Origin of the sequence: Pseudomonas sp. PDM31 (assembly GCF_019218965.1) — a bacterium.
Taxonomy (GTDB): Bacteria; Pseudomonadota; Gammaproteobacteria; order Pseudomonadales; family Pseudomonadaceae; genus Aquipseudomonas.
The window spans coordinates 1-57,671 of the sequence record NZ_JAHUWS010000013.1; the positions used below are offsets into that span (position 1 = coordinate 1).

51 protein-coding genes are annotated in these 57,671 nt (G+C 60.6%); 21 read left to right on the forward strand and 30 right to left on the reverse strand.

The window, feature by feature from the left end:
* Nucleotides 1-293: 293 nt before the first annotated feature.
* Nucleotides 294-1,706: a PAAR domain-containing protein gene (locus KW839_RS22545; protein ID WP_218425560.1), complete on the reverse strand. Its 1,413-nt coding sequence runs from the start codon at nt 1,704-1,706 to the stop codon at nt 294-296.
* 661 nt (nt 1,707-2,367) lie between these two features.
* Between KW839_RS22545 and KW839_RS22550 the strand changes: the two genes are divergently transcribed.
* Nucleotides 2,368-2,679, forward strand: a complete 312-nt coding sequence (locus KW839_RS22550; RefSeq protein WP_218425561.1) for a DUF3077 domain-containing protein — start codon at nt 2,368-2,370, stop codon at nt 2,677-2,679.
* A gap of 279 nt (nt 2,680-2,958) precedes the next feature.
* Here the strand turns inward: KW839_RS22550 and KW839_RS22555 are convergent, their stop codons facing one another.
* Together KW839_RS22555 and KW839_RS22560 are read right to left on the reverse strand one after the other, a co-directional pair.
* Entirely contained in the window at nt 2,959-3,327 is a 369-nt protein-coding gene (locus KW839_RS22555; protein ID WP_218425562.1) for a PH domain-containing protein, read from the reverse strand.
* Nucleotides 3,328-3,510: 183 nt separating this feature from the next.
* A complete protein-coding gene (locus tag KW839_RS22560) occupies nt 3,511-4,323 on the reverse strand; it encodes an outer membrane protein OmpK (protein WP_218425563.1) in 813 nt (270 codons plus the stop codon).
* Between the two features lie 667 nt (nt 4,324-4,990).
* Here KW839_RS22560 and KW839_RS22565 point away from each other — a divergent pair.
* From KW839_RS22565 to KW839_RS22610, 10 genes are all read left to right on the forward strand, one after another.
* Nucleotides 4,991-6,013 (forward strand): ABC transporter substrate-binding protein, encoded by a 1,023-nt coding sequence (locus KW839_RS22565; protein WP_218425564.1) that lies wholly within the window; start codon nt 4,991-4,993, stop codon nt 6,011-6,013.
* Nucleotides 6,014-6,088: 75 nt separating this feature from the next.
* Nucleotides 6,089-7,114 (forward strand): aromatic ring-hydroxylating dioxygenase subunit alpha, encoded by a 1,026-nt coding sequence (locus KW839_RS22570; RefSeq protein WP_034150857.1) that lies wholly within the window; start codon nt 6,089-6,091, stop codon nt 7,112-7,114.
* A 60-nt stretch (nt 7,115-7,174) separates the two neighbouring features.
* Nucleotides 7,175-8,017: an ABC transporter ATP-binding protein gene (locus KW839_RS22575; protein WP_218425565.1), complete on the forward strand. Its 843-nt coding sequence runs from the start codon at nt 7,175-7,177 to the stop codon at nt 8,015-8,017.
* Between the two features lie 96 nt (nt 8,018-8,113).
* A complete protein-coding gene (locus tag KW839_RS22580) occupies nt 8,114-8,842 on the forward strand; it encodes an ABC transporter permease subunit (RefSeq protein ID WP_177336989.1) in 729 nt (242 codons plus the stop codon).
* Between the two features lie 40 nt (nt 8,843-8,882).
* The gene (locus tag KW839_RS22585; RefSeq protein ID WP_218425566.1) at nt 8,883-10,313 is read left to right on the forward strand and encodes an amidohydrolase family protein; all 1,431 of its coding nucleotides are present in this window, start codon (nt 8,883-8,885) and stop codon (nt 10,311-10,313) included.
* Entirely contained in the window at nt 10,310-11,254 is a 945-nt protein-coding gene (locus tag KW839_RS22590; RefSeq protein ID WP_218425567.1) for a PDR/VanB family oxidoreductase, read from the forward strand. The genes KW839_RS22585 and KW839_RS22590 overlap by 4 nt, the downstream gene beginning before the upstream one ends.
* A gap of 340 nt (nt 11,255-11,594) precedes the next feature.
* Nucleotides 11,595-12,071, forward strand: coding sequence for a formate dehydrogenase subunit gamma (locus KW839_RS22595; RefSeq protein WP_060543084.1), 477 nt, complete (start codon nt 11,595-11,597; stop codon nt 12,069-12,071).
* Nucleotides 12,071-13,630, forward strand: coding sequence for an NADH-quinone oxidoreductase subunit NuoF (locus KW839_RS22600; RefSeq protein ID WP_218425568.1), 1,560 nt, complete (start codon nt 12,071-12,073; stop codon nt 13,628-13,630). The genes KW839_RS22595 and KW839_RS22600 overlap by 1 nt, the downstream gene beginning before the upstream one ends.
* Nucleotides 13,627-16,509, forward strand: coding sequence for a formate dehydrogenase subunit alpha (gene fdhF / locus KW839_RS22605; protein WP_218425569.1), 2,883 nt, complete (start codon nt 13,627-13,629; stop codon nt 16,507-16,509). The genes KW839_RS22600 and fdhF overlap by 4 nt, the downstream gene beginning before the upstream one ends.
* Nucleotides 16,506-16,727, forward strand: a complete 222-nt coding sequence (locus KW839_RS22610) for a formate dehydrogenase subunit delta (RefSeq protein ID WP_218425570.1) — start codon at nt 16,506-16,508, stop codon at nt 16,725-16,727. Before fdhF ends, KW839_RS22610 begins: the two co-directional genes overlap by 4 nt.
* A gap of 1,091 nt (nt 16,728-17,818) precedes the next feature.
* Here KW839_RS22610 and KW839_RS22615 read toward each other — a convergent pair.
* From KW839_RS22615 to KW839_RS22650, 8 genes are all read right to left on the reverse strand, one after another.
* The gene (locus KW839_RS22615) at nt 17,819-18,166 is read right to left on the reverse strand and encodes a potassium channel family protein (RefSeq protein WP_218425571.1); all 348 of its coding nucleotides are present in this window, start codon (nt 18,164-18,166) and stop codon (nt 17,819-17,821) included.
* A 353-nt stretch (nt 18,167-18,519) separates the two neighbouring features.
* Nucleotides 18,520-20,163, reverse strand: a complete 1,644-nt coding sequence (locus KW839_RS22620; RefSeq protein ID WP_218425572.1) for a fatty acid--CoA ligase — start codon at nt 20,161-20,163, stop codon at nt 18,520-18,522.
* Between the two features lie 41 nt (nt 20,164-20,204).
* On the reverse strand, nt 20,205-21,983 hold the full coding sequence (locus KW839_RS22625; RefSeq protein ID WP_060543078.1) for an acyl-CoA dehydrogenase C-terminal domain-containing protein: 1,779 nt from the start codon (nt 21,981-21,983) through the stop codon (nt 20,205-20,207).
* 6 nt (nt 21,984-21,989) lie between these two features.
* Nucleotides 21,990-24,518 (reverse strand): RND family transporter, encoded by a 2,529-nt coding sequence (locus tag KW839_RS22630; protein ID WP_218425573.1) that lies wholly within the window; start codon nt 24,516-24,518, stop codon nt 21,990-21,992.
* Nucleotides 24,519-24,534: 16 nt separating this feature from the next.
* A complete protein-coding gene (locus KW839_RS22635; protein ID WP_218425574.1) occupies nt 24,535-25,626 on the reverse strand; it encodes a YCF48-related protein in 1,092 nt (363 codons plus the stop codon).
* Between the two features lie 258 nt (nt 25,627-25,884).
* On the reverse strand, nt 25,885-27,243 hold the full coding sequence (locus KW839_RS22640) for a DUF1329 domain-containing protein (protein WP_218425575.1): 1,359 nt from the start codon (nt 27,241-27,243) through the stop codon (nt 25,885-25,887).
* A 40-nt stretch (nt 27,244-27,283) separates the two neighbouring features.
* A complete protein-coding gene (locus tag KW839_RS22645; protein ID WP_060543074.1) occupies nt 27,284-29,296 on the reverse strand; it encodes a DUF1302 domain-containing protein in 2,013 nt (670 codons plus the stop codon).
* 122 nt (nt 29,297-29,418) lie between these two features.
* Nucleotides 29,419-29,985 carry an alpha/beta hydrolase gene (locus tag KW839_RS22650; protein WP_060543073.1) on the reverse strand — a complete coding sequence of 189 codons (567 nt, stop codon included), beginning with the start codon at nt 29,983-29,985 and terminating at the stop codon, nt 29,419-29,421.
* A 364-nt stretch (nt 29,986-30,349) separates the two neighbouring features.
* Between KW839_RS22650 and KW839_RS22655 the strand changes: the two genes are divergently transcribed.
* Complete coding sequence (locus KW839_RS22655; RefSeq protein WP_060543072.1) at nt 30,350-31,405, forward strand: AraC family transcriptional regulator; 1,056 nt, start codon at nt 30,350-30,352, stop codon at nt 31,403-31,405.
* A 328-nt stretch (nt 31,406-31,733) separates the two neighbouring features.
* On the opposite strand, the gene KW839_RS22660 is transcribed toward KW839_RS22655, so the two are convergent.
* From KW839_RS22660 to KW839_RS22695, 8 genes are all read right to left on the reverse strand, one after another.
* Nucleotides 31,734-32,744, reverse strand: a complete 1,011-nt coding sequence (locus tag KW839_RS22660) for a YeiH family protein (protein WP_060543071.1) — start codon at nt 32,742-32,744, stop codon at nt 31,734-31,736.
* Nucleotides 32,741-33,067, reverse strand: a complete 327-nt coding sequence (locus tag KW839_RS22665; protein WP_060543070.1) for a Rieske 2Fe-2S domain-containing protein — start codon at nt 33,065-33,067, stop codon at nt 32,741-32,743. The genes KW839_RS22660 and KW839_RS22665 overlap by 4 nt, the downstream gene beginning before the upstream one ends.
* Nucleotides 33,064-33,726 (reverse strand): DsbA family oxidoreductase, encoded by a 663-nt coding sequence (locus KW839_RS22670; protein WP_060543069.1) that lies wholly within the window; start codon nt 33,724-33,726, stop codon nt 33,064-33,066. The genes KW839_RS22665 and KW839_RS22670 overlap by 4 nt, the downstream gene beginning before the upstream one ends.
* Complete coding sequence (locus KW839_RS22675) at nt 33,723-35,051, reverse strand: MFS transporter (protein WP_060543068.1); 1,329 nt, start codon at nt 35,049-35,051, stop codon at nt 33,723-33,725. The genes KW839_RS22670 and KW839_RS22675 overlap by 4 nt, the downstream gene beginning before the upstream one ends.
* Nucleotides 35,052-35,142: 91 nt before the next feature.
* The gene (locus KW839_RS22680; RefSeq protein ID WP_060543067.1) at nt 35,143-36,195 is read right to left on the reverse strand and encodes a 3-keto-5-aminohexanoate cleavage protein; all 1,053 of its coding nucleotides are present in this window, start codon (nt 36,193-36,195) and stop codon (nt 35,143-35,145) included.
* Nucleotides 36,196-36,277: 82 nt separating this feature from the next.
* Complete coding sequence (locus tag KW839_RS22685; RefSeq protein ID WP_218425576.1) at nt 36,278-37,126, reverse strand: TauD/TfdA family dioxygenase; 849 nt, start codon at nt 37,124-37,126, stop codon at nt 36,278-36,280.
* 13 nt (nt 37,127-37,139) lie between these two features.
* Complete coding sequence (locus tag KW839_RS22690) at nt 37,140-38,120, reverse strand: quinone oxidoreductase (protein ID WP_060543065.1); 981 nt, start codon at nt 38,118-38,120, stop codon at nt 37,140-37,142.
* Between the two features lie 150 nt (nt 38,121-38,270).
* Entirely contained in the window at nt 38,271-38,732 is a 462-nt protein-coding gene (locus tag KW839_RS22695; RefSeq protein WP_218425577.1) for a hypothetical protein, read from the reverse strand.
* Between the two features lie 127 nt (nt 38,733-38,859).
* Between KW839_RS22695 and KW839_RS22700 the strand changes: the two genes are divergently transcribed.
* The 4 genes from KW839_RS22700 (at nt 38,860) to KW839_RS22715 (ending at nt 42,018) form a co-directional block, all read left to right on the forward strand.
* Nucleotides 38,860-40,779, forward strand: coding sequence for an alkaline phosphatase D family protein (locus tag KW839_RS22700; protein ID WP_218425578.1), 1,920 nt, complete (start codon nt 38,860-38,862; stop codon nt 40,777-40,779).
* Nucleotides 40,780-40,835: 56 nt separating this feature from the next.
* The gene (locus tag KW839_RS22705) at nt 40,836-41,327 is read left to right on the forward strand and encodes an adenylate kinase (protein ID WP_060543190.1); all 492 of its coding nucleotides are present in this window, start codon (nt 40,836-40,838) and stop codon (nt 41,325-41,327) included.
* A gap of 185 nt (nt 41,328-41,512) precedes the next feature.
* Entirely contained in the window at nt 41,513-41,767 is a 255-nt protein-coding gene (locus tag KW839_RS22710) for a type II toxin-antitoxin system prevent-host-death family antitoxin (protein ID WP_082457593.1), read from the forward strand.
* On the forward strand, nt 41,764-42,018 hold the full coding sequence (locus KW839_RS22715; protein WP_060543062.1) for a Txe/YoeB family addiction module toxin: 255 nt from the start codon (nt 41,764-41,766) through the stop codon (nt 42,016-42,018). The genes KW839_RS22710 and KW839_RS22715 overlap by 4 nt, the downstream gene beginning before the upstream one ends.
* On the opposite strand, the gene KW839_RS22720 is transcribed toward KW839_RS22715, so the two are convergent.
* Entirely contained in the window at nt 42,012-43,202 is a 1,191-nt protein-coding gene (locus tag KW839_RS22720; RefSeq protein ID WP_218425579.1) for an aspartate aminotransferase family protein, read from the reverse strand. The genes KW839_RS22715 and KW839_RS22720 overlap by 7 nt on opposite strands.
* Before the next feature lie 231 nt (nt 43,203-43,433).
* Between KW839_RS22720 and KW839_RS22725 the strand changes: the two genes are divergently transcribed.
* On the forward strand, nt 43,434-44,339 hold the full coding sequence (locus tag KW839_RS22725) for a LysR family transcriptional regulator (RefSeq protein ID WP_218425580.1): 906 nt from the start codon (nt 43,434-43,436) through the stop codon (nt 44,337-44,339).
* Nucleotides 44,340-44,411: 72 nt separating this feature from the next.
* Entirely contained in the window at nt 44,412-45,425 is a 1,014-nt protein-coding gene (locus tag KW839_RS22730) for a sensor domain-containing diguanylate cyclase (protein WP_218425581.1), read from the forward strand.
* Between the two features lie 10 nt (nt 45,426-45,435).
* Here the strand turns inward: KW839_RS22730 and msrA are convergent, their stop codons facing one another.
* Together msrA and msrB are read right to left on the reverse strand one after the other, a co-directional pair.
* Nucleotides 45,436-46,143: a peptide-methionine (S)-S-oxide reductase MsrA gene (msrA, locus tag KW839_RS22735; protein ID WP_218425582.1), complete on the reverse strand. Its 708-nt coding sequence runs from the start codon at nt 46,141-46,143 to the stop codon at nt 45,436-45,438.
* Between the two features lie 66 nt (nt 46,144-46,209).
* Nucleotides 46,210-46,728 carry a peptide-methionine (R)-S-oxide reductase MsrB gene (msrB, locus tag KW839_RS22740; RefSeq protein ID WP_218425583.1) on the reverse strand — a complete coding sequence of 173 codons (519 nt, stop codon included), beginning with the start codon at nt 46,726-46,728 and terminating at the stop codon, nt 46,210-46,212.
* A gap of 186 nt (nt 46,729-46,914) precedes the next feature.
* Here msrB and KW839_RS22745 point away from each other — a divergent pair, with 186 nt between their 5' ends.
* The 3 genes from KW839_RS22745 to KW839_RS22755 all read left to right on the forward strand — a co-directional run bounded on the left by KW839_RS22745 (nt 46,915) and on the right by KW839_RS22755 (nt 50,170).
* Nucleotides 46,915-47,634: a response regulator transcription factor gene (locus KW839_RS22745; RefSeq protein WP_060543055.1), complete on the forward strand. Its 720-nt coding sequence runs from the start codon at nt 46,915-46,917 to the stop codon at nt 47,632-47,634.
* Entirely contained in the window at nt 47,631-49,151 is a 1,521-nt protein-coding gene (locus tag KW839_RS22750; protein WP_218425584.1) for a HAMP domain-containing sensor histidine kinase, read from the forward strand. The genes KW839_RS22745 and KW839_RS22750 overlap by 4 nt, the downstream gene beginning before the upstream one ends.
* Before the next feature lie 314 nt (nt 49,152-49,465).
* On the forward strand, nt 49,466-50,170 hold the full coding sequence (locus KW839_RS22755; RefSeq protein ID WP_218425585.1) for a hypothetical protein: 705 nt from the start codon (nt 49,466-49,468) through the stop codon (nt 50,168-50,170).
* Between the two features lie 335 nt (nt 50,171-50,505).
* On the opposite strand, the gene KW839_RS22760 is transcribed toward KW839_RS22755, so the two are convergent.
* The 8 genes from KW839_RS22760 to cyoA form a co-directional block, all read right to left on the reverse strand.
* Complete coding sequence (locus KW839_RS22760; RefSeq protein WP_060543052.1) at nt 50,506-51,000, reverse strand: RidA family protein; 495 nt, start codon at nt 50,998-51,000, stop codon at nt 50,506-50,508.
* Between the two features lie 308 nt (nt 51,001-51,308).
* Nucleotides 51,309-51,623 (reverse strand): DNA-binding transcriptional regulator, encoded by a 315-nt coding sequence (locus tag KW839_RS22765; protein WP_060543051.1) that lies wholly within the window; start codon nt 51,621-51,623, stop codon nt 51,309-51,311.
* Nucleotides 51,620-51,964: a toxin gene (locus KW839_RS22770; protein WP_218425586.1), complete on the reverse strand. Its 345-nt coding sequence runs from the start codon at nt 51,962-51,964 to the stop codon at nt 51,620-51,622. Before KW839_RS22770 ends, KW839_RS22765 begins: the two co-directional genes overlap by 4 nt.
* 200 nt (nt 51,965-52,164) lie before the next feature.
* Nucleotides 52,165-53,052 (reverse strand): heme o synthase, encoded by an 888-nt coding sequence (gene cyoE, locus KW839_RS22775; RefSeq protein WP_060543049.1) that lies wholly within the window; start codon nt 53,050-53,052, stop codon nt 52,165-52,167.
* A gap of 11 nt (nt 53,053-53,063) precedes the next feature.
* Complete coding sequence (gene cyoD / locus KW839_RS22780) at nt 53,064-53,399, reverse strand: cytochrome o ubiquinol oxidase subunit IV (RefSeq protein WP_060543048.1); 336 nt, start codon at nt 53,397-53,399, stop codon at nt 53,064-53,066.
* Nucleotides 53,399-54,025 carry a cytochrome o ubiquinol oxidase subunit III gene (locus KW839_RS22785; RefSeq protein WP_060543047.1) on the reverse strand — a complete coding sequence of 209 codons (627 nt, stop codon included), beginning with the start codon at nt 54,023-54,025 and terminating at the stop codon, nt 53,399-53,401. Before KW839_RS22785 ends, cyoD begins: the two co-directional genes overlap by 1 nt.
* A 3-nt stretch (nt 54,026-54,028) precedes the next feature.
* On the reverse strand, nt 54,029-56,059 hold the full coding sequence (cyoB, locus tag KW839_RS22790; RefSeq protein ID WP_060543046.1) for a cytochrome o ubiquinol oxidase subunit I: 2,031 nt from the start codon (nt 56,057-56,059) through the stop codon (nt 54,029-54,031).
* 3 nt (nt 56,060-56,062) lie between these two features.
* The gene (gene cyoA / locus KW839_RS22795; protein ID WP_060543045.1) at nt 56,063-56,998 is read right to left on the reverse strand and encodes a ubiquinol oxidase subunit II; all 936 of its coding nucleotides are present in this window, start codon (nt 56,996-56,998) and stop codon (nt 56,063-56,065) included.
* Nucleotides 56,999-57,671: the final 673 nt, after the last annotated feature.

Below are 57,671 nucleotides of genomic sequence, written 5' to 3' on the forward strand. Positions count from 1 at the left end.
CATCATTTCCATGCTGATCACCCTGTGTTCTCCTGCTCAAAAATTGAGCAGAAGCAGTTGAACACCTGGGTCAGTTTTCAGTCGGCAGAACAGCCTTTACTGGGTCAGTTTTCGGTCAGCGGCAACACCCTTGTATTTGCGTGTGGAAATGGTAATGGCTGAAGAACTGTTTTTGAAAGAATTCAGCAACACGTCAGTTTTTGTGTAGCCAAGATATAGCGCAACCGCGAGCCAGACAAACATGCTGATGAGCACAACTCCACACGAACTGCCGACAACCAATTCCGCAGTAGTCATTTCAAATTCTCATAAACAAGTTCGCCAATTATTTCGCCACCCATCTCACCAAGCGTGCTGCCCGCAAAAGAACCAATGCCAACCGCGATGACACTGCACGCCAGCAGACCAACACCTGCTGTCGCTACACCCAGCCCAATGCAAAGTCCGCCAACTGCAGAAGTTGTTAGTAATGCACCTGCCATGGCACCACCAGCGATCCCCCCAGCAAAACTGCTCGTTTCCGTGAACCTGATTCGTTCGCATGCTTCGGTGTTTCCCGCCGAACACACATCTTGCACCTTCATGGCCGACGCCCCTCCACCGACCGCAGTGCCAACCCAGCCTCCGTATTTGAGGTATTTGGAAGCCTTGGCCACCCCCTCTAGATGAGTGGCGTATCCCGGCATCTGCCCTACGCCGCCGGCTTCAGTCCAGCGATGTAGCAGGCTGGGAGGCGAGAGAAACATTGCACGATTCAAATTGGGATGATCGGGGAAACCGATGCCTTTGCGCGTGAGGCTTGTCATATGGATATCGAGTTGAGCGAGCAGCTTTTGGCGTTCTGCCAGAAACGTCGGTGAACTCAGGTGGCCATCGCGCAGAAATGAATACTGATGCAACGCTTCGATTTTTTTCAGGGTGTCGCTGACGCTATCCAGATTGTTTTTGAGAACACTCGCACCAACGCCGATTGCGGTCGAGCCATGTCCCAGGAAGGTCTGAATGGCATCACGGTGCTGCACCATGAAATCCGCCTCTTCTGGGCTAAGCGTTTCAATGATCTGATTGGTCTTGGCTGCCACGTCCATGAGCAGGGCTTCTTCACGGGTGCATTGGTAATTTTTGGGGTCGCTCAGCACGATCATCGAACCGGCTTTGACGTCGCGCAGGTTCGGATTGAGCAGCTTGAATTTGCCCATCACCGCCGGGTCACGCAGGGTGAACAGGGAGGCTTCCAGCTGTTCACGGGTGGTGCTCTTTGGCACGATGTAAAAGCCCGGTTCCTGGGCCGCTGCACTGCCGACGGGCACTGGCTTGGGAGTGTTCGACGCGGACGCGAAACCGGCTGATCGTGGCGCTACCGGATTGCCGGCGAGAGGCGTGGTCGGTTGGGACGCGGCCCTTGTGGATTGGGGCGCAGCACTGTGGCTCGACTCATAACTGGCGGTGAAAACCGACGGGATCAACCTGGCTCTGCACGGGCAGGTGCTGTAGCTGTCCAGCGAGCCCGCCACGATCCTGCCATGACTGTTGATGTAGGAGGCGCCTCCCGCGATCTTGTAGGTTTCGTCGTTTTTCCCGCAGGAAACGCGGTCGCCTTCACGAGCATGGGCGATACCAAACATCATGACGCGTGTGTCGGCTTCCAACACCTTGCCGCCGCAAGTGGTCTCGTCACCCAGGCGAATGAAATGCCCTTTGGCCATTGCTGAACTCCCTCTCTAAGGGCTCCCCAGTGATGGAAAGCGCGCCACTGTTAACGATCGATAAGCCGGCTCGGGATGAGCGGCTTAACGCAAAATACGCGGACAGAGAGGAAACTCAAGATGGCCTAAAAAATCAGGAAAAATCCCACAAAGTAGGCGGAAAAAGGCGACAACAATGGAGATAAGGCAAATACCCGTTCGTGCTTGGTTCCTACAAAAGGGATACTCAAAACGAAACGTCCTTCGCCCCACCATCTTCTCGGCGGCAAGTCATGTACTGCTCGATTGGTGGTTGCACCAGTGGTGACTGCACGATACCCTTCCGCCGTCGCTGCCAATTCAGCGACCGGGTGTGAGAGCCCGAAACAATCAAGGCGCAAAGCGCCCCAAAACCTGTCGTGGCGTTTTTTTTCGTCTGCGATATGGCTTTATGGCGGCTGTGCGTGGGAGACCTTCGGGTCTACCGGTTGCCTTGATTGCCGGTTTCTCACCCCGCGCACGGCTGTCACCCAAGCCTGTGAGAAGGCTCGTGGCAGCTCCTCAAATCAAGGATGTTGACCATGACCAAGACAAATCCGTTTGAAATTTGGCTTTCCCCTCAACGCAATTCCCAATCGCGTAACCCCCTCCCCCATTGCCTCTCCATCCTCGGAGGTGGCCAATGACCGAACAACCTGAACTCAAGACCATCGGCCTGACACCCGCGATCTACTGCGCGGATCAACCACTATTTCATGTCACTCGCGGCGTTCCTCTCGGCGATGCGTTGTCCATGGCCTCCGATTTTCTGTTCCTGGCTAAAACGCTCACTGAGGATGCTGCTTATGCCAGAGACACCGACCGACACGCTTGGGCTGCGCATTATCTGACTTCGATGAGTAAGGCGTTGGTGGATGATGCGGTGAAGGTGCTGACTCGGGATCGGGTTTGTATGCCGGTATCCAAGAAGGCGGGAGAAAAAGCTGGGGCTTAGTGTTTGGGCCTGTGGGGTGTGGGTTGTTTGCGAGGGTGGTCGCTGATTCAGCATTTGTGTTGGCTGGGCTGGCGCTATCGCGGGCAAGCCCGCTCCCACAGGGTTGTGGTGAGTGGCCGGCATCGGTTGACCCTGGTGTGTGATCGGGTTTGCGGTGCATCTCAGCATTGAGGCCGGTTGGGCTGGCGCTATCGCCAGCAGGGCTGGCTCCCACAGGGGGATGCGCATCAGCAGGGAGTGCGCGTCAGCCCTGGGTTTCGGGGTTTCGATTAGAGCGGGTCAGAGCAGGTGTTGGGAGATCAGTTTTGAGATTTCTACCATGGACGTCTTGCCGGTGAATTCGAATTTCACTTTGCCCAGGGACGAGAAGTAGATCTCCAGTTCCGAATCCAGGTCGAAGGTGCCGGAGGTTTCTACGGAGTAGGCGACGATGTTTTTGTAGGGCAGCGAGGTGAAGTCTTTTTTGCTGCCGGTGATGCCCTGGACGTTGACGGCGATGATGCGTTTGTTGGTGAACACTACGCCATCGCGAATGGATTTGTAGGCGTCGATCACTTGCTCGCCGTCCAGCAGCAGGGCACTGACGCGTTCTGCGTATTCTTCGTTTTGCTTGAGTTTGAAGAAGCCTTTGTTGTTGAAATCAATCATCTGCTTTTCCCTGTTTTCTGGCGGTGAGTTCCAGGCTGATCGTGACGTACCTGGGCATCGGGGGCGAATCAAGACAGGGAAATCTCCCACAAGCCCTACAGAAAACGGCGTCGAAAATTGTGACAGGGTGAAACCGGGGCACCACGCACCCCGGTCAAACGTCCTACCCGTCACGCTTTCCCGTCAAAAATGTACCTTCAGCAAGAGACTCAGCGCGTTCTGGTCTGTTTCAAATCCTGAAGTGTCTTCAATCCCGTATTTATTCGACCAGTAATCCCACTCGATCCCCGCATAAAACTGCTTCTGCCGTTGCCCCAGCGCCTTGCCCACGTCGTATTTGATCTGCGGGTTGAAGTGCAAACTCTTGGCTACGTAGTCGGAGGTGCCTTTGGTGCCGACGTCGTTGACGTACCACTCCAGGTAGCCGTCGAAGAGGATGTCGGAGCGGCCCAGCGGGAGGGTCATGGACCAGGTGGGGTTGATTTGCCATTGGCCGGAGGCCTTGCCGGTGATGCCGTCGGGTTTGCGGTAGTAGGTGTTCAGGGAGAAGCGATCGAAGCCTGGCAGGGCGAGGTCGACGGCGGGGCCGAGCAGGTATTTGCGGTTGCGGTCTTTGCCGCGTTCGTAGGTGGCGCCGATGAGCACGTCCTTGATGATGCCGTAGCTCAGATCGCGGTCGCTGATTTTACCCAGGGACAGGCGCGGGGAGAATTCGCCGTAGTAGGAATGGCCGTCGTCACCCGAGAGGCCGTTGGACCATTTGTTGTCGACGAACATGAAGACGTCGCCCCAGGTCCAGCCGCTGGCGTGTTCGAAGGTGATTGTTTGCTGGGTGTCGTCGCCGGTGCCGTCGACTTTGAAGTGCTGGCCGTAGAGGTAGCTCAGGCTGTTGTCGTTCCACAACAACGGGCCGGCTTCGACGCCGGCGCTGGCCAGGGCGAACAGCGGCAGCAGGCTGCGGCGCAAAAGAGGTGCAAGTAATGTAGATGTTTTCATGGGCTGCCCTTGTCAGGTGATTGGCGGATATCACCGGCAAGGCATGCCCGAGCTGCGGGTTAGCCACTGTTCTGGCCCTCAACGTAATGAGGGGCGCCCCTTGCCGGGTACGCGGCGTAATGCCGCCAGAGCAATGCCCTGCACCTTGGGTCCTGTTGGAGCCGCTCAGTGCTGACCGCTTCTACTCGATACGGGACTTAGCACGGGTTGTGCCAACTGATCGAATACAATCAGCAAGCCCCATTCAGCACAATCCACGCCTAAAACTGCACACTCAATCGGCGAATTCGCTGCGCACCAACTTGAGGCCCGCCCAGAAAAATTCGCACCATCGCGATTCATCTCCCCACTGCTCCCCGAGCGCCTGAAACGCCGAATCCCCTGACTGCGGGGCAGCAACAACTTGGCACACTTCTGGCTTTAGCTCCCCTCGAGTAGAAGCGGTCAGTGCCAGCCATGGCACCGGGCATTGCTCTTGCGCCCTTCCCTGTGGGCGTACGTCCGATTGGATGCTTGAACGCGGCGCCAACGCCCCGGGCAAGAGAGAAGTGTTAGCCGCGTGACTACGCCTTGGCGCCCTCTCTCTTCCCACGTTCTCTCCAGTCGGTCCCTCGCTGGCGTGCCGATTGGCGCGCGGCGGTTTTCGAATCGTTGTGGAGAACACATCATGAAAATTCGCTTTGCCTTGGGTCAACCGCTTCGCTCGCTACTGGCCATGGCCCTCGTGCCCGCTGCCCTGGTTGCGTCTCCGCTGGCCCTGGCCAATGAAAAGGTAGTGCTGCTGACCTCCTGGTATGCCCAGGCCGAACAGGGTGGTTTCTATCAGGCCCTGGCCGATGGTTTGTACGAGAAAGAAGGCCTGGACGTGACCATTCGCATGGGTGGGCCGCAGGTCAATGGCATGCAGTTGCTGGTCAACAAGCAGGCCGACTTCATCGTCAACTACGACTTGCAGATCCTCAAGAGCGTGGAGCAAGGCCTGCCCGTGGTAGCCGTGGCCGCGCCGTTTCAGGGCGACCCCCAGGGCTTGTTGACCCATGCCGATGTCAGTGGCCTGGACGCCCTGCAGAACAAGCAGGTTCTGGTGTCCACCTCAGGCCAGCAAACCTGGTGGCCGTGGCTCAAGGGCAAGTACCAACTCAAGGACAGCCAGGCCCGGCCTTACACCTTCAACCTGCAACCCTTCCTCGCCGACGCCAACACCACGCAGCAGGCCTATGCCAGTTCCGAGTTGTTCCAGGCGATGAAGACCGGGGAGAAAGCCAACTTTTTCCTGTTCGCCGACGCCGGCTACCCGCCCTACGGCTCGACCCTGGCCACCCGTCAGGACGTGATCGATCAGCACCCTGACCGGGTCCAGCGTTTTGTCCGCGCCTCGATGGAGGGCTGGAAGCGTTACCTGGACAACCCGAGCGCCAACCACCTGATCAAGGCCGACAACCCGAACATGAGCGATGAGCTGCTCGCCTGGGGCTTGTCGACCCTCAAGCAATACCGCCTGGTCACCGGCGGCGATGCCGCCACCCAGGGCATCGGCGTGATGAGCGATGCGCGCTGGCAGGCCACCCGCAATTTCATGGTCGAAGCCGGCCTGCTCGGTGCCGATGCGCCTTGGCAGAAGGCCTATACCACGCGCTTCGTCCAGGACCTGAAGGTGCTGCCGACTGCCGAGCAGGCCGCCAGCCGCTAAGCCCGATTGCACCAACTTTGCACCCAAAGCCCGGGCCCAAGAGCCGGCTGAACGAACACCGTGAGGACACTTGTTATGTTGGTTACCAAACAACCTGTATTGCGCCGCTTCTGGTACGCCCTGCTGCCCATGACCGCACTGGATGCCGGCCCGCAACCCTTCACGCTGCTGGGTGAAGCCCTGGTGCTGTGGAAGCGCCCCGACGGCACCCCGGTGGCCATGCGCGACCGTTGCTGCCACCGCACCGCCAAGCTTTCGAAGGGCTTCGTCAGCGAGGACGGCAACATCGCCTGCGGCTATCACGGCTGGGAATACGACTGCACCGGCACCTGCGTGAAGATCCCGCAAAACCCCGCGGGCATGATCCCGCCGGGCGCCTCGGTCCAGGCCTTTCACTGCCAGGAAAAATACGGCTACGCCTGGGTCGCCCTCGACGATCCGCTGCAGCCTATCCCTGAGTTTCCCGAAGACGGCGCACCGGGCTACCGGCGCATCTTCCAGTTTTATGAAGAGTGGAAAACCAGCCCGCTGCGGGTCATGGAAAACTCCTTCGACAACTCGCACTTTTCCTTCGTCCATAAGGCCAACTTCGGCCTGTTCGACCAGCCGGCGCCGGCCGGCTACGAGTTCCGCGAAACCGACTACGGCTTCGAGGCCGAAACCCGGGTGCCGATTCGCAACCCCGAGGAAAGCTTTCGCATCACCGGCACCCGCGAGCCGATCACCCAGCGCCACCTGATCAACCGTTATTACCTGCCTTTCTCCCGGCGCTTTGGCTGTATGTACCCGGACAGCGGCATCCACCACATCATCTACAACTGCGCGACACCCATGGAAGACGGGCGCCTGATGCTGGTCCAGTGGCTGTACCGCAACGACAGCGAGGAACAATGCTCGACCCAGGAGCTGATCGACTGGGACGCGGCGATCACCGCCGAAGACCGCGACATCCTCGAAGCTACCGATTACGACGCCTGTGTCGACACCCGGCGCAGGGTGGAACTGCACATGCCGTCGGACAAGCCCGGCCTGGTGATTCGTCGGCAACTGCTGGGCCTGCTCGAAGCCCACGGCGAAAGCGAAGTGTTCCTCAGCCACTGAGTTCAGCGCCCCGGTGCGCCGGGGCTTATCCGGTCGCTCATGACCCCAGGGGAGAGCGCTATGTTGATGCAAACCATAACTCCAGCCGACGCCCGGCCACAGGCGTTGCCCGGCACCGACAGCGTCGGTGTGCAAACGCCGCTGTTCGCCAACCAGGTGGAAAAAACCTACAGCAATGGCACCCAGGCCTTGAGCCGGGTGAAGCTGGCGATTCAGCGCGGCGAGTTCGTGTCGTTGCTCGGCCCTTCGGGCTGCGGCAAGAGCACCTTGCTGAAGATGTTCGCCGGCCTCGAACAGCCCTCCGCCGGCCATGTGCGCTGGTGGGGCAAGGACAGCCCGGCCAGCCCGACGCAAGGGCAAAGCCTGGCCATGGTGTTCCAGGAGGCGACCCTGATGCCCTGGGCACGGGTCAGCGATAACGTGCGCCTGCCCCTGGACCTGGCCGGTGTACCCAAAACCCAGAGCCAGCCCAAGGTCGATGCGGCGCTGGCCCTTGTCGGCCTGGACCGCTTCAGTCAGGTGTACCCGCGGGAGCTGTCCGGCGGCATGCAAATGCGCGCATCCATCGCCCGGGCCCTGGCCACCGAGCCCAATCTGCTGCTGATGGATGAGCCGTTCGGCGCCCTGGACGAGTTCACTCGCAACAAGCTCGACAGCGACCTGCGCCAGCTGTGGGCCAGCCGCGACCTGACCGTGGTGTTCGTCACCCACAGCATTTTCGAGGCGGTGTACCTGTCGTCGCGGGTGGTGGTGATGGGCGCGCGCCCCGGCCGGGTAATCGCCGACATCGAGATCGACGGCCCCCTGGAGCGGGACGAGGCCTACCGCACTTCCCCGGCCTTTATCGAGCAGTGCGCACGCCTGTCCCGGCTGCTGGCCGAGGCCAATGGCGACCTTTGCTGATTTCACTATGAGAGCCCGATCATGAGCCCATCCTTTACTCCCTGGTTGCGTCACCCCACAGTGTTGCGCATCGTCTCGCCGCTGCTGCTCGGCGCCGTGTTGCTCGGTCTGTGGCAACTGGCCTGCGTGGCCTGGCAGGTGCCGGTGTACTTGGTGCCCTCCCCGGCCGATATCGGCCGCACCTTGATCAGCGATGGCCCGATGCTGCTGGGTGCGTTGTGGATGACCTTGAAGATCACCTTCTTCTCGTTCGCCCTGGCGGTGCTGATCGGCACGTTGGCGGCCTTTGTCTTCGTGCAGAGCCGGGTGCTGGAAGCCAGCCTGTTCCCCTACGCCATCCTGTTGCAGGTCACGCCGGTAGTGGCGGTGGCGCCGCTGATCATCATCTGGTGCAGCAACACCACGCTGGCGTTGGTGATTTGCGCGACCCTGGTGGCGATCTTCCCGATCATCGCCAACACCGTACTGGGCCTGCGCAGCGTCAACCCCGGCCTGCTTAATCTGTTCCGCCTGAACCGCGCCAGCCGTTGGCAGGTGTTGCTGCGCCTGCGCATTCCCAGCGCCCTGCCGTGCTTTTTTGCCGGGTTGCGCATTGCCAGCGGGCTGGCCTTGATCGGCGCGGTGGTGGCGGAGTTCGTCGCCGGCACCGGGGGCACTGGCGCCGGGCTGGCGTACCAGATTCTCCAGGCCGGCTTTCAACTGAATATTCCAAGGCTTTTCGCCGCCCTGCTGCTGATCGCCCTGACCGGTGTCGCGCTGTTCAGCCTGATGGCCCTGCTGGCCCGGTTGAGCCTGCGCAACTGGCACGAAAGCGAACTCGGCTAACCCTTTGAGTCCGCCGCAGGTGCGGCGTATGGAGCCTCACATGACGTTTCAAAACAGCTGGCTGGTGCGCAATGCCAGCGCCATTCTCACCGGTTTGTCCGGCGCGGCGGCACGCCATGCCGGGCCCGATATTCGCATCGTCGACGGGCGCATCGCTGCCATCGGCGCCCTGCAAGCCCTGCCCGGGGAGCGCGTGCTGGATGCCACCGATTGCGTGGTCTACCCGGCCTGGGTCAATACCCACCATCACCTGTTCCAGTCGCTGCTCAAGGGCATTCCCGCAGGCATCGACCAGAGCCTGGGGGCCTGGCTTGGGGCCGTGCCCTATCGCTATCGCGGCCTGTTTGACGAGCAGAGCTTTCGCCTGGCCGCACGCATTGGTCTGGTCGAGTTGGCGCGCTCCGGCTGCGCCACCGTCGCCGACCACCATTACCTGTATTTGCCGGGCATGGCCTTCGACAGCGCCGAGGTGCTGTTCGAGGAAGCCGAACGGCTGGGGCTGCGTTTTGTCCTGTGCCGTGGCGGCGCCACGCAGGCGCGGCAAGCCGAAGGCAACGCGGTGGCCGGGCCGGAGACTCTGGAGCAGTACCTGGGCGACGTTGAACGCCTGGTGCGCCGTTACCACGACCCGGCCGCCGACGCCTGGCGCCGGGTGGTGATGGCGCCCACCAGCCCGCCCTACTCCATGCCGGCGGAGCACCTGCGCGAAACTGCCCGGGTCGCCCGGCGGCTGGGCATTCGCCTGCACAGCCACCTGAGCGAAACCGTCGAATACCAGAATGAGGTGCAACAACGCCATGGCATGTCGCCGGTGGTGTTCTGTGCCGAGCAGGAGTGGCTGGGGCCGGACGTGTGGTTCGCCCATCTGGTGAAACTCGACGCCGAAGAAATCCGGATGCTCGGGGCCAGCGGCACGGGCATCGCCCATTGCCCGCAAAGCAATGGCCGCCTGGGCAGCGGCATCGCCGATGTGGTGGCCATGGAAGCCGCCGGGATGCAGGTGTCGATCGGCGTGGACGGCGCCGCCTCCAACGAGGCCTGCGACATGATCAGCGAAACCCATGCCGCCTGGCTGATGCAGCGGGCCAAGGCCGGCGAACGCACCCGGCCGCGTCATGCCGGCGGCGACGAGGAAGGCGGTGCCCACGCGGCAACGGTGGAAGACGTGGTGCGCTGGGGTACCGCCGGCGGGGCCAAGGTGTTGGGCCTGGACGCCGTCGGCAGCCTGCAGGTGGGCATGGCGGCCGACGTGGCGATCTACCGCCTCGACCAGCCGCGCTACTTCGGCCTGCACGACCCGGCGATCGGCCCGGTGGTGGGAGGCGGACGCCCGACCTTGCGCGCCTTGCTGGTGGGCGGGCGGTTGACCGTCGACAACGACCAACTGCCCGACCTCGACCTGGCCGAACTCGGCGCCCAGGCCCGGGACGCGGTGCGCCGCTTGCAGCAGGCCGCAGGAGTACGCGCATGAGCTGGTCTGCCCTGCACGTGCGCAGCCTGCGCCTGGAAGCCGACGATGTTCTGGGTATCGAACTGGCCCCCGTCGACGCCGCGCCCCTGCCCTTCACCTGGACGCCAGGCGCCCATGTCGACCTGCGCCTGGGCAACGGCGCGGTGCGCCAGTACTCGGTGCTGAGCCTGCCGGAAGATGGCCACCTGTACCTGGGGATCAAGCGCGAGCCCACCTCCCGGGGTGGCTCGCGCTGGCTGCACGAGCAACTGCGCCTGGGTGCGCAGATCGAAGTCAGCGCGCCACGCAATCTGTTTGCCCTGCAACCGGGCAACGGGCCGGTGACGCTGGTGGCAGCGGGCATCGGCATTACGCCGTTGCTGCCAATGTATCGCCAATGCCTGGCCGAAGGTCGACCCGTGCGCTTGCTGTACTTCACCCGGGAGACGCGCCAGGCGCCTTTCATCCAACGCCTGGGCGCCGACGTCCAGTGGTACGGCGGGTTGCGCGCCGGGCAGATCGCCGAGCTGCTGACCAGTCAATTTCCCGCCTGGCAAAGCACCGCCGGCTTGTACTGCTGCGGCCCGACCGGCTTCATGGACACCGTCGAACAGGCGGCGCTAAAGGCGAACTGGCCGGCCTCAGCCCTGTATCGCGAGCACTTCCAGGCCCGGCAGCCCGCGAACCATGAGGCGCAGAGCTTTTCGCTGGAGCTGCGACGCAGTGGTTGTGAGGTACAGGTGCAAGCCGGGGAAAGCCTGATCGAGGCGGCGGCGCGGGTTGGGGTCAGTCTGGAGTTTTCCTGTGGCATGGGCATGTGCGGCGCTTGCGTGTGCCGGGTGCTTGAAGGCGAACCGGAACACCGCGACGACTGCCTGAATGACGCCCAGCGCCAAAGTGGTGAATGGATCGCGCCCTGCGTTTCCGGTAGTCGCGGCACACGCCTGGTGCTGGATGCCTGAGCGGTGAGGAATGAGGCCCGTCAAATCGGGCCTGGTTGGGCCGTCCGTAGATGCCCAACCCAACATTTGCGCCGCACTCTTCTAGACTTAATAGGTGGTCGCAGACAGAACCAAGCACGTCGCTTTGGTACAGCTGAATCAACGCCCCCGTGGCAATCTGGGTTTTATGCCCTTTCAGAGGCGCGGCGAAGACCGCACCGGGCACAACAAGATGCCCGCTCAGGGTGCCCTGGCCAACGGCCAAATTGCCACGATGCCGTGACGTGGTGTGAGTGCCGCAGCCAACACTTCCGGACAACCGACTACCCTCTTGTGTGTCCGTGACCGTGAGGATTGCTGAATGCCTGATGTTGAGTTGCACCTGCCTTTGGTCAACAGCCTGCTGGAGCGCCACAAGGGCTCTGCGGGTGCGCTGTTGCCCATTCTTCATGATATTCAGGAGCGCATTGGGTACATCCCCGATGCCGCCGTCCCCGAGATTGCTCATGCGCTGAACCAGAGTCAGGCCGAGGTTCGTGGGGTGATCAGTTTTTACCATGATTTCCGTACCGCGCCGCCCGCGCGGCATATCCTGCGGCTGTGCCGGGCCGAGTCGTGCAAGAGTCGTGGTGCCGAGCAGTTGGCGGCGCAGTTGCGCGAACGTCTGCAACTGGACGATCACGGCAGCAGCGCCGATGGCAGCATCAGTTTGCGGCCGGTGTATTGCCTGGGGGCATGCGCCTGTTCGCCGGCGCTGGAGCTGGATGGCCGGGTGCATGCGCGGCTGACTGCTGAACGGCTGGATGCTCTGCTCGACGCTTGCCGGGAGGACGCATAATGCCCGCTTTCTATGTGTCTCGTGATTCGGTAGCCCGTGCCGTGGGTGCCGAAGAGGTCGTGGAGGCCCTTGTCATCCATGGCCGGGGTCGCGTTGTACCGCTGGTGATAAACCGCACCAGCTCGCGTGGCCTGTACTGGCTGGAACCATTGCTGGAAGTGGATACGCCGCAAGGTCGTTTCGGCTTCGGCCCACTGACTGCTGACGATGTACCGTCAGTGCTCGAAGCCCTGAAAGGCGAGCCGTCTGCTCATCCATTGGCCCTGGGTCTGGTGGAAGAGTTGCCCTATCTGAAGACTCAACAACGCCTGCTGTTTGCCCGCGCTGGCATCACCCGGCCGCTGTACATCGACGATTACCTGGATCATGGCGGTTTCGAGGGTTTGAAAAGAGCCGTCACCCTCGGTGGCGAACGGACTGCGACTGAAGTGTTCGACTCCGGCCTGCGTGGCCGTGGCGGCGCGGCCTTCCCCGCCGGGATCAAATGGCGCACGGTGCGCGCGACTGAAGCGGCGCAAAAGTACATCGTGTGCAACGCCGACGAAGGCGACTCCGGCACCTTTGCCGATCGCATGTTGATGGAAGGCGACCCCTTCCTGCTCATCGAAGGGATGGCCATTGCCGGCCTGTGCGTCGGCGCCACTTATGGCTACATCTATGTGCGCTCGGAATATCCGGATGCCGTGGCCATCCTGCGCAACGCGCTGGAGATTGCCCGGAAGAATGGTTACCTAGGCGCCAATGTCGGCGGCAGCGGTCAGGCTTTCGATATGGAAGTGCGGGTCGGTGCCGGCGCCTACATCTGCGGTGAAGAAACCGCGCTGCTGGACTCCCTCGAAGGCAAGCGCGGCATCGTCCGTGCCAAGCCGCCGATCCCCGCCTTGAAGGGATTGTTCGGCCAGCCGACGCTTGTGCATAACGTGCTGACTTTGGCCTCGGTGCCGCTGATTCTGGCCAAGGGCGCGCAGTTCTATCGCGATTACGGCATGGGCCGTTCCCTGGGCACCATGCCCTTCCAGTTGGCGGGCAATGTGCGTCGCAGCGGGCTGGTGGAACGAGCCTTTGGCCTGACCCTGCGCGAGCTGGTGGATGACTACGGCGGCGGGACTGCCAGTGGTCGACCGCTGAAGGCTGCGCAGGTGGGTGGCCCGCTCGGCGCCTGGGTGCCACCTTCTCAGTTCGATACGCCGCTGGATTACGAAGCCTTTGCCGCCATAGGCGCGATGCTCGGTCACGGTGGTGTGGTGGTGGCGGACGACACCTTGGACATGGCTCACATGGCGCGCTTCGCCATGGAGTTCTGCGCCGAGGAATCCTGTGGCAAATGCACGCCGTGCCGCATCGGCTCGACCCGGGGCGTGGAGGTAATCGACCGGTTGCTGGCCGCGCAAGACCCGAACGGGCGCGATGAGCAGGTGATCATCCTCAAGGACCTGTGCGACACCCTGCAATACGGTTCGCTGTGCGCGTTGGGCGGCATGGTGTCCTTTCCGGTCGCCAGCGCCCTCAAGCACTTCCCCGCCGACTTCGGCTTGTTGCCCCCGGAGGCCGAGCAATGATCACTCTCTTCGACCCGAAAACAGACATTGACCTTGGTACTCCCGCCCGCGACAGCCAGGTGCAGGTCACCCTGAACATCGACGGCCGCAGCATCAGCGTGCCCGAAGGCACTTCGGTGATGCGCGCCGCTGCGTTGCTGGGCACCACCATTCCCAAACTCTGCGCCACCGACAGCCTGGAAGCCTTCGGCTCCTGCCGCATGTGCCTGGTGGAGATCGACGGCATGCGCGGCTACCCCGCGTCCTGCACCACGCCAGTGACTGAAGGCATGAGCGTGCACACCCAGACGCCGAAGCTCGCGACCCTGCGCCGCAACGTGATGGAGTTGTACATCTCCGATCACCCGCTGGACTGCCTGACCTGCTCGGCCAACGGCAACTGCGAGCTGCAAACCGTGGCCGGTCAGGTCGGTCTGCGGGAGGTGCGTTACGGCTACGAAGGCGACAACCATCTGGCCGATGTGAAGGACAAATCCAACCCCTACTTCGACTACGATCCGAGCAAGTGCATCGTCTGCAACCGCTGCGTGCGCGCCTGTGAAGAAACCCAGGGCACCTTTGCCCTGACCATTACCGGGCGCGGTTTTGAATCCCGGGTGGCCGCTGCCGGTGGGGATAACTTCCTCGATTCGGAATGCGTGTCCTGCGGCGCCTGTGTGCAAGCCTGCCCGACTGCGACCCTGATGGAAAAAAGCGTGGTCGAACTGGGTCAGCCCGAGCGCAGCGTGATCACCACCTGTGCCTATTGCGGCGTGGGCTGTTCGTTCCGCGCCGAGATGAAAGGCGACCAGTTGGTGCGCATGGTTCCGGACAAGAACGGCCAGGCCAACCACGGCCACTCCTGCGTCAAGGGGCGCTTTGCCTGGGGCTACGCCACCCACCCGGATCGCATTACCAAGCCGATGATCCGCCAGCACATCAACGACCCTTGGCAGGAAGTCAGCTGGGATGAGGCGGTGACCTATGCCGCCAGCGAATTCCGTCGGTTGCAGCAAAAATATGGCCGCGACTCCATTGGTGGGATTACCTCCAGCCGCTGCACCAACGAAGAAACCTATCTGGTGCAAAAGCTGGTGCGCGCGGCGTTCGGCAATAACAACGTCGACACCTGTGCGCGGGTTTGCCATTCGCCGACTGGTTATGGCCTGAAGCAAACGTTGGGCGAGTCCGCCGGCACCCAGAGTTTCGACTCGGTGATGCAGGCTGACGTGATTCTGGTGATGGGCGCGAACCCGAGCGATGCGCACCCGGTATTCGCTTCCCAGCTCAAGCGCCGTCTGCGTGAAGGCGCTCGGCTGATCGTCATCGATCCACGCCGCATTGATCTGGTGGATTCGGTGCATGCCCGTGCTGAACTGCACCTGGCTCTGCGCCCCGGCACCAACGTCGCCATGCTCAACGCACTGGCCCATGTGATCGTCACCGAAGGCTTGCTCAATCAGGCCTTTATCGACGCCCGTTGCGAGGGCAGTGATTTCGCCAACTGGCGCGAGTTCGTCAGCCGACAGGAAAATTCGCCGGAAATGCTGGGCGCGATCTGCGGTGTGCCTGCTGCCGACATTCGTGCCGCTGCGCGCCTGTATGCCACCGGCGGCAACGCGGCGATCTACTACGGCCTCGGCGTCACCGAGCACAGCCAGGGCAGCACCGCCGTCATGGGCATTGCCAACCTGGCCATGGCCACCGGCAACATCGGCCGCGAAGGCGTGGGCGTGAACCCGCTGCGGGGGCAGAACAACGTTCAGGGCTCCTGTGACATGGGCTCGTTCCCCCACGAGTTGCCCGGCTACCGGCACATATCCAACGAGGTGGTGCGCACGCAGTTCGAGCAGGCGTGGAACGTTACTCTGCAGTCCGAGCCGGGCCTGCGTATCCCCAACATGTTCGAGTCGGCCCTGGCCGGCAGTTTCAAGGGCCTGTATTGCCAGGGTGAGGACATTGCCCAGAGCGATCCGAATACTCAGCACGTCACTGCGGCGCTGTCGGCCATGGAGTGCGTGGTGGTGCAGGATATTTTCCTCAACGAAACCGCGAAGTTCGCCCATGTGTTTTTGCCGGGCGCTTCGTTCCTGGAAAAAGACGGCACCTTTACCAACGCCGAACGACGTATCTCGCGGGTGCGCAAGGTCATGGACCCGCTGGGCGGCAAGGCCGACTGGGAAGGTACGGTGGCGCTGGCCAACGCTTTGGGCTACCCGATGCACTACCAGCATCCATCGCAAATCATGGATGAAATCGCCCGCCTGACGCCGACCTTCACCAACGTCAACTACGCCGAACTGGATCGCCACGGCAGCCTGCAATGGCCGTGCAACGCGGCGGCACCGGACGGTACGCCGACCATGCACATCGAGGAGTTCGTGCGTGGCAAGGGGCGTTTCATGCTGACCGGGTACGTGCCGACCGAGGAGAAGGTCAACAGTCGTTATCCGCTGCTGCTGACCACCGGGCGCATCCTCAGCCAGTACAACGTTGGCGCTCAAACCCGGCGTACAGAGAACGTGGCCTGGCATGACGAAGACCGGCTGGAAATCCATCCGACCGACGCTGAAAGCCGTGGTATCAACGAAGGGGACTGGGTTGGTATTGGCAGCCGTGCCGGGCAGACGGTATTGCGGGCGCGGATCACCGAACGGGTTGCGCCGGGCGTGGTGTACACCACGTTCCACTTCCCGGAATCGGGGGCCAACGTGATTACCACCGACAACTCCGACTGGGCCACCAACTGTCCGGAGTACAAGGTGACGGCGGTGGAAGTCAGCCGCGTGTATCACCCGTCGGAGTGGCAGAAGCGCTTCCAGGCATTCAGTGACGAACAGGACCGATTGCTCAAGGATCGTCGACACGCCCGTGGTGATAAAGCGGAGGTACGCCGATGAGTACGGACAACCTGATCAAGATGGCCAACCAGATCGCCCAGTACTTTGCCAGCCAGCCGGACCAGGAGCAGGCGGTGCTGGGCGTGCGTAATCATTTGCAGATGTATTGGGCGCCGAGCATGCGCAAGGAGTTGTTGGCCTGGCAGATGGAGCATCAGGGGGCGCAATTGCATCCGCTGGTGCAGGCGGCGGTGAGTGGGGCGGGTTGGGGGGCTTAGGTTTGCACGATCCTGGGCGATACCCCTGACCTGCAGGCTGAAAAACTGCAGGAGCGAGCATGCTCGCGATGGACTAAAGAGCGCCGCGTTTAGCCAGGAAGCCCGCGTTATCGTTAGCGTCCATCGCGAGCGTGCTCGCTCCTACAGGTGCTGCGGTTAGCCAGGGAGCCCGCGTTATCGTTAACGACCATCGCGAGCATGCTCGCTCTTACAGGGTAATACTGTTCACTTAAGCGGGGGGCACACCTTGTGGCGAGGGGGTTTACCCCCGTTCGGCTGCGGAGCAGTCGTAAAACCATAACACGCGACGTACCTGATACACCTCGGTGGCAGGTTTTGGGGCCGCTCCGCGACCCACGGGGGCAAGCCCCCTCGCCACAAGTGTGTGACCCTGCTTAAGTGAACAGCATTACGCTCCTACAGGGGGTTGTGTGTGATGACAAGCGCCTGGCAGACGGAACATCAGGGCGTGAACTTGTACTCGGTGGAGCAGGCTGAAAAAACTGTAGGAGCGAGCCTGCTCGCGATGGATTAAAGAGCGCTGCGGTTAGCCAGGGAGCCCGCGTTATCGTTAGCGTCCATCGCGAGCGTGCTCGCTCCTACAGGTGCTGCGGTTAGCCAAGGAGCCTGCGTTATCGTTAACGACCATCGCGAGCATGCTCGCTCTTACAGGGTAATACTGTTCACTTAAGCGGGGGGCACACCTTGTGGCGAGGGGGTTTACCCCCGTTCGGCTGCGGAGCAGTCGTAAAACCATAACACGCGACGTACCTGATACACCTCGGTGGCAGGTATTGGGGCCGCTCCGCGACCCACGGGGGCAAGCCCCCTCGCCACAAGTGTGTGACCCTGCTTAAGTGAACAGCATTACGCTCCTACAGGGGGTTGTGTGTGATGACAAGCGCCTGGCAGACGGAACATCAGGGCGTGGACTTGTACTCGGTGGAGCAGGCTGAAAAAACTGCAGGAGCGAGCCTGCTCGCGATGGATTAAAGAGCGCTGCGGTTAGCCAGGGAGCCTGCGTTATCGTTAGCGTCCATCGCGAGCGTGCTCGCTCCTACAGTGGGACGGTGTCGCTGAGATAGACAGGGTTACTCCGGCTCCTGGTCTTTCTCGGCACCGATCGTAGCTTCAATCGCCCGCACGCTGATCGCCGCAAAGATCGCGGTCATCAGTACGCCGTTGAAACCGAGGATAATTGCCAATACCCGAGAGATCGGCAGCTTGGGCACAAGCTCGCCGTAGCCGATGGTCAAACCGGTCACGAAGCCAAAGTAGATACCGTCATAGGGCGCCCAGCCTTCCAGGTGACCGATGATCAGCCCGAGCGCGACGATCAGGGCAATCAATATGGAAAAGATCGGCCAGACCACGCGAAAGTAGAACCATACGGCTTTGTAGAATTCACGGCGGACGTTTTTTGAGCGGATGAGGTTCATGTCATGGGTTTCCTCTGGATTGCCTGGGCGACAGGCGATTGGGCACCAATGAGCTTGGCACAAGTGCCAGAATTTGCCGCTCGACTTTCACTTGCGAGCAACCGAGCGCTGCCCGTCAATGAACGCAAACCTGGCTGGATGCGCACGACAGTGAGAAATCCGCTGATCCATCAGCGGATTTCCCCTGCCCTGCTCGCCGTCGGCATGGCGCTCAGCGGTTTGTCTTGCCATGACTATGGCAAAGATAAGCCCGCCGATGCTATCCAGAATCCGCCTGCCACCGAGGTAATGACAGGCTTATCCCTCCCCGGCAGCGCATGCACTCAAAGAGGCAGCGCCCGAGGATGTGAGGCTCAGTTGGTTTCGCTTTCGCGGATCAGCTTTTTGTTGATCTTGCCAACGCTGGTCTTGGGGATTTCGGTGACGAACTTGAACTGCTTGGGAATCGCCCACTTGTTGATGCGACCGCATTCAACGAAGGTCTGCAGATGGGCTTCGAGGATCTTGCGGTCCAGGTACTGGCCAGGCTCGCACACCACCAGCGCCATCGGGCGTTCGCCCCATTGCTCGTCGGCAATACCCACCACCGCGACGGACATGACAGCCTCGTGCTCGCTGATCAGGTTCTCAAGGTCCAGGGAGCTGATCCACTCGCCGCCAGTCTTGATCACGTCCTTGATGCGGTCCTTGATTTCCACGCCACCCATGGCGTCGATGGAAGCCAGGTCGCCGGTGTGCAGCCAGCCGTTTTCCCAGAGCTCGGCGCCTTTTTCCGGCTCCTTCAGATAGCCTTGGGTCAGCCATGGCGCACGCACAACGATCTCGCCCAGAGACTCACCATCGTGGGCGACGTCTTTGCCATTGCCGTCGACGATTCTCAGGTCGACCATCGGCACCGGCGTGCCAGTCTTGATGCGGATCGGCAGCTGACCTTGCATCGGCAGCTTGAGGTCTTCATCACGCAGGTAGGTCAGGCACAGCAACGGGCAGGTTTCCGACATGCCGTAGCCGGCGTGTACCACCATGCCTTTGGCGCTGGCGTCGCTGGCGATGCCGAGGGTCAGCGCGCTGCCGCCCAGGAGCATTTTCCAGCCGTCGAAACGGGCGGCCTTGCCTTCCTCACAGTTGAGGATCATTTGCAAAATGGTCGGCACGCAGTGGGAGAAGGTCACCTTCTCTTCGCGGTGCAGCCGGACCAGGCTGTTGGGTTCATAGCGGCCAGGGTAGACCTGCTTGATGCCCATCAGGGTCGCGACATAAGGCACGCCCCAGGCATGCACGTGGAACATCGGCGTGATCGGCATGTACACGTCATCGGAGCGCAGCAGTGGCTGGCCTTGATAACCACCCAGGGTACCGGCGGCATTGAGGGTGTGCAGAACCAGTTGGCGATGGGTGAAGTACACCCCTTTTGGCGCGCCGGTGGTGCCGGTGGTGTAGAACAGGGTCGCCACCGAGTTCTCGTCGAAGTCCGGGAACTCGTACTGGTCCGACGCCGCGCACAGCAACTGCTCGTATTCGCCCAGTACCGGCAGCGAAGTCTCGGCGGCGCTGTCATCGGTGAGCTGGATGAAGCCTTTGACGGTGGTCAGGCGATCCTGAACCTGCTCGACCAGCGGCAGGAAGTCATCATGCACCAGCACCAGGTCGTCCTCGGCGTGGTTCATGGTGTAGAGCACCTGATCCGGGGACAGGCGAATGTTTACGGTGTGCAGCACCGCGCCGATCATCGGTACGGCGAAGAAGCATTCCAGGTAGCGGTGGCTGTCCCAGTCCAGCAGGCCCACGGTGTCGCCGGCTTTAACGCCGGCTGCCGTCAGCGCATTGGCCAGGCGGCGGATGCGCTGGTTGAGCGTCTTGTAGCTGTAGCGCAGTTTGTCGGCGTAGACGATTTCCCGGCCCGGCTCGTAGCGCTCACCGGACAGCAGCAGTTGCTTGATCAGCAAGGGATAGGTGTAGGCACCGTCGGCCGGCGGGATTATTTTTGTCGCCATCATGGGTATTTGTTCCTGATCCTTTCTATGCGTAGGCGCAGTTCTTAGAACTGCGCTGCATCCAGTTGATAGAGGCAGTCGCTGCCGGCCTTGGCCGATGCGCTCAACGAGTGAATGCGCGGCAGCAGGCGGGCGAAGTAGAAGCGCGCAGTGGCCAGCTTGCTGGTGTAGAAGTCGTCTTCGCCTTGCTTGTCCTTGGCCGCCTTGGCCATCAGTGCCCACATGTAGGCATAGGCGGTGTAGCCGAACACTTGCAGGTACTCGACCGAGGCCGCACCGATTTCATTCGGGTTCTGTTGAGCGCGGTCCAGCAGCCATGCGGTCAGGTCGTCGAGGGTGTCGACGGCGGCATTCAACGGCTGGATGAACTCAGCGAGGTCGGCGCTGGCGCCGGCGGTGAAATCGCGAATCTCGGTGGCGAACAGTCGATACAGTGCGCCGCCGCTGCCGACGATCTTGCGCCCGGCCAGGTCCAGGGACTGGATGCCGTTGGTGCCTTCGTAGATCTGGGTGATGCGCACATCACGCACCAGTTGCTCCTGGCCCCACTCGCGGATAAAGCCGTGGCCACCAAACACCTGCTGGCCGTGGATGGTGGTTTCCAGACCCATGTCGGTGAGGAACGCCTTGGCCACCGGGGTCAGCAGCGCTACCAGTTCTTGCGCGCGGGTACGGGCTGCGGCGTCTTCGCTGTACTTGGCGATGTCCAGTTGCAGGGCCACGTAGCTGGAGAATGCACGACCGCCTTCGTTCAAGGCTTTCATGGTCAACAGCATGCGACGTACGTCCGGGTGGACGATGATCGGGTCGGCGGACTTGTCCTTGTTCTGCGCACCGGTCGGCGCACGGCTTTGCAGGCGGTCACGGGCGTAGGCCACGGCGTTCTGGTAGGAACGCTCGCCTTGCGCCAGACCCTGGATGCCAACACCCAGACGCTCGTAGTTCATCATGGTGAACATCGCCGCCAGGCCCTTGTTCGGCGCATCGACGATCCAGCCGGTGGCGCCGTCGAAGTTCATCACGCAGGTAGCGGAGGCCTTGATGCCCATCTTGTGTTCGATCGAACCGCAGGACAGCGCGTTGCGCTCGCCCAGGGAACCGTCGGCATTGACCAGCACCTTGGGCACCAGGAACAGCGAGATACCTTTAGGCCCGGCCGGTGCGTCCGGCAGGCGTGCCAGGACCAGGTGGATGATGTTCTCGGTCAGGTCGTGCTCGCCACCGGTGATGAAGATCTTGCTGCCGCTGATCGCGTAGCTACCGTCGGCCTGGGGTTCGGCCTTGGTGCGGATCAGCCCCAGGTCGGTACCGGCGTGGGCTTCGGTCAGGCACATCGAACCGGTCCAGGTGCCGGCGTACATGTTCGGCAGGTAGGCGGCCTTGAGCTCTTCGCTGGCGTGCGCCTTGATCGACAGGCAGGCGCCCGCCGTCAGCATCGGGTACAGACCGAAGGACAGGCTGGCCGAGTTGACCATTTCCTCGACCTGCGCCGAAATGGCCTTGGGCATGCCCATGCCACCAAACTCCGGATCACCACCCACACCCACCCAGCCGCCTTCGGCGAAGGCCTGGTAGGCCGCGGCAAAACCGTCCGGCGCAGACACAGCGCCATTGCTCCAGGTGCAGCCTTGCTCATCGCTGCTGCGGTTCAGCGGGGCAATCACTTCACCAGTGATTTTCCCTGCTTCTTCAAGGATAGCGGCAGCCGTTTCTTCGTCGATCACATCGGCCAGGCCAGGCAACTCGGCCCACAGACGGGATACGTCAAAAACCTCGTTGAGGACGAAGCGCATGTCGCGCAATGGAGCTTTGTATTCAGACATCGTTACTTACTCGGAAATTGTCATGGCATTGGTAACGCCGGGACGTTGAGACATTTCGGTGTTATCGGCTGGTTCGTCTGCGTCATCTACATCAGGCATCGGCACACGTTCGCGCAGCAGGAAGTACGACAGCGCCGGAATCAGGATCAGCGCACCGAGCATGTTCCACAGGAACATGAAGGTCAGCAGGATGCCCATGTCGGCCTGGAACTTGATCGGCGACCAGACCCAGCACACCACACCGGCAGCCAGGGTGATGCCGACCAGACCAACCACGCGGCCGGTGAACGACACCGCATTGCGGTAGGCCTGGGACAGCGGCATGCCCTGGCGCTGGAAGTGCAATTGCACGCTGAGCAGGTACAAGGCGTAGTCCACCCCGATACCCACCCCCAGGGCGATTACCGGCAACGTTGCCACTTTCACGCCGATGCCCATGGCCACCATCAAGGCTTCGCAGAGGATCGAGGTCAGCACCAGCGGCAGCAATGCCACCAGGGTCGCCCGCCAGCTGCGGAAGGTGATCAGGCAGAACAGCGTCACCGCCGCATACACGTAAAGCAGCATGGTGTGGTTGGCTTCGCGCACCACGATGTTGGTCGCGGCCTCGATGCCGGCGCTGCCGGCGGCGAGCAGGAACTGGCGATCCTCGGTGCTGTTTTCCTTGGCGAACTTGTCGGCAATCGCCACCACGGCATCCAGGGTTTCAGCCTTGTGATCCTTGAGGAAGGCGATTACCGGCATCAGCGAGCAGTTGTTGTTGAACAGCTCCGGCGAGTTGACCGAGGCTTGCTGGGCGGCGTAGTTCAACACGTCCTGGTTGCGCTGGATGCTGTTGAGCTTGGGGTTGCCTTCGTAGGTACCGGCAGTGATCTGGCGCACAGCGTTGACCAGCGAGGAGGTCGCCTGCACGCCCGGGTACTGCTGCAGCTCCCAGGCCAGGCGGTCGGCCAGGACCAGGGTCTTGTAGTTCAGGCAGCCTTCCGGGGCGGTCTTGATCATCACCGCGAACAGGTCGCTGGACAGTGCGTAGTGGCTGGTAATGTAGGCGTTATCGATGTTGTAACGCGAGTCGGCGCGCAACTCCGGCGCACCGCTTTCCAGGTCGCCGATTTTCAACTGCAGGCTGACCATGAAGCCGCCGATGCCCATCAGCAACGCGACCAGTACCGCACCGGTGGCCCACTTGCGCGTGGTGAAGCGATCGAGCATCTCCCACAGTTTGCCAAAGCCTTTGTTGCGTTCGGCACGGTTGTCGATTTTCAGCGCGCGCTCGGCCGCCTTGGCGCCAACGCCGACGTAGGACAGCGCCACTGGCATCAGCAGCAGCGAGGTGAAGATCAATACCGCGACACCGATACTGGCGGTGATGGCCAGGTCCTGGATCACCGGGATGTCGATCAGCATCAGCACGGCAAAACCCACCGCATCGGCGAGCAAGGCGGTCACACCGGCAATGAACAGACGGCGGAAGGTGTAGCGCGCAGCGATCAGCTTGTGGGTGCCACGGGCGATGTCCTGCATGATGCCGTTCATCTTCTGCGCGGCGTGGGACACGCCGATGGCGAAGATCAGGAACGGCACCAGTACCGAGTACGGGTCGATGGCGTAGCCCAGCCAGGCGACGATGCCCAGTTGCCAGACCACCGCGATCAGCGAGCAGCCGACCACCAGCATCGTGCTGCGCACGCAACGGGTGTAGGCGTAGATGATGACCAGCGAGGTGATCACGGCCAGGCCGAAGAACATCATCACCTGGATCAGGCCGTCGATCAGGTCGCCCATCAGCTTGGCGAAACCGATCACCCGCACCTTGTACTTGCCCTTGCCCTCTTCCCCGGATTTACGCGCGGCGCTGTCGCCGGCATATTCGATCTTGTCGCGCAATTGCTCTTCGAGCATCTGCGAAAAGGCGTGGTAGTCGATGCGCTGGCCGCCCGCAGCAGCTTTATCGAGCAGCGGCACGATGAGCATGCTCGACTTGAAGTCGCTGGCCACCAGGCTGCCGACGATGCCGGCGCGGGAGATGTTCTGGCGCAGTTGTTCGATCTGTTCCGGCTGCCCCGAGTAGGTGTCGGGCATTACCGGGCCACCCTGGAAGCCTTGCTCGGTGACTTCGGTCCAGCGTACTGCCGGGCTCCACAGCGACTTCATCCAGGCGCGGTCGACACCTTCGGTGAGGAACAACTGGTCGTTGACCTGCTTGAGCACGTCCAGGTACTCGGGGTCGAAGATATCGCCCTGGGTGTTTTCCACCACCACCCGCACCGAGTTGCCCAGGCCGCGCAAGGACGCGCGGTTCTCGAGGAAATTCTGGATGTACGGCTGGCTCTGCGGAATCATTTTTTCGAAGCTGGGACGCAGCTCCAGGCGGGTCACCGCCATGAAGCCCAGCACCACGGTGGCCAGCGCCATCAGCAGCATGAACAGCGGGCGGAAGTTGAACACCAGGCGTTCCAGGCGATTGCCGGAGTTCTGGTCGAAATCGCGCAGGTCGCGGATCACCGGCATGGCTTCTTGTTTTATGTTGCCCATGACTGGGTTCTCGCTCTTAGGGTTCGAGGTCTGGATCGACGGACAGCGCCTGGACGCCACGGCTGCCTGCCACCACCAGTGCGCCAGCAGCGGACTGCGTTGCGCCGGCTATGGGGGTCGGTGCCGGTTTGCGCACCAGGTGCAACTGCTCGCCGCTGCCTTGGCTGACCAGCATCTGCCCACCCTGGGTGAACAAGCGGTACTTGCCGCTGGCATCGACCAGGCCGGAGGTAATGCTGACGTGCAGGCCGGTATCCAGTGCGGTCCAGCTTTGGCCGCCATCGGTGCTGCGCAGCACGTTGCCGCGCAAGCCGTACACCAGCACTTCGCCCGGCTTGCCGAGCACGCCGAAGAAGCTGCCTTGATACGGTGTTTCCAGGACGGTGAAGCGCTGCGCGCTTTCGTCCCATTTGAGTAGCAGGCCCTGCTCGCCGGCGATGTACAAAGCGTCGCCGGTGGAGGCAATGGCGTTGAGATGGAAACCCTGTGGGTTGTCGGTGCGGTCCTGGAACGGGGTCCAGGTCTGGCCGCCATCCTCGGTGCGCAGGATCAGGTTGAACACGCCCACCACATAGCCGAGCTTGTCGTTGGCGAACCACACGTCGAGCAGCGGTTTGTCGGCGCCCTGTTCAACCAGGCGCTGGCCTTCGGCGACCAGGTTGAGCCACGTTTCGTTGTCCGGTTCGGCAGTGGCCAAAGCGGAATAATGTTTGATCAGCAAATCGCCGATCTGACGGCCATCGAGCTGCTTGGCCCAGGTCGCGCCGGCATCGCTGCTGTGCAGCACCACGCCGTCGTTGCCCACTGCCCAGCCTTGGGTAGCCGTTGGAAAACTCACCGCCGTAAGGTCGGCGCTGACTGGCACAACGGCCTGTTGCCATTGCTTGCCGGAATCGTCGGAAAACAGGATGTGACCGCGCTGGCCAACCACCACCACGCGTTCGCCCGCACGGGCTACGCCGGACAGCGGGCTTTTACCCGCCAGGGCGCTGACCTTGGCTGGCAGATCCAGGACGTCGACATAATCGGCGGCCTGGGCGGCACCCTGCAGCAGGCAGAGCACAACACCGAGGGTCAGTTGCACAATATTATTTTTATACGAACACATACTGCGTCCTCTTCAAAACTGCTTCGCCTTTCTGTAGGAGCGAGCATGCTCGCGATGGTCGTTAACGATGACGCGGGATGTCTGGCTCCCCGCGGGGATCTTGCGTGCATCGCGAGCATGCTCGCCCCTACAGGTCCGTCGCCTTTCTGTAGGAGCGAGCATGCTCGCGATAGACGTTAACGATGACGCGGGATATCTGGCTCCCCGCGGTGATCTTGCGTTCATCGCGAGGAGACTTGTTCCTACAATTGAGCTTGCTTAGCGAATGCCGGCGCCCGCCAGGGATTCCGACGACCACTGAGCCTTGGAGAGCGGATCGATGTACTGGATGCCGCCGTACGGGCCGACTACACCGTTGATGTTGTAGGAACCGCCCACCAGGTCATAGATCATGAACGGCGTGGCGTCCGGTACCTGCTTGTCATAGCTCTGGCTGAGGAAGGCGAACGAACCACGGTACAGCTGACCACGGGCGTCATACTGATCCGAGGCCAAAGCGCTCCAGCTGTCTTCGTCGAGGTAGAAGCGACGCTTCTGGTAGATGTGACGAGCGCCAGCCTTCAGATTGCCCTCGACCACCCATACGCGGTGTTTCTCCCAGCGCACGAACTCTGGAGCCAGGTGGTTCGGCGTCGTGATCGACTTCGGGTCCTGGACGTAGGTCAGCTTGTAGGTGTTGTAAGGCACGTACATTTCCTGCTTGCCGACCACCTTCCAGTCGTAGCGATCCAGCGCACCGTTGAACACGAAAGCGTCGTCATAGGTGCCCGCGCCGGCGGTGCCTGGGTTAGGCGTGTCGTAGGCCAGGTTCGGTGCCAGCTTGACGCGGCGCTGGCCCGGCAGGTACTGCCAGGCGCGACGTGGCTGTTGCAGCGGGTTGGCGGCGTCCTTGAGCATCATCGCTTCGCCGGCCCGGCGTGCAGGACCGGTGTAAGCCAGCTTCATCTGGTAGTACACATCGGAGCCGCTGATCGGCTGCGACAGGTTCTCGTAGATCGGATAGGAGATGAACGCCTGCCCGGTAGTGGCCAGGCTCGCAACGCCGGCGGAGTCAACGTTCCAGGAGTCGTACTTGGAGCTCATGCTCACACCCTGGTAACGCAACAGGAAGTTCCACATGGCTTCGTTACCCGACTGAGGAATCGGGAACGGCACACCAGGCAACACGTTGTCGATGGCCAGGCCACCTTCCAGTGCCTTGGCACCGGTGGCGTTTTTCACGCCATTGTCCAGCACCGCCTTAGGCAGCGAGACGGTACGGTGAGTAGGGTATACGTTGACGTGGAAGCTGGGGAAACGCTTGGCCAGCTCCACGGTGGTGGCGGTGAGCATGCCCTTGTACTGATCGACGTTCTTGCCGTCGATCACCAGCACTGGCTTCTCGTTCACAAAAGGATCCGGACGCATGCTGTCACCGGCCTTGAAACTGGCAGGCGGGGTGGTCAGGCCACCGTCGTAGGCAGGGATGGAGCCATCGGCATTGCCGGCTTTTTCAGCGCCGACCAGGGTCAGGCTGGTGCCCAGCTTGGCGGCTTCCTGAGCCGATACAGAGGCCTGTGCCTGGCCGGCGAGGATCATCGCCAGCGAAGCGGCCAACACGGTTTGTGCAAATTTCATCTTGTTATTCTCCTGCTTACATTAAGTAAGAAGTGGTGCATCAAAAGGTGGTTTTCATCGTCAGGTAAACAGCGCCACGGTCTTCAGTCGTAGCACCACCACCGGAGAAGGCTGAGTAGCCACCGGCGTAGCAGGCGTAGTTTTCGTTGCCGCTGAAGGCGTTGGGTGTCGAGCCGTCACCACCAGTTGGTCCGGTGCTCACACCACTGTTGTTGCACTTGTCGGCCTTGCCGAAGGCGTCCACGTACTTCAGGTCGACAAAGTATTTGTTGTACACAACGGCACCCATGCCGACTGCGTAGTTACCGGTGTCCTTGGCACCGCCACCGGAGACCGGCGACACACCATCAAGACCGATGTTGATCGACATCGGGGCGTTGAGGTCGACACCCGGGAATACCTGGTACCAGGTCGGTGTGAAGTTAAGTGCCAGGCCCCAGTTGTCGCGGGTCGCCTTGTCGATGCCGCGATAGGTATCCTTGCCTTTGTAGAGCGCCTCGTTTTTGCTATCGAGCTTGAGCAGGTTGCTGTAGTACAGCTCTGCGAGCACAGTCGCCGAGTCAAACACAGGCGTTTTCGGCAGGGTCATCAGACCGTTGAGCGTCCAGTGCAAGGTGTCGCCGGTGGCGGCCATGCTGTCGCCATCTTTGGGCGTGTCGTAAATCACACCGGTGGCGGCGGTACGTGCCGGCAACAAGCCAAGCCCTCTGCCCAGACCCAACGGACTGGTGCTGCTGACAATCGCCGGAATACTGGCCAGCGGCATGTTGTGACGAACGTTCAGGTCCGAACCCACGCTCACCCCGCCCACATCCTTGGACAGGCTCAGGCCGACGATCTTGATGTCGTCAGCATAGGCCATCTGGTAGGTGGCGGTGTTCAGCGAGTTGAGGATGTTGACCACGCCTGGCACTGCGCCTGCCGGCGGGGTGCCGTTGGCGCTGGCCGACGTGACGCCGCGGGCATCCAGCCAGGCTTGCGGCAGGATTTCCGATGTTTCGCGGTAGTAGACGCCGAGGGTGCCGTCCAGCCAGGCTGGCGACCACTTGGCCATGACGCCCCAGTCGCCGCGCTTGTCCGGCGTCAGGTCATTGCCGCGACGGACGTTGGTCAGCGCGTTGCACGGGGCCACGCCACAACCCAGCGGGCTGCCCGGAACGATGCCGTTGGTGTTGCCCAGCAGGAACGACTGCGCGCCGGTGCCCACCAGGTCGGAACCGCCGTAATAGGTGCCAGCTTCCGGCAGGCGCGCGGCATCCCAGTCGAGGAAGTACTGGGCGCCAATGGTCAGCTCTGGATTGACGGTGAAGGTCGTCGACAGCTGGTTGCGCGGTACGAACAGTTCCTTGGCTTCAGTACCCGGTGACGCGGCCAGCTTGGCCAGGTCGAGGCCGGACTGGCCGTAGCTGATCGAGTGCACCGGGTTGAGAATGGTCTCGCCCCAGAACACGTTGTGCTGGCCGGCCTTGAAGCTCAGCAGCGACTCTTCGCCCACTTCCGTGCTGTAGAACACGAAGGCGTCGAGGATTTCGCCGGACGGGCCGGTGTAATAACGCTGGGCATAGTTGCTCAGGTGCGAGCTGCCGTTACCGACGTTGTCATTGACGACCCCGGCCAGACGTGGATCGTTGGCGACCAGGCCCGAGCGTGCATCGTTGCCGTTGACGAACGGGTTGGAGTTGGAGCCGGTGTTCTCGTAGGCCTTGTCGTACCAGGTGGCAGCACTGACGCGAAAGCCCATGCTGTTCTTGTAGACCACATCCATCTCGGTCAACAGGTCGATACGGTTGGTGATGTTGGTGCCGGCCTTGCGGAAGTTGTAGTCGCCGTCGTTGTTGTTCGGCGATGCCAACATGCGTTTGTCGGCACTTTCGGTGCGCACGCCGTAGTTGTACTTGACGGTGTTGTCCAGACGCGCAGTCCAGTCCGGGTTGCCGGTGTCGATTTCTACCCCATGAGCGAGCGGCATGTACGCCGCCATAATGGCCGAAGCCAGCACGGTGTAACGGGCCGCAGTGAAGCCATGACTCTTATTGTTGTGCGTGTTGTGCATTGCGTTGTCTCCGCCATTTTTTTTGTTTTAAGCGCAGCTGCCCTCCCGCAATCCCATCGGGACTGCGCTTTCAGGAGCGAGGGCAAAACGCCGGCTGGCAAGGGGCCAGACCGGCTCCTGTACTAGCGGTCCAGCTCCAGAATGAGCTCTTCAGCCTGGGGCCAGGGGCCAAATCCTGCAGCCGGATTGAGATGGCCGACGTCACCCAGATTGAGCAACTCGGCGCCCCAGCATTTAGCCAGGTCAGTGGCAGCATCCAGGCTGGCCAGGTAATCGTTGGTACTTGCGGCCACGATGCTGCGAAACGGCAGCGGGGCTTTAGGAAGAGGGTCCCAACCGCTGCTGCGCAGGGTTTCAGGGGAAGGGTAGTTTGCCGGCCAACTGGCATCCAGATCCGGTGGTGCGGCCAGCAGGGCGCCCTTGATCGGGCGGCTGAAGTGCGCAGCCCAGTGGGCGACCATCAATACGCCGGCACTGTGGGCGACCAGAATCACCGGACCGTCGATTTGTTCGAGTTCGTGCTGGATCGCCCGCACACGCGCCATGCAATCGAGCTTGTCGGTTTCCAGTGGCGGAACACTGCGTACCTTGCTCAGCCTGGCTTCAAGCAACGTCTGCCAATGTTCGGCAACGTGCTCGCGCAGACCGGGTACGATCAGAACGGTGGCAGCGGTTTGCAGTTTGTCCACGTCAATACCTTTCGCTTTCTCGATAACTCGACTGGCTCTTTTGCCAGGGGCTTTTTGTAGTGTCGACATTAAAGAGCGGCCACCCCTGGCGCTTTACATTGGACGTCAGGCACTTTTCTTTTGATGACAAATTGTCGGACACTTGTCGCCCGCGACCACCGGTCAAAAAAACCGCTGGTGCGTGACAAGCCGCTGTAATCAATGGATCAAGCACCCTTGAAGCAGCAGCGTAGACGATTCGGAGCACTCAGGCGTGCGCGCGTTGGACCATTTCACAACTGTTCAATCGCCAAAGCGCTGGATATAGTCGCCACACTTATAACTACAATTACGCCAACCATATTGGCCAAGGAAAGACCTTCGCATGACCAAGCTTGTTCGCGCCGCCGTCTTGACCAACTACCTGGAGGTTACCCAGTACCTGGGGTTCAACCCCCGTGAGGTATTGGCCGGCGTTGGCCTGAGCAGGGCCCAGTTGATGGCACCTGAAACGCGCATCCCCATCGATACCGCGGTGCGCCTGCTGGAAGACTCGGCTGTCGCCAGCGGCTGCCAGAGCTTTGGCCTGAACATGGCCGAATCGCGTCAACTGTCGGACTTCGGGGTGGTCAGCCTGCTGCTGAGCCATCAGCGAAGCCTGCGCGACGCCTTGCAGGTGGTGCTGCATTATCGGCACCTGATGAACAATTCTTTAGCCATTTTCGTTGAAGAAGCCGGCAAGATGGTGATCATTCGCGAAGAAGTGGTCACCGACTCTTCAATGCCCAGCCGCCAGGCTACGGAGCTGGCCATCGGCGTGATGTTCCGCCTCTGTGCCGCGCTGCTGGGCAGCCACTGGCACCCCTACAGCGTCAACTTCATGCATCAGGCTCCCGACAACCTTCAGCTACATCGCCGCCTGTTTCACTGCAACCTGGAGTTCGGCAGCGAGTTCAATGGCATTGTCTGCCCCAATACCAGTCTCGACATGGCCAACCCCCATGCCGACCCGGCCATGGCGCGCTACGCCCAGAGCTACCTCGACTCGCTGCAGGGCGAGGAAAACACCTCAATGCTGTTTGAGGTGCGCAAGGCCATCTACCTGCTGCTGCCCATGGGGCGTGCGACCATCGAACAGATTGCCCAGAGCCAGGGCATGAACGTGCGCACCCTGCAACGCAGGCTCAAGGACGACGGCTGCGCCTTCAACGACGTGATCAACGACGTGCGCCGCGACCTGGTGCTGCGCTATCTGGAAAACCCGAGCTACCCGCTCAGTCGCATCGCCGACATGCTCGGCTACTCCATGGCCAGCTCCTTCACCCGCTGGTTCATCAACCAGTTCGGCATGCCGCCGGCGGTTTGGCGCAGTACGCACAAACCGGGCGTTGTGAGGTTTCAGGCAGACGCGGCAGATCCCGACCCGGAACAACCCCTGTAGGAGCGAGCACGCTCGCGATGGTCGTCAACGATAACGCAGGCTTTCTGGATGCCCGCGACGCGCTCGGTTTTTTTCGCGAGCGTGCTCGCGCCTATAGGTTTTGCGCTTTTCCCGCTTGCGCCATCCGGCGTCATATTTGCAGCAACCGCTAATTCACCCTTCTTGTCCCTGTGTTTCCCGGGGCTGCGTAACGAACTCGCAAAAAAAAACGGCGACTGCTGGTACAGTCGCCGCAAAGGCCGGTGTTTGTGACACCGGCCAAGAGCTTCACTGCGACGAGGAGTCAGTCAAGTGAAGCCCTGCCATCAGGTGTATTACCGTCGAGCTCTCAAGCACCCCAGTGCAGCAACAGCAGCACCAGCAGTACCAGGAACACCGTCTCCCCTACCATCAACAGGATCGGCTTGATTCCGACCGCCGCCAGTTCCTTGAGGCGGGTCTTCATGCCCAGGGCACTGATGGAAATCACCAGGCACCAGCGCGACAACTCATTGACCCCGCCCTGCACTGCCGGAGCTATCCAGCCCGTGCTGTTGATGCACGCCAGGATCAGGAATCCAACGGCGAACCACGGCAGCAGCGGCGGACGCTTGCCAGTCGGGTCGGCGCCTTGCATCCGGGTAATCATGGCCGCGGTGACGATCACCGGCAGCAGCATGGCGACACGCATCAGCTTGACCACGGTGGCCGTGTCACCGGTCTCGGTCGACATGCTGTAACCGGCGCCGACTACCTGGGCGACGTCGTGGATGGTGGCCCCGAGGAACACCCCGGCCAGCTGCGGCGACAGCGAAAAATAGTTGGCGATCATCGGGTACACGATCATCGCCAGGGTCGACAGTGCCGACACCCCGATCACCGTGAACAAGGTCGCGCGCTCTTTCTGCGGATGGTTAGGCAAAGCCGCTGCCAGCGCCAACGCCGCCGAAGCGCCACAGATCGCAGTCGCACCGCCGGTGAGCATGCCGAACAGACGCGAGAAGCCCAGGAACTTGGCCGCGATCACCGAGACACTGATAGTTACCACCACCAGAATCACCACCAGCGCTACCGGCTTCCAGCCCAGTGCCGCCATCTGCTCAAGGGTGATGCGCATGCCCAGCAGGGCTACGCCAATGCGCAGTACCGTACGGGCAGTGAATTCGATGCCGGCCTTGCAAGGGCCTTCAGACGCCAGGAAGTTCAGCGCCATGCCCAGCAGCAAGGCAAACAGCATGACCGGCGCACCGTAGTGCTCGGACAAAAACGAAGCGGCAGCCGCAACGATCAGGCTGACGATAAAACCCGGCGCCAATTCGCGCGTGCGGGCATGGAGACGGGTGAGAGCGATGGCGCTCATGGCGCGGACTCCTCGGTAACGATGACGATAAACGCCTGGCCGTCGATGATCTCGACCGGGTAGTTAGCGACTTTCAGCTGGGTGGAATTGAGCAGATAGCCGCTCTGCAGATTGAAACGCAGGCCGTGGGCACAACATTGAATCACCCGGCCTTCAAGGCGACCGCCACACAGCGAGGCACCTTGATGGGGACAGCTGTCATCGATGGCGAACAGCTCGCCATCGACATTGAACAGTGCGAGGCTTTTGTCCTCGAACTCGAATAACGCACGGCCACCGACCTGCGGATGCTTGCTGGCAGGAACGGGAATACGTCTGCTCATGCCGGATTCCGCTTGCGTTCACTGTCGCGCAAGGCTTCGCCCATAGCCGCGAGCAATGCCTCGGCAGGCTGTGCGCCGACGACTTGCAGGCGGCCGTCGAACTGAAAACTCGGCACGCCACTGGCAGCAGCCGGATGACTGTCATAAGGGCTGGCATCGCCCAGCAGGCAGTCAGCCACGGTGTCTGCGTCAACACCGCACGAGCGGGCAATGGCGATCAGGGTTTCACGGCAACCCAGATCCTCGCCGTTGTGGAAATACGCTTCAAACAGTCGCTCGATCAATGCGTCACACTGGGCGGCAGTGCCCTGCGCGTTGACCCGCTCCAGCAGACGATGAGCGTCTGCTGTGTTGGGCATCGTCTTGATACGACTGAAGTCGATGGACACCCCGACAGCACTTGCGGCCATTTTCACCTGAGCCTGGCGCATACTGACAGCATCGGCACTGCCCAGGCGCTTGAGGTAAAAGTCGGCAAAGGGTTCGCCTTGTGCCGGCATGTGCGGCAGCAATTGCACCCCGTGCCACACGGTGGTGATCTGCACGTCCGGCTGGCTGCTGCGCAACATTTCTTGCGCACGCTCCAGCTGGCGCTTGCCGATCAGGCACCAGGGGCAAATGAAATCGATAAACACATCTATACGTAAACTACCGCTCACAACTTCACCTCTAACGCGGCGCCACTGACGGAGTCAGTGACGCTCTCACCCTTTAATCGGGCGATATCTTTTTGGTAATGACACTTGGCATAAAAGAACACGGCCGCTGCCGCAATGCTGATCAGGGGCACCACTTGAAACGCCGCGTGCAGGCCGATCAGGTCGGACAAGCGACCAGTGATGAACGGACCAGGCGCCAGGCCCAGCAAGTTGTTGGCCAGAGTCAGGGTAGCGAACGCCGTACCATGCACCGAGTAATGGGTCAGGTTGGCGACCATCGCCCCGCAAGGACCAGTGGTACCCGCGGCAATCAGCATGCCCAGACAGATCAAGCCCAGTTGCGCAGGCCCCGCCGGCAAGGCGAATGCCGCCGACAGCAGCAGGCAACTGCCCAGACAGAAAGCAATGGCCAGGCTGACCTTGCGCTCCGGCGAGTGACGGCACAGGCGGTCGCTGAGCATGCCGCACAGGATCATCCCGGCGCCGCTGCACAACACGATGATTGCGGCGATACCGCCCGCCTTGCCCGTAGGCATGTCGTAATAACGGTTGAGATAGCTCGGAATCCACACGATCACCGTGCCACCCACAAACAGCTGCAAACCGCTGCCGACGTAAGTCGCAATCACTGAACGGCTGGACCACAGCGTGCTCAGCGGACGCTTGACCGCTGCCACCTTGTCCATCGCCCGGGCAGCACGCTGCGGAGCAATGCGCGCTTCCTTGACGATGATCGGGTAAAGCACCGCCAGGCACAGGCCAAACAGCGCCATGCCGGCAAACGACCAGCGCCAGCCCAGCTTGGCAGCAATAGCGCCGCCCAGGGCCATGCCCAGTACCGAGCCGAACATGCCACCGGCCATGAACGCACTGGCGAGGGTGGCGCGCATGTGCTTCGGAAACACCGAAATCACTACCGCGATACCCACGCTGCCGTAGGCAGCTTCGCCCACGCCGACCATGAAGCGGGCGATGAACATTTGCTGGTAGTCCTGCGCCAGGGCGCAGCCCAGGGTGGCCACACTCCACAGCATCGCCATCAGCGCCAGGCTCTTGACCCGACCGAAACGGTCGGCCATCAGCGACAGCGGGAAGGTCAGCAGGCCGACCATCAGGGCGACGATGCCACTGAGCAGACCAAGCTGACTGTCACTCAGTGCCCACTCGCTCTTGAGCAGCGGGAACACCGCGTTCAGCACCTGGCGTGACATGTAATCGGAAATCAACAGACCGAACGTCAGTGCAAAGACGATCCAGGCATACTTACGCGCTACGGTGACACAACCGGAGTCGTCATCGTCTGCGGCGATCGGTGTAAAGGCCATGGGGCCTCCTCAAGCTTTATTTATTGTTGTTATCCAGCGTATTACTTTTGCAGCGAACGGGAGGTCGTCGACCTCCCGTCCTCGCTACCGGTCAGCCGCGTTGCGGCACACCTTTCTGCCCAGCCTTGCGGTTGGGGGCCATGCCGTTGGCCAACAGGGTTTCTTCGATGGAGTTGTACTTCTCGCCGATGCGATAGATAGCACGGGCTTCTTTACCATTGGCGATTTCGCGACCCAGCTCGTGAGCGATGCGCACGGTCTGCTTGATCTGCGCCACCGAGCCGAAACGAGCGCCCTTATGGTCAATGATAGTGTCTTCATTGCCTACGCGCGGGTGCAGACCCATGGACATCGCCATGGTGTTGAACGGCAGCACGTTCTTGAGCAGCGACTCGGAGGTCAAGGTGCAACCGTTCGGAACGCGGTGGATGAAGTTGAAGAAGTTGAACGGGTTCGGACCGTCGAAACCGCCGCCGATGCCGATCCAGGTCAGGTTCATCGGACCCTTGTAGAGGCCTTTGCGTACCAGGCGCTCAAGGGTTTCCAGGGCATGGATGCCGGTCAGCTGGAAGTGCGGCTGGATGTCGTTGTCCATCAGGCGCTTGAGGTGCTCGATCACCCAGGCCGGGCCGGCTGGCACGGTCATTTCGCTGTAGGCCGCCTGGAAGGCAGGGTTGGCCAGGGAAGTACCTTCCAGGTATTCCGGATACAGCAGTTCCATGATGTTCATCTGGGTGGTGTTGATCGCCACCGTGACCTGATCCGGTTTCGGGGTCAGCTCGGCCAGCATGTGGCGGGTGTCATCGGACAGCCACTTGGCGGCTTCGCCATCGCTTTCTGGAGCGAAGGAAATCGAACCACCGACCTGAATGATCATGTCCGGCACTGCTGCACGCACACCGGCGATCAGCTCGTTGAACTTGGACAGACGTTTGGAACCCTTGCCGTCCAGTTCACGCACGTGCAAGTGCAGAACGGTGGCGCCGGCGTCATAGCACTCGACCGCTTTCTGGATTTGTTCATCCATGGTCAGCGGGATGTCTTCAGGGAAGTCTTCTGGCATCCACTCAGGGCCGTACGGGGCCACGGTGATAACCACTTTCTCCATGTTTTCGGGGTGCAGGGAATCGTCGAAAAATTGCATGGATTACTCCTATTTTTATGATTGTCCGCCCGCCCGGGGATACCAGGCAGACTGTAGTCGAATGCTATTGCTGAAGGGTCGATCAGAATGTCTTGTCGCCGATGATCCCGGCGCGTTCCATCTTGCGATGGCATGGCGGGTAATCCATGACGGCGTAGTGCTGGGTACTGCGGTTGTCCCAGATAGCGATGGAGTTAGGCTTCCAGCGCCAGCGCACTTGATATTCCGGGATGTAAGCCTGGCTGACCAGGTAACGCAGCAGCTCACCCGCACCCGGATTGGCATCCTGGCCGAACCGCACCCGATCAGGGGTGTGGTAGTTGCTGAAGTGAGTGGTGAAGGCGTTGACGAACAGCACCTTCTCCCCGGTTTCCGGATGGGTACGTACTACCGGGTGCTCGGCATCCGGGTACATCGCCTTGAGCGCCAGACGCTTTTCGATCGGCATGGCCGCACCAAAGCTCGCTTCGATGCTGTGGCGGGCGCGCAGGTCGGCAATCTTCAGCTTCACGTCTTCCGGAAGGCGGGCATAAGCCTCGACCATGTTGGTCCACATGGTGTCGCCACCAACCGGTGGGCATTCGACGCAACGCAGCACACAACCCATTGGCGGCGCTTCGCGCCAGGTCGCATCGGTGTGCCAGGCGTTTTCGTAACGATCCATCGGCTGATCAGGGTTTTTGTAGATACGCACCAGACCCGGATGATCCGGATCGCTGCCAGCTACCGGGTGATCTTCCAGCTCGCCGAAACGACGGGCGAAGGCCACGTGATCGGCGCGGGAGATGTCCTGGTCGCGCAGGAATACCACGCGATGCTTGAGCAACTGGTCACGGATCTCGGCAAACAGACCATCGTCATGTACCGCATCGGCCAGGTTGACGCCGATCAGTTCGGCGCCAATGCTGCAGGTCAATTGTTCGACTTTCATGGCTGGCAGCTCCTTAAACGACGAAAATCGACGAGCCGGTGGTCTTGCGAGACTCGAGATCGCGATGGGCTTGCACCGCGTCCTGCAACGCGTAGTGCTGGTTGATCTCGATCTTGATGCGGCCGCTGCCGACGTGGTCGAACAACTCGCCAGCCAGTTCGGCTTTTTCGGCCGGGTCGCTGATGTAGTTGGCCAGGGCCGGACGGGTCAGGAACAGCGAGCCTTTCATCGCCAGCATCACTGGGTCGAAGGCCGGGATCGGTCCGGACGCGGTACCCACGCAAACCATCAGGCCACGGGGTTTCAACGAATCCAGCGAACCCATGAAGGTGTTCTTGCCAACGCTGTCGAACACGACGTTGACGCCCACGCCATCGGTCATCTCGCGAACGCGAGCGGCGACGTCTTCATGGCTGTAATTGATCGTATGGTCGCAACCGTGAGCGCGGGCAATTTCAGCCTTCTGCTCGGTCGACACGGTGCCAATCACGTTCAGGCCGAGCAGCTTGGCCCACTGCGAAACGATCAGGCCAACACCGCCGGCGGCAGCGTGCAGCAAGATGGTGTCGCCAGCCTTGAAGTCGTAGATGCGACGCATCAGGTACGAAGACGTCAGGCCGCGCATGGTCATGGCAGCGGCGGTCTCGAAGCTGATGGTTTCAGGCAGCTTGATCAGCGGTGCGGCCGCGATCAGGCGCTCGGTGCTGTAGGCGCCGAGGGTATTGAGGAAACCGGTGTAGGTAACGCGGTCGCCGACCTCGACATTGGTAACACCTTCGCCGACGGCCTGGACTACGCCAGAAGCCTCGACGCCCATGCCGTTAGGCATCGGGATCGGATAGGTACCATTGCGGAAGTAGGTGTCGGCATAGTTCAGGCCCACAGCTACATGACGCAGACGGACCTGGCCAGGACCAGGATCGCCGACCTCGACGTCTTCATAACGTAGAACCTCGGGACCACCAGTTTCGTAAAAGCGTACGGCTTTGGCCATTTTTCTTGTTCTCCAATCTGCAATGTAGGCGTGCGGCATCGAATTGCGCTGATTGGACTGTAAGTTGACGCCTGCTGCGATGCTTCTCATCAGACGACAATGGCTTTTCATTTCGTGACAGGCGTGGCGGCACCCTCCGGCGCCGCGAAGCTACTCGACCTGAATCGGCCCGCGGGTCCCGGCATCGCTGTCAATCCAGTAGTCTTCGTTGATTAACCGTCGGTCGCCCTGAATCGTGAAAGTGAGCTTGCCCTGATGGAATTGCAGCGTGCCATCGGTGCGTTTGGCCTTGACCCGTTCACCATTGACCCAGACGCTTTCCCTGGAGTCGATGCGAATGGTGGCGACGGTCGCGCCAGCGTCACTTTTGGCGACCCACTGCCCGGCATAGGGGGTCGGCGCGGTTGTGGTGTCGGTGGTGACCGGCGCCTGGTTGCTGAACCCGGCCTCGGCATTTTGCGCCTTGGTCTTGTGGATATCACAGCCCTCGAGCTCGCTCACCTGGGTGCAACCGGATGCCTCCAGTTGTTTGCGATACTTGTCGTTGATGGCGTAGGCCGGGGACTGGGCGAATAGCAAAATAGCCAGTGCCGGCAGGATGACTTTGTTCATGAATCCCCCTCTTGCGATCGACATATTACCGAACCCTCACACAGGGCGTGGCAGCTTCACGTTAGCCTGTCCCGCCACCACCTGCGTTATCATCGCCCGCCTCTACCCTCTCGAGTCTTGAACCCGGATGCCCGCACCGCTGCCACAAACTGAAGATCATGCCCTGCCACCCGTCCTCGTCGGCCCGCTGTTGCGGCGCCTGGAGCCCCGGCGCCTGGTATTGTGGCTGGTCGGGTCGAGGACACTGGCGCTGACCTTGCGGATACAAGGTAGCGCCGATATCCGCCTCGATGCCAGTCAGTGTACGGTCATTGCGGTCGGCGCCCATGCCTTTGTGCATCTGATCGATGTGCATCTCGATACCGCCCTGCCCTGTGACGAACTGATCGAGTATGACCTGCTGATAGACGACGAGCAGGCGGGTATCGCCGAGTGGGCGCCTCATCTGCTGTACGGCGATGCCCGATGCCCGACCTTGGTTTTGCGCTCGCGGGTCGATCAGTTGCTGCATGGCTCCTGCCGCAAGCCTCATCACCCGGCTGCCGACGGCTTGCTGTGCGTCGATCGGTTGCTGGCAGAACAACCTGCAGCCCACGACCGCCCGGCGCTGCTGATGATGACCGGCGACCAGGTGTATGCCGACGACGTAGCCGGGCCGATGTTGCGGGCGATTCATGCCTTGATCAAACGCCTGGGCCTGTTTGAGGAGCACCTCGAAGGTGCGGTGGTCAGCGACAGCGCCAAACTCTACGAGCACCCTGCCAGTTACTATCACCGCGCGGATCTGTTGCCGGCGCTGCAGAGCAACGAAACCCTGCGCGAGCGTTTTTTCGGCGGTGCACGCAAGCCGATTTTCACCAGCAGCAGTGCCGACAATCACCTGGTGACGTTCGCCGAAGTCATGGCCATGTACCTGTTGGTCTGGTCGCCGACTCCCTGGACCTTGATCACGCCACAGCCCCCTGCCCTGACGCCGCAACGACGCGAGCGTTATGCCGCTGAGCAGATTTGCATCGATTCTTTCACCCGCGGCCTGGGCAACGTCGCCCGGGCACTGGCGCATCTGCCGACGCTGATGATTTTCGATGACCACGATATTACCGATGACTGGAACCTTTCCGCGCAATGGGAGGAAACGGCCTACGGCCATCCATTCTCCCGGCGCATTATCGGCAACGCGCTGATCGCTTACATGCTGTGCCAGGGCTGGGGCAACCATCCCGATGCATTCACTACCGTGCTGGAGAAGGCCGCCGCACTGAGCGCCAGTGGCGATGACCGCTACCTCGACAGCCCGGTTCAGGACGACTTGATCAATGACCTGCTGAAGTTTCAGAACTGGCATTACCTGTTGCCGACCACCCCGGCCGTGCTGGTGGTCGACACCCGTACCCGGCGCTGGCGCAGCGAGATGAACCTCAAGCAACCGTCGGGATTGCTGGACTGGGAAGCCCTGAGCGAACTGCAGCAGGAACTGCTCGACCACCCGAGCGCGATCATCGTTTCACCCGCGCCGATTTTCGGCGTCAAACTGATTGAGACCGTGCAGCGAGTGTTCAGCTGGTGCGGTTATCCGCTGCTGGTGGACGCAGAAAACTGGATGGCCCATCGCGGTGCGGCGCAGGTAATCCTGAATATTTTCCGACACTCGCGTACGCCGGGTAACTATGTGGTGCTGTCAGGCGATGTGCATTATTCCTTCGTCTACGAAGTATTCATACGACACCGCAAGGGCGGGCCAAAAATCTGGCAAATCACCAGCAGCGGCATCAAGAATGAATTCCCGCGCAACCTGCTCGAATGGTTCGACCGTCTCAACCGCTGGTTGTATTCCCCACGCTCACCACTGAACTGGCTGACCAAACGCCGGCGCATGCGCATCGTGCCGCACATCCCGGAACATGCCGAAGCGGGCGAACGGCTATGGAATTCGGCAGGGATCGGCCAGGTGTTCTTCAATGATCAAGGCCAGCCCGAAGCGATCTATCAGCACAACTCGAACGGCTCGCCGAAGACCCGGATGGTTGCACCGCAACAGCACGACTGACGAATCTGTCGCAGGTACTCCCGCGCATGAAGACGAATCTGCCACCCCCGAACAGCCTGGACCTGCGCCGAACCCTGATCATCGGCAACTCCGGCTCCGGCAAGAGCTGGCTGGCCAGCCGAATGGCCCGGTCATTGAAGGTGCCGTGGATTGATCTGGACCGGATTCACTGGCTGTCCGACAAACACAGCATCCCCCGCCCCGGCTCGCACGTGCTGGCCCTGGCGCGGGTAGCGGCCGATGAAGAGCGCTGGGTGATCGAAGGGGTGTATGGCTGGATCATCAGCGAAATCATCCACCGCGCCACGACGCTGATCTGGCTGTGCGTCGAGGATCAAGAGTGCGTGGCCAACATTCGCCAGCGGGAAACAAAGGACGATGATCGATTGCTCGCCATGCTGGAGTGGGCCGCAAGCTATCGAAGCCGTGAGGGGGACAGCGGCTATGCAGGTCATCGGCGGTTGTTCAATGGTTTTGGTGGCTCAAAGATACAACTGGCAGGACGGGATGAGATGGCAGGTTTGATCTGCTCACTGCGGCAGACCTAGTGATCCATGCCCCGGAAGTTCAAATCGGAATGGGACTACAACGGTCACGGAAACGTCCCGAAGTGATTTCGACGATACTCAGTGCAGGCATTGGTGCACCCATTTCCTGACGACCACTGAGAGGTATCGCCTTGTCATCCTGTACTCATTTCTGTACGTTCTTAGCATCAAGCGAGGACTACAACATGCAAACCATCAACTACACCACCGCACGCGCGCATTTGGCAGAGACCATGGATAGGGTCAACGAGGACCGCGCCCCTTTACTGGTGACTCGCCAGAAAGGCGAACCGGTAGTGATGATGTCACTGGCGGAATACAACTCACTGGAAGAGACCGCCTACCTGCTGCGTTCGCCAGCCAATGCTGCACGGTTAATCAAATCGATCGGCAACCTGCGGGCAGGGAAAACCAAAGCCAGGCAACTTATTGAAACATGAATATCGAGTTCACTTCCGAAGGCTGGGAGGACTACCTCTGGTTCCAGCAAAACGATAAGGCCGGCCTCAAACGAATCAATTTACTGATCAAAGCCATTCAGCGCGAACCGTTCGGCGGCCTTGGAAAACCTGAACCGCTCAAACATAACCTGAGCGGTTTCTGGTCTCGACGGATTACGGCTGAACACCGGCTGGTCTATACCATCGAAGAGGGTGAAATGCGCATCGTCATGTGCAGATATCACTACTGATCCGCTGCAGGAGCCGCTTTCACAACCTGGCTCACCCCTCTGACAATCATCTCCACCTCCCGCTCATCAATCGTCAGCGGCGGCAGCAGGCGAATGATCTGCCCGCGCGTCACGTTGATCAGCAAGGCATGATCCCTGGCGGCGATCAGGCTCAGGTCGCGGATCGATTGCTTGAGTTCGATACCGATCATCAGGCCCTGCCCGCGGATCGCTGATACGTTGGGTTCATCCGCCAGTTCCATGCGCAATCTGTCGAGCAGTCGTTCGCCCTGCAGCCGCGCATTATCCAGCAGCCCTTGTTCTTCGATAATCTCCAGCACGGTGCAGGCCACCCGGCAGGCCAGCGGATTGCCGCCGAAGGTGCTGCCATGGCTGCCAGGGGTGAACAGTTCAGCGGCTTTGCCCCGAGCCAGGCAGGCACCGATGGGGATGCCGTTACCCAGGCCTTTGGCCAGCGTCATGACGTCCGGGACGATGCCTTCATGCTGGCAGGCAAACCACTGGCCGGTGCGGCCGATGCCGGTCTGGATTTCGTCGAGCATCAACAACCAGGAGCGCCGGTTGCACAATTCGCGCAGGGCCTTGAGATAACCGGGCGGCGCCAGCTGCACACCGCTTTCACCCTGTATCGGTTCCATCAGGATCGCCACGATCCGCGAGCCATGTGTCTGTTGCACCCGTTCCAGGGCTTCGAGGTCGCCGAACGGCACCTTGACGAAATCCCCCGGTAATTTGTTGAAGCCCAGCCTCACCGCCGGGCCGTCGCTGGCCGACAGGGTGCCGAGGGTCCGGCCATGGAACGCGTTCTCCATGACCACCACCAGCGGTTGCTCGATGCCTTTGTGCCAGCCATGCAGCCGGGCGATTTTCAGCGCGGTTTCGTTGGCCTCGGCACCGGAGTTGTTGAAAAACGCCCCGTCCATGCCCGCCAGCCGAGTCAGCTTCTGCGCCAGCCGCTGCTGCCAGTCGATGCTGTAGAGATTGGACGTGTGCAGGAGGAGCCCGGCCTGCTCGCTGATGGCCGCGACGACTTTCGGGTGGCAATGCCCGACATTGGTCACCGCCACGCCGGCGACCGCGTCCAGGTACTCACGACCGGCCTGGTCCCACAGGCGTGTGCCCAGGCCTTTGGTGAAGCTCAAGGCCAGGGGTTGGTACGTACTCATCAGGCAGGCGGCGGTCATGACATCAAGCTCCAGCAAGGGTCGTGGGATCCTTGTAGGAGCGAGCATGCTCGCGATGGTCGTTAACGATAACGCGGGTTTACTGGCTAAACGCGGCGCTCTTGAGTCCATCGCGAGCATGCTCGCTCCTACAAGACTTTACGGCAAGGGTCGGTGTTTTTGCAGTATGGTTAGCCACCTGAGCTGGATAAACCCGGTAAAACTTCAATCATTTTTAAGCTGGGCTTGATAATGGATCTGTTCCAGGCAATGACCGTTTACGTCAAAGTCGTGGAGGCCGGTAGCATGACGGCCGCCGCCCTGCAGTGCGAAATGTCCACGACCATGGTCGGCAATCACCTCAAGGCCCTGGAGCAGCGCCTGGGTGTGCGCCTGCTCAACCGCACCACCCGGCGCCAGCGCCTGACAGAATTCGGTACCGCGTATTATCAGCGTTGCCTTGAAGTGTTGGGCCTGGTGGCGGATTCCGAACGCTTGGCGGAACAGGCCCTCGACGAACCCAGTGGCACCCTGCGCATCACCGCGCCGCTGACGTTCGGCACCGAACGCCTGGCACCGGCCTTGAGCGAGTTCAGCCTGCACAACCCGCGGGTGAAACTCGATGTCGTGCTCACCAACCGGCGCCCGGACCTGCTGGATAACGGCTTCGACGTGGCGTTCCGCCTTGGTGCGCTTGAGCCTTCCAGCCTGATCGCCCGGCCACTGGTCGACTACACCCTGACCATGTGCGCAGCCCCGCAATACCTGGCACGCCGCGGGGTACCGGAGCACCCTGCCGACCTGCAACACCACGATTGCCTGTCCTTCGCGTATCCGGCCGGAGACGACTGGCAATCGGTGGAAAAGCAATGGCGTCTGAGCGGACCTGAAGGCGACGTCGCCGTTGCGGTCAGTGGCCCGATGCTGATCAATAGTTCGGCAGCCATGCATCAGGCGGCGCGCACCGGCATGGGCATCGTGATGATGCCCGATGCCCTGGTCGAGCAAGACCTCAAGGACGGAAACCTGCAGGCTTTGATGCCGGATTACCAGCCGCTCAGCCGGCCGATGCACCTGGTATACGCTCAGGATCGCTACCGTTTGCCGAAATTGCGTCGTTTCGTCGACTTCGCCATGCAGTTGTGGGGCAGACACTAGCGGGCCGAATGCGCCTTGCACTAATCTGCCAGCCGATAGGTCAGCAATATCCACAAAGCAAGGAGCGCAGAGATGGGTGAGACATCAAATAACGAGCCGCTGAAGTTCGACATGGCAGATCTGAACGACGGCATGCTGCATACCATCATGGAGCTGATCAGCGACGGTATCTGGGACTGGAACGCCAACACCGGTTTGGTGTATCGCACCGCCCGCTGGTACGAGATGCTTGGCTACACACCGCATTCGCTGGACAACAATGTATTGACCTGGGAAAACGTCATCCATCCCGATGACTACCCTCGGGTCATGGCTGTGTTTGATGATTACCTGAACCGGCGCACCAGTGAGTACCAGGCCGAGTATCGCTGCCGTATGCAGGACGGCAGTTACCTGTGGATCGAAGACCGTGGCCACATTCTGGCGCGCAACCCCGACGGTTCAGTGGCGCGGATGATCGGCGCACACCGCAGCATCGAGGACAAACGACGCCTGTTCAAAGCACTCGAGCAGCGCAATCACTCCCTCGAAACAATTATCGAAGAGCGCACCAGCGAGTTGTCCCGGGTCAACCTGCAGCTACAGTTGCAGCTCGAAGAGAATCGCAGGCTGGCGCAAACCGACACCTTGACCTCCATTGCCAATCGCTATCGCCTGGACCAAGTGCTGCCCCAGGCCTGCGAGCGCGCCGAGCGGTTCCGCGAGCCGTTGTCGCTGATCGCCATGGACATCGACGACTTCAAGACCATCAACGATCACTATGGCCACGCCCTGGGTGACGCCGCCTTGACCCATGTGGTCGAAAACGTGAAACGCTTCGTCCGCGACGGCGACTTGCTGGCGCGCTGGGGCGGCGACGAATTCATCCTGGTCTTGCCCGACACCGCACTGGCTGACGCCAAGTCTCTCGCCGGCAAGATCCGTGACGGCCTGGCGGAGCTGTTGCCCGTTGGCGACTTCAAGGTGACCATGAGTTTCGGGGTGGTCCAGCGCTTTGACGAGGAACAGCAGACCGGCCTGATGGCGCGGGCCGATCAGGCGCTGTATCGCTCGAAGATCTCGGGCAGGAATCTGATTTGCGAATGAGGGCCGCCCCTCACCTGTCCGCCTTCACCAGCACCGGCTGATCCTGATAGCGATCCGGGTACAGTTGCTTGAGCTGTGCGACCTTCGGCAGATCGTTGATCACGATGTACGGGTAGGTCGGGTGTTCGGTGAGAAAGTCCTGATGCTCTTCTTCGGCCGGGTAGAAACCGTTGAAGGTTTCCAGTTGGGTCGCAATCGGTTTGTCGAACGAACGGGCCGCATCGAGCTGGGTGATGTAGGCCTGCGCGACTCGCTGTTGCTCAGCGCTTTTGGTGAAAATGGCTGAGCGATACTGGGTGCCGCTGTCCGGGCCCTGACGGTTGAGTTCGGTCGGGTTGTGCGCCACCGAGAAGTAGATTTGCAGCAGGCTGCCGTAGCTGACCTGGTTGGGGTCGAAGGTCACTTCGACCGACTCCGCATGGCCGGTGTCACCGCCGCTGACGCGCTCGTACTGCGCGGTATCGGCCGCACCGCCGGCATAGCCGGAGACCGCGCTCTTCACCCCTTTGACATGCTGGAACACCCCTTGCACACCCCAGAAGCATCCACCGGCGAAAATCGCGGTTTCGCTGCGGGCCTGGGTGATTTCGTCGAGAGTCGGCGGTGGAATGATGACGGCCTCTTCAGCCCCACCCAGAGAGAACGCCCAGCACTGACTGATAATGCCGGCAGCCGCCAGCCCCAGCAATGTGCGACGCCATGTGAGCAAGATTTTCATGGGGCATGACTCCTGAAGAGTTGAATGGCCAGAGGGTGGCTACCGACAAAAAACCGGATGAAAAAATCAGATGGTCGAGGGTTCGAACTTCATCGCCAGGCCGTTCATGCAATAGCGCAAGCCGGTGGGTTTGGGACCGTCATCGAAGACATGGCCCAGGTGCCCGCCACAGCGCCGGCAGTGCACTTCTTCACGCACCATCCCAAAGGCGCGGTCCTGGCGGGTTGCCACGGCCCTTTCCAGCGGCGCCCAGAAACTCGGCCAACCGGTACGGCTGTCGAATTTTGTCGCCGAGGAAAACAGCGGGAGATCGCAACCGGCACAAGCGAACGTCCCGTCACGGTGTTCATTGTTCAGCGGGCTGCTGTAGGCGCGTTCGGTGCCTTCTTCACGGAGGATTTCGTATTGCTCGTCGCTCAGGATGCTGCGCCATTCGCTGTCGCTGTGGCTCACTTCGAACACCTCTTGCGCGCCGGCCTCGCTGATCAGCGCCGAGCTTTTGGCAAATTGGGGCAATACACCGATCGCCAGGGCTGCAACCCCCATCCCGCCGCTCGCCACTAGAAATTGCCGTCGTGAAAACATGTTTGCCTCCAAGAATCCCACGGGGTGTTTCATGGAGCCAAGACTAGCCTTGGGGTGATCGCCAAATCCTCACGGGAAGTTAAACAATTCGTGATAACTCGGGACCGGAAAAACCCGCACAATGCATCTGCCCCACTGTGGGTAGTATTTCGCACAATGGTGCATCGCGCCGAAGGATTGAGCTGGATGGAACAGACCAAACGAGTCCTCGTGGTCGAGGACGACCTGCACATCGCCGACCTGATCTGCCTGCACCTGCGTGACGAACAGTTCGAAGTGATACACAGCGCCGATGGCAACGAAGGTATGCGCCTGCTGCAGCAAGGTAACTGGGATGCATTGATCCTCGACCTGATGCTGCCAGGTGTCGATGGCCTGGAAATCTGCCGGCGTGCCCGGGCCATGGCGCGCTACACGCCGATCATCATCACCAGTGCGCGCTCCAGCGAGGTGCACCGTATTCTCGGCCTCGAACTGGGTGCCGACGATTACCTGGCCAAGCCGTTCTCCATGCTCGAACTGGTGGCACGGGTCAAAGCCCTGTTGCGCCGGGTCGACGCCATGGCGCGCAACCTTAAGATGGACGCCGGCGGCCTGATCATCGACGGCCTGGCCATTGACCCGATCACCCGCGAAGTGTCCCTCGCCGGTCGTCGTCTCGACCTGACGCCACGGGAGTTCGACCTGCTGTACTTTTTCGCCCGCCAGCCCGGCAAGGTGTTTTCGCGCATGGACCTGCTCAATGCCGTCTGGGGCTACAGCCACGAAGGCTACGAGCACACGGTCAACACCCACATCAACCGCCTGCGCGCCAAGATCGAGACCGACCCGGCACAACCGGTGCGCATTCTCACGGTCTGGGGCCGCGGCTACAAATTCGCCACCGGTGAGGAGCCACGACCATGAGGCTGACCCTGACGCAACGCCTGTCCCTGGTGTTCGCCGCGCTGCTGCTGGTGTGTTGCGGTACCTCGGCGTGGATGCAGGTGCGCTCCAACCAGATGCATGAACAGGAAGTGGTGCAAGGGTTGTCCCGGGACCTGGCGCAACACATCGCCAACGACACCGTTCTGATGAACACCCAGGGCCTGATGCCCGATGCTGTGCGCGATCTGTTCAGTCAACTGATGCTGGTCAACCCGAGTGTCGAGGTGTACCTGCTCGACAACCAGGGCAAGATTGTCGGCAGCGCCGCGCCTGAAGGCCGGATACAGCGCGAGCAGGTCGACCTGGCACCGATCCAGCGCCTGCTCAGGGGCGAAGCCCTGCCGATTCCCGGCGACGATCCGCGCAGCGTCGATGCGCACAAGGTGTTCAGCGCCGCGCCGTTGAAGGTCGATGGCAAGCAGGTCGGTTATCTGTATGTGGTGTTGCTCGGCGAAGATCACGATCGCCTGGCCGCGCGTGGTGCGACCAGCGCGGCACTCAATACCGCATTGCTGTCCATCGCACTGGTCGCGCTGCTGTGCCTGATTGCCGGTCTTGCCGCGTTTGCCCTGATCACCCGGCCATTGCGCCGCCTGACCGAAACCGTCAGCCGGTTCGACATCGATGGCGTCCCGGCCTCTGCGACCCTGCCCATCCCTGCGGAAATAACTGCCGGGCACGATGAGATTTCCATACTCGATGCCACTTTCCGGCAGATGCAGGCACGCCTCGGCGAGCAATGGCGCACCCTGACCCGCCAGGACCAGGAGCGTCGCGAACTGGTGGCAAACATCTCCCACGACCTGCGCACACCGCTGGCCTCCCTGCACGGTTATCTGGAAACCCTTTCGCTCAAGGACGCCACACTGTCCCCTGCCGACCGCCGTCGCTATCTGGGCATTGCCCTGGATCAAAGCCGCAAGGTCGGGGGGCTGGCGCAGTCGCTGCTGGAGCTGGTGCGCCTGGAGCACGGTTTCGTGCAACCGGTGCTGGAACGCTTTTCCCTGACGGATCTGACGCAGGATATTTTTCAGAAATTCGAGCTCACCGCCGAAGCCCGCCAGGTGGAACTCAAAGCCAGCTTCGCAGCCAATGTGTCGGTGGCCTGTGCCGACCTGGGGCTGATCGAACGAGTGCTGACCAACCTGTTCGACAACGCCCTGCGCCATACCCCTACGGGCGGAGAAGTTGAACTGAGCTTGCGTGCGCAGGGATCTTTTGTCGAAGTGACCGTCAGCGACACCGGCCCCGGCATCGCCCCCGAACTGCGCGAAGGTCTGTTCCTGCGGCCATTCAACATTGGTGGTGCGCGGCGCGATGGCGGGCTGGGGCTGCGGATCGTGCACCGAATCCTGCAACTGCACGGGCGCGAGATTCAGTTGATCGATGTGCCGGGACGGGGGGCGACGTTGCGGTTTTCGTTACCGATCGATGAGCAAACGGCCACTTCATTGGCGCAGCGGTCGATGAACCTCAATGTACCGAATCAGGTGTGAGGACCGCGCTACCTGCATCGCGAGCAGGCTCGCTCCCACAAGGTTCATGTGTCGCTCACAACATCCGTGGCAAATCAGATCAACTGTAGGAGCGAGCAGGCTCGCGATGGACTCAGGGGCACCGCGCTCATCCAGAATGAACGCATTATCGTTAACCTCCATCGCGAGCAGGGTCACCCCCACAGAAAGGCAAAAATATGACCAGCCACCTGTTGATCCGTGACAACGCCGCCCCGGTCCAATAGATTAGGCGACCTGAAAAGGCCCCCGTGCTTTCTCGCCTCAATTCAAGTTACAGAAGTAGTGAAATTTCAATGTCCGATTCCAACACCGCTGAATCCGTAGTCACCTTGTCGTCCAAAGCGGAATACGAAAACTCCATCAATCTTTCACAGCACGTGCCCCAGGCCAAGACCATCAGCGAGATGGTGCTGGACGCTTTCCAGTCCACTCGCGAAAGCGACCAGATTCGCGAGCTGCGCGCCGCCATTCGCCAGGCTCATGACAGCTTCGACGACGATAAGGCCTACGAACTGATGGGCCAGCTCAAGCAACTCAAAGACGCCGAAGCCGCCGACATCGCAGCTCTGGAAGACCTGAGCAGCAAGTTCCCGATCAGCCGCATCCTTTCCAGTTTCAAGGACGACCCGGCGTTTCAGGAGATCGTCTACGGCCTGGCCCTGAAGGTGCTCAACCAGACACACCAGGCCATCAGCAACCCTGGCAGCAGCAAAAGCAAAGCCGCACGGGCCAAGAAAGAAGTCGAAGTGTTCACCATCAGCAAGGACGGCGTGAGCGTCACCTTGCCGTTGCGCACCCCGCGCTCGCGCTTGAACGTCGACCGTGAAGCCCTGGAGTTCCTCGGCTTTACCTTCGTTGGCGAAGGCGAAGAAGCGGAACTGGACGGCGAGACGTTCCTGGACAACTCCGGAGCTGAACTGGCGGTCAACCGCAAGAACATCATCACCGCCCTGCAACAGCAGACCGCGTTTGCTGGCTACGCCATCGCCGCGCAATAGTCCAAAGCGCGATAAATTCTGGTGAAGCTCATCTGTGACAAGGGGGCTCATCTGTGGCAGAGGGCTTGCCTGTGGCGAGGGGGATGGCCTGTGGCGACGGGGCTTGTCGGACCGCCGCACCGCCCCGTTGGGCCGCGAAGCGGCCCCCCAAAACCTGCCACCGAGGCGTATCAGATACACCGCGTGTAATGGTCTTGCGGCTGCTCCGCAGCCGAACGGGGCGGTGCGGCGGTCCGACAAGCCCCCTCACCACAAGGTGTGTGCCCCGCTTGAGTGAACAGCATGACGCCCCAGTGCGGGGCGTTTTATTGCCCGCAAATTCAGGCCGTCCTTGTTCAGGAGACCGATGGACGCAATGCCGCGATCATGTCCACCTCAATCGCGGCGTTCTTCGGTAACTGATAAACACCAACCGTCGTTCGCGTGTGTTTGCCCGCCTCACCCAGAACATGGCTGAATACATCCGACGCACCATTGGCCACTTCGCTCAGGTCGACAAAATCCGCTGTCGACTTCACATACACCGTCACCCGAATCAGCGATTTGATTTTGTCCAGTGAACCGATCGCATCGACGATCAGCGCCAGCCCACGCAGCGCACTGATGCCGGCTGCCGCTTGCGCATCGGTCAGGGTCAGATCCAGCCCGACCCGGCCAGGGTAGTGAATTTTGCCGTTCATGCGCGGCACCAGACCACTGATATAGAGTTCGTCGTGGTGACGGATCAGCGGTGCGTAATGCCCGCCGACGGTGTTTTCGCCGTAGATGTCGTAACCGAATTCCTTGGCCAGGGCGATGAAGCGTTCATCGCAGGTCATGTTCCCAATCATTTAGCCAGTCCTCTTGATCAGTACTGCAAAAAATTCTCGCCCTTGCCCGTTCAACACACAGCTGCGCCAATACACAGCAGCGTGAAGCTCAGGGAGCGGCGGCCAAGCACCCATAAAGCTGATGGCAACAAGAATAACAAGGGCTGATAGCCCTGGGCCAGAACGCTGTTGGTGGCCGCGTCGAGCCAGACATTGGCCTTGTCAAACTCCGCAAACGGCGACACCGCCTTGCCATCCCAAACACTGCACCAACAAAAAGCCCCGCGCTTCTCTCGAAGGCGGGGCTTTTCAATTGTTCGATGGTTTGATCAAACGACTGCCAGTCGATCAACCATATCCGGAAATTTCTCCACCAACCTGATCAACAAGGCGGCCTGAGCATTTGGCTTCGACTTTTGCTGTTCCCAGTTTCTCAGGGTGCTGGGGCTGGTGCGAATTCGCTTGGCGAAAACGGCTTGGGACATGTGCAACTTTTCCCGTAGTGCAACGATTTCCTGCGCCCCCACCTCAGGAGCCGGAATGTCCTCCACGGTCGTGTTGCGCAACGTAATCTTGCCTTCGCGTTGAGCCGCCATCTCATCAACGCCCTGCATCAACTCTGCAAACAGGTCGCGTTTTTTCATGGGGTACCTCGTTTTTTCAACTCTGTTTCTATGGCTTTCTTGAGCACCTTCTCTTGGTCGGCGGTCAAATTCTCAAGCTCATCTTTGTCATAAATTGCAAACATCCAGAACTGGCCATCATTCATAAGCCAATAATAGATAACCCGCAAGCCACCTCGCCTGCCTTTTCCTCGACGCTCATCGGCCCAGCGGAGTTTTCGAAAGCCTCCCGTGCGAGGCATCACAGCGCCCGCCAGGGGATTGAGCTGCATGCGGGTTTGCAGCGCACGATACTCATCGTCCGTCAGATAATTGCCAACGGTGGCAGTAAAGGATGTGGTTTCGAAGAATACGGTTCGCATCGCCTAACTATACGCAATATGCTTATAGTCAGGCAACCGACGAGTCATCTTCCTGACAAACCCTGCTAACGACCTCGACCTGCTAAAAAGCATTGTCTCGTCCTGAAACAGGTGTAAACCTTATTCAGGACGAGACACATCCAAACAAAAAGCCCCGCGCTTCTCTCGAAGGCGGGGCTTTTCGGTGCAGCATCTGAATCTTAAGGCGCGTACGTCAGCAACAGCTCTGCCGGCACCTTGAAGTCCAGGGACATCATCACGCTCAACGCGGTAATGGTGAAGATCGAGAACACGAACAGCTTGCGTGCCCAGACCGTGTCATCCACTGCCTTGTAGCCGGTCCAGGCCATGTACAGCCAGTACATGCCCATGGCGGCGGCGACGGCGAGGTAGCTCATGCCGGCGTAGCCGCTGAAGGTCAGCATCAAGGTCGCCACGAGGAACGCCAGGATGTAGAGCAGGATGTGCTTCTTGGCCACCTTGATTCCGCGCTTGACTGGCAGCACCGGAATCGATGCGGCCAGGTAATCGTTGAAGCGGAAGATCGCGATGGCGTAGGAGTGCGGCATCTGCCACAGGCTGAACATCACCAGCAGGGTCAGCGCGGCCATGTCGAAGGTATTGCTTACCGCGACGTAGCCGATCACCGGCGGCATGGCGCCCGACAGACTGCCCACCAGCGTGCCGTGAACCGACTTGCGCTTGAGGTACAGGCTGTAGAAGCCGACGTAGATCACGAAGCCGATGACTGCGAACAGCGCGGCCAACGGGTTGGCCACTTTGTACAACAACACAACGCCGGCGACACCCAGGACAGTCGCGTAGATCAGGGCCAGCTTCAGGGAGATCAAGCCCTGGACCAGCACCCGGTTCTTGGTGCGCTCCATCTTCAGGTCGATGTCGCGGTCGATGCAGTTGTTGAACACGCAACCGGAGGCGACTACCAGGGACGTGCCGATCATGGCGGCCAGGAAGATGGCCAGATCGACATGCCCTTTGGAGGCCAGGAAAAATCCGCCTGCCACAGAAAGCACGTTACCGAAAATGATCCCCGGTTTGGTGATTTGGATAAAGTGCTTGAGGGACATGCGGACTTACCTCACTTCGCCATCATGAACGTGTGGATGCTGAACATGATCCACAACGACAGGCCAACCAGCAGGACGATCACAATGGCTGTGAAGACGAACGCAATCACGTTGTTACGCTGAGCCATGGAACGGTCCAGGTGCAGGAAGTAATACAGGTGAACGACCACCTGGATTACCGCGAACAGCAGAACGATTGCCAGCGTCATGGTCTTCGGCAGGCTTGGATACATCACCAGGCCAAACGGGATGACGGTCAGGATCACCGACAGGATGAAGCCGATGGCGTAAGACTTTACGCTGCCGTGGCCAGCATCATGGCTGTCATGGGAGTGTGCATTAGCCATTACAGGGTCCCCATCAGGTAGACAACGGTGAAGACGCAGATCCAGACCACGTCCAGGAAGTGCCAGAACAGGCTCAGGCAGCTCAGGCGAGTCTTGTTGGTCGACGTCAGGCCATGTTTGTTGACCTGGTACATCATGATGCCCATCCAGATCAGACCCGCGGACACGTGCAGACCGTGAGTACCGACCAGGGTGAAGAACGCGGACAGGAAGCCGGAACGGCTAGGGCCGTAGCCTTCGGAGATCAGCAGGTGGAACTCGTTGATCTCCATGCCGATAAAGCCTGCGCCAAGCAGGAAGGTCATGCCCAGCCAGCCCAGCACTGCCTTCTTGTTACCCTTGTACAACGCCAGCATGGCGAAGCCGTAGGTGATCGAACTGAACAGCAGCAGAGCGGTTTCGCCCAGTACGTATGGCAGTTCGAAGATGTCGTGGCCCGACGGGCCACCCGCTACGTTGTTAACCAGTACCGCGTACGCTGCGAAGATCGACGCAAACAGAATGCAGTCGGTCATCAGGTAGAGCCAGAAGCCGAATACGGTCATCTCGCCCGAGTCGTGGTGATGGTCATCATGCCCATGTCCATCGACATGGGTGTGTCCAGCATTGGTCACTAAGTTCGACATGGTTTAAGCCTGTTCCAACGAGGTTTCAACACGGGTGGCAGTGGCTGGGACTTTCCCGGCTGCTACCAGACGCTTGTGCTGCTCGGCTTCGATGCGCTCGATCACGTCGACCGGCACCATATAGCCTTGATCATCACGGGCCGCGTGGATCACGAAGTAGATCACGGTGCCGGCCAGGCTAGCGATTGCCAGCCACCAGATGTGCCAGATCATCGCGAAGCCGAACACGGTCAACAGTGCGCCCATGACCACACCGGTCGCGGTGTTGTTTGGCATGTGGATCGGCTGGTACTTGGCCGGGGCCTTGTACGCAGTGCCGTTTTCCTTGGCTTCGGTGAACGGGTCGACAACGTCGGCTTTTGGCAGCACGGCGAAGTTGTAGAACGGAGGTGGCGAAGAGGTCGACCATTCCAGAGTGTGAGCATTCCACGGGTCACCGTGTTCGCACATGTTCTCTGGCTTCTTGCGGTCACGCACACTTACGTAGAGCTGGATCAGCTGGCAAGCGATACCCACGGCGATCATCACCGCACCGAACATGGCGACGTACAGGTACGGCACCCACTCAGGGTTGGTGGTGGCGTTCAGGCGACGGGTCATGCCCATGAAGCCCAGAGCGTAGAGCGGCATGAACGCGACGAAGAAGCCGCTGATCCAGAACCAGAACGCTGCCTTGCCCCAACCTTCGTGCAGCTTGAAGCCGAACGCTTTCGGGAAGTAGAACGCGAAGCCTGCGATGTAGCCGAATACTGCGCCGCCGATGATCACGTTGTGGAAGTGCGCGATCACGAACAGGCTGTTGTGCAGTACGAAGTCGGCACCCGGGATGGCCAGCAGTACGCCGGTCATGCCGCCAATGGCGAAGGTCACCATGAAGCCCAGGGTCCACAGCACCTGGCTGGTGAAACGCAGACGGCCCTGGTAGATGGTGAACAGCCAGTTGAACAGTTTCACACCCGTCGGGATGGAAATCAGCATCGTCGCCAGACCGAAGAAGGCGTTGACGCTGGCACCCGAACCCATGGTGAAGAAGTGGTGCAGCCAGACCATGAAGCCCAGGATCGAGATCGCGCCCGATGCGTAGACCATCGAATGGTGGCCGAACAGTTTCTTGCCGGTGAAGGTCGAGATGACTTCAGAGAAGATACCGAACGCTGGCAGGATCAGGATGTACACCTCAGGGTGACCCCATGCCCAGAACAGGTTCACGTACATCATCGGATTGCCACCAAGTTCGTTGGTGAAAATGTGGAAATCCATGTAACGGTCAAGCGTCAGCAGTGCCAGGGTAGCGGTCAGGATCGGGAACGAAGCCACGATCAGGACGTTGGCCCAGGTGCAGGTCCAGGTGAAGATCGGCATGTCCATCAGCTTCATGCCAGGGGTACGCATTTTCAGCACGGTGGCCAGGAAGTTGACCCCCGTCAGCGTTGTCCCCAGACCCGATAGCTGTAGCGCCCAGATGTAGTAGTCCATCCCCACGCCAGGGCTGTATTGCAGACCCGACAGCGGTGGATAGGCAACCCAGCCGGTCTTGGCGAATTCGCCGACGCCCAGGGACAGGTTGATCAGCACCACGCCGGAAACCAGCAGCCAGAAGCTCAGGGAGTTCAGGAACGGGTAGGCAACGTCACGCGCGCCGATCTGCAGCGGCACTGCAAGGTTCATCAGGCCGGTGAAGAATGGCATCGCCATGAAGATGATCATGATCACACCGTGGGCGGTGAAGATCTGGTCATAGTGTTCAGGTGGCAGGTAGCCAGGCGAACCCTCGGTGGCCATGGCCAACTGGGTACGCATCATGATGGCGTCGGCAAAACCGCGCAGCAGCATGACCATGGCGACGATGATGTACATCACGCCGATTTTCTTGTGGTCGACCGACGTCAGCCACTCGGTCCACAGGTAGGTCCACTTCTTGAAATAAGTGATACCTGCAAACAGTGCCAGACCACCCAGCGCGATCATGGCGATGGTCACCATCACGATCGGCTCGTGGAACGGGACCGCTTCCCAACTTAATTTACCAAACATCGTTTACTCCTCTGCCCCGGCAGCTGAATGCGAATCCATGTCCGTAGCGGCCACTTCTTTCTCTTTCTTCTCGTGCTTCACTTTCGGACCTGGTTTCATGCCTTCGTACTTGTCGACGATGGTCTGGAACAGGTTCGGTGTGACCGAGGAGTAGAGCTCGACTGGGTTGTTCTGGCTCTGCTTGGCAAGGGCTGCGTATTCAGCTTGTTCAAGCTGTTTAGGTGCCTTTTTGACTTCACTGACCCAGGCGTCGAAATCTTCCTGGGAAGTTGCGATCGCTTTGAATTTCATACCGGTGAAACCGGCGCCGCTGTAGTTGGCGGAGATGCCGTCCATTTCAGCGTTTTCGTTGGCGATCAGGTGCAGCTTGGTCTGCATGCCCGCCATCGCGTAGATCTGGCCACCCAGAGCAGGGATGAAGAACGAGTTCATCACGGCGTCGGAAGTGATCTTGAAGTTGATCGGGGTGTGCGCCGGGAACACGATCTTGTTGACCGTGGCGATGCCTTGTTCCGGGTAGATGAACAGCCACTTCCAGTCCAGCGCGACCACTTCGATGGTCACAGGCTTGACGTCGGATTCCAGTGGCTTGTACGGGTCAAGGGCGTGGGTCGACTTGTAGGTGACGTAACCCAGGGCAATGATGATCAGTACCGGAACAGCCCACACCGCGATCTCGATCTTGGTGGAGTGGTTCCATTTCGGCGTGTAGGTAGCGCTGGTGTTGGACGCGCGATATTTCCAGGCGAACAGGAAGGTCATGACAATGACCGGAACCACGACCAACAGCATCAGCAGCGTTGCGGTGATGATCAGGTTTCGCTCGTCCAGACCAACCTGGCCCTTGGGATTGAGCAAGGTCATGTTGCAGCCTGACAGCAGCAACGTGCCGATCAGCGGCAATAAGCCTAGTAGTCTGGGGTACCTGTTTTTACTCATCTCACGACCTCTAAAGCAGCTTGCGCAATGCAGTTGGGTTTTGATCGCCAACACTTCACCCTGCCAAGGGTTGGCATTTTTCTTGGATTGAATAAGGGCCTGCCCGTCGTGGCGTCAGACGCGTTTCGACAAATCCTGGGCCTGCGTTGAGTTCTTATTCGAATTCGTGGTCAAAGGCCTTGTTACAGACCAATTCCATTTGGTGCGGGTAGTTGGCGGCACCGACACCGGGGGTCGCGTGAAGCTCTCGACACCCTGTCCCGCTCAGTACCTGATCAAGGATTGAGCAGTGCCGGGAATTCAGTGCGGGCGATTGTAGATATGTAGCGTTTTATAAACCATGTCTCATCCCGAAATAATTTTTATCCGAAGCGGCAACAATCATTCGCCGATCTCGTAAAAGTCGCGCATCTTATCGAAATAAATTCTCAACAAAAACACCAAAATAAGTAGGTCTACCCCCGGCATTTCAGACAGTATCGACGCAACTTCCATTGCCCTCGACCTTGCCGTAAGCCCGATATGACAAGGGCTCTGGCCATTCGCCAGACCTTGTTAAAACTGCCTGTTCCAGCTGTACGTGGTGGAAGTCGGCAACGGCCGGAACAGGCTGATTGGGTGATTCGATCACCTGCCGATCCGGCTTCCCGAAATGACCTGCGACCTTTTCGCT

What these genes read in the sequence shown, in the direction of transcription:
- KW839_RS22545 (WP_218425560.1), bottom strand. Translation starts at nt 1,706, where the DNA reads ATGGCCAAAGGGCATTTCATTCGCCTGGGTGACGAGACCACTTGCGGC.
- KW839_RS22550 (WP_218425561.1), top strand. Translation starts at nt 2,368, where the DNA reads ATGACCGAACAACCTGAACTCAAGACCATCGGCCTGACACCCGCGATC.
- KW839_RS22555 (WP_218425562.1), bottom strand. Translation starts at nt 3,327, where the DNA reads ATGATTGATTTCAACAACAAAGGCTTCTTCAAACTCAAGCAAAACGAA.
- KW839_RS22560 (WP_218425563.1), bottom strand. Translation starts at nt 4,323, where the DNA reads ATGAAAACATCTACATTACTTGCACCTCTTTTGCGCCGCAGCCTGCTG.
- KW839_RS22565 (WP_218425564.1), top strand. Translation starts at nt 4,991, where the DNA reads ATGAAAATTCGCTTTGCCTTGGGTCAACCGCTTCGCTCGCTACTGGCC.
- KW839_RS22570 (WP_034150857.1), top strand. Translation starts at nt 6,089, where the DNA reads ATGTTGGTTACCAAACAACCTGTATTGCGCCGCTTCTGGTACGCCCTG.
- KW839_RS22575 (WP_218425565.1), top strand. Translation starts at nt 7,175, where the DNA reads ATGTTGATGCAAACCATAACTCCAGCCGACGCCCGGCCACAGGCGTTG.
- KW839_RS22585 (WP_218425566.1), top strand. Translation starts at nt 8,883, where the DNA reads ATGACGTTTCAAAACAGCTGGCTGGTGCGCAATGCCAGCGCCATTCTC.
- KW839_RS22590 (WP_218425567.1), top strand. Translation starts at nt 10,310, where the DNA reads ATGAGCTGGTCTGCCCTGCACGTGCGCAGCCTGCGCCTGGAAGCCGAC.
- KW839_RS22595 (WP_060543084.1), top strand. Translation starts at nt 11,595, where the DNA reads ATGCCTGATGTTGAGTTGCACCTGCCTTTGGTCAACAGCCTGCTGGAG.
- KW839_RS22600 (WP_218425568.1), top strand. Translation starts at nt 12,071, where the DNA reads ATGCCCGCTTTCTATGTGTCTCGTGATTCGGTAGCCCGTGCCGTGGGT.
- fdhF (WP_218425569.1), top strand. Translation starts at nt 13,627, where the DNA reads ATGATCACTCTCTTCGACCCGAAAACAGACATTGACCTTGGTACTCCC.
- KW839_RS22610 (WP_218425570.1), top strand. Translation starts at nt 16,506, where the DNA reads ATGAGTACGGACAACCTGATCAAGATGGCCAACCAGATCGCCCAGTAC.
- KW839_RS22615 (WP_218425571.1), bottom strand. Translation starts at nt 18,166, where the DNA reads ATGAACCTCATCCGCTCAAAAAACGTCCGCCGTGAATTCTACAAAGCC.
- KW839_RS22620 (WP_218425572.1), bottom strand. Translation starts at nt 20,163, where the DNA reads ATGATGGCGACAAAAATAATCCCGCCGGCCGACGGTGCCTACACCTAT.
- KW839_RS22625 (WP_060543078.1), bottom strand. Translation starts at nt 21,983, where the DNA reads ATGTCTGAATACAAAGCTCCATTGCGCGACATGCGCTTCGTCCTCAAC.
- KW839_RS22630 (WP_218425573.1), bottom strand. Translation starts at nt 24,518, where the DNA reads ATGGGCAACATAAAACAAGAAGCCATGCCGGTGATCCGCGACCTGCGC.
- KW839_RS22635 (WP_218425574.1), bottom strand. Translation starts at nt 25,626, where the DNA reads ATGTGTTCGTATAAAAATAATATTGTGCAACTGACCCTCGGTGTTGTG.
- KW839_RS22640 (WP_218425575.1), bottom strand. Translation starts at nt 27,243, where the DNA reads ATGAAATTTGCACAAACCGTGTTGGCCGCTTCGCTGGCGATGATCCTC.
- KW839_RS22645 (WP_060543074.1), bottom strand. Translation starts at nt 29,296, where the DNA reads ATGCACAACACGCACAACAATAAGAGTCATGGCTTCACTGCGGCCCGT.
- KW839_RS22655 (WP_060543072.1), top strand. Translation starts at nt 30,350, where the DNA reads ATGACCAAGCTTGTTCGCGCCGCCGTCTTGACCAACTACCTGGAGGTT.
- KW839_RS22660 (WP_060543071.1), bottom strand. Translation starts at nt 32,744, where the DNA reads ATGAGCGCCATCGCTCTCACCCGTCTCCATGCCCGCACGCGCGAATTG.
- KW839_RS22665 (WP_060543070.1), bottom strand. Translation starts at nt 33,067, where the DNA reads ATGAGCAGACGTATTCCCGTTCCTGCCAGCAAGCATCCGCAGGTCGGT.
- KW839_RS22675 (WP_060543068.1), bottom strand. Translation starts at nt 35,051, where the DNA reads ATGGCCTTTACACCGATCGCCGCAGACGATGACGACTCCGGTTGTGTC.
- KW839_RS22680 (WP_060543067.1), bottom strand. Translation starts at nt 36,195, where the DNA reads ATGCAATTTTTCGACGATTCCCTGCACCCCGAAAACATGGAGAAAGTG.
- KW839_RS22685 (WP_218425576.1), bottom strand. Translation starts at nt 37,126, where the DNA reads ATGAAAGTCGAACAATTGACCTGCAGCATTGGCGCCGAACTGATCGGC.
- KW839_RS22690 (WP_060543065.1), bottom strand. Translation starts at nt 38,120, where the DNA reads ATGGCCAAAGCCGTACGCTTTTACGAAACTGGTGGTCCCGAGGTTCTA.
- KW839_RS22695 (WP_218425577.1), bottom strand. Translation starts at nt 38,732, where the DNA reads ATGAACAAAGTCATCCTGCCGGCACTGGCTATTTTGCTATTCGCCCAG.
- KW839_RS22700 (WP_218425578.1), top strand. Translation starts at nt 38,860, where the DNA reads ATGCCCGCACCGCTGCCACAAACTGAAGATCATGCCCTGCCACCCGTC.
- KW839_RS22710 (WP_082457593.1), top strand. Translation starts at nt 41,513, where the DNA reads ATGCAAACCATCAACTACACCACCGCACGCGCGCATTTGGCAGAGACC.
- KW839_RS22715 (WP_060543062.1), top strand. Translation starts at nt 41,764, where the DNA reads ATGAATATCGAGTTCACTTCCGAAGGCTGGGAGGACTACCTCTGGTTC.
- KW839_RS22720 (WP_218425579.1), bottom strand. Translation starts at nt 43,202, where the DNA reads ATGACCGCCGCCTGCCTGATGAGTACGTACCAACCCCTGGCCTTGAGC.
- KW839_RS22725 (WP_218425580.1), top strand. Translation starts at nt 43,434, where the DNA reads ATGGATCTGTTCCAGGCAATGACCGTTTACGTCAAAGTCGTGGAGGCC.
- KW839_RS22730 (WP_218425581.1), top strand. Translation starts at nt 44,412, where the DNA reads ATGGGTGAGACATCAAATAACGAGCCGCTGAAGTTCGACATGGCAGAT.
- msrA (WP_218425582.1), bottom strand. Translation starts at nt 46,143, where the DNA reads ATGAAAATCTTGCTCACATGGCGTCGCACATTGCTGGGGCTGGCGGCT.
- msrB (WP_218425583.1), bottom strand. Translation starts at nt 46,728, where the DNA reads ATGTTTTCACGACGGCAATTTCTAGTGGCGAGCGGCGGGATGGGGGTT.
- KW839_RS22745 (WP_060543055.1), top strand. Translation starts at nt 46,915, where the DNA reads ATGGAACAGACCAAACGAGTCCTCGTGGTCGAGGACGACCTGCACATC.
- KW839_RS22750 (WP_218425584.1), top strand. Translation starts at nt 47,631, where the DNA reads ATGAGGCTGACCCTGACGCAACGCCTGTCCCTGGTGTTCGCCGCGCTG.
- KW839_RS22755 (WP_218425585.1), top strand. Translation starts at nt 49,466, where the DNA reads ATGTCCGATTCCAACACCGCTGAATCCGTAGTCACCTTGTCGTCCAAA.
- KW839_RS22760 (WP_060543052.1), bottom strand. Translation starts at nt 51,000, where the DNA reads ATGATTGGGAACATGACCTGCGATGAACGCTTCATCGCCCTGGCCAAG.
- KW839_RS22765 (WP_060543051.1), bottom strand. Translation starts at nt 51,623, where the DNA reads ATGAAAAAACGCGACCTGTTTGCAGAGTTGATGCAGGGCGTTGATGAG.
- KW839_RS22770 (WP_218425586.1), bottom strand. Translation starts at nt 51,964, where the DNA reads ATGCGAACCGTATTCTTCGAAACCACATCCTTTACTGCCACCGTTGGC.
- cyoE (WP_060543049.1), bottom strand. Translation starts at nt 53,052, where the DNA reads ATGTCCCTCAAGCACTTTATCCAAATCACCAAACCGGGGATCATTTTC.
- cyoD (WP_060543048.1), bottom strand. Translation starts at nt 53,399, where the DNA reads ATGGCTAATGCACACTCCCATGACAGCCATGATGCTGGCCACGGCAGC.
- KW839_RS22785 (WP_060543047.1), bottom strand. Translation starts at nt 54,025, where the DNA reads ATGTCGAACTTAGTGACCAATGCTGGACACACCCATGTCGATGGACAT.
- cyoB (WP_060543046.1), bottom strand. Translation starts at nt 56,059, where the DNA reads ATGTTTGGTAAATTAAGTTGGGAAGCGGTCCCGTTCCACGAGCCGATC.
- cyoA (WP_060543045.1), bottom strand. Translation starts at nt 56,998, where the DNA reads ATGAGTAAAAACAGGTACCCCAGACTACTAGGCTTATTGCCGCTGATC.